At 52.6% G+C, this 49,904-nt stretch carries 46 protein-coding genes, 1 other RNA gene and 1 pseudogene; 38 read left to right on the top strand and 10 right to left on the bottom strand.

Features of this window, described 5'->3' with window-relative positions; translation table 11 throughout:
- Positions 1–19: 19 nt before the first annotated feature.
- Complete coding sequence (locus PY990_RS13385; protein ID WP_275272030.1) at positions 20–1,156, top strand: transglutaminase domain-containing protein; 1,137 nt, start codon at positions 20–22, stop codon at positions 1,154–1,156.
- A gap of 1 nt (position 1,157) precedes the next feature.
- Here PY990_RS13385 and PY990_RS13390 read toward each other — a convergent pair whose 3' ends face one another.
- Entirely contained in the window at positions 1,158–2,339 is a 1,182-nt protein-coding gene (locus tag PY990_RS13390) for a M20 aminoacylase family protein (RefSeq protein WP_275272031.1), read from the bottom strand.
- Between the two features lie 105 nt (positions 2,340–2,444).
- On the opposite strand from PY990_RS13390, the gene PY990_RS13395 reads away from it, so the two are divergent.
- Entirely contained in the window at positions 2,445–3,536 is a 1,092-nt protein-coding gene (locus tag PY990_RS13395; RefSeq protein ID WP_275272032.1) for an aminopeptidase, read from the top strand.
- On the opposite strand, the gene PY990_RS13400 is transcribed toward PY990_RS13395, so the two are convergent.
- Complete coding sequence (locus tag PY990_RS13400; protein WP_275272033.1) at positions 3,531–4,334, bottom strand: class II glutamine amidotransferase; 804 nt, start codon at positions 4,332–4,334, stop codon at positions 3,531–3,533. The genes PY990_RS13395 and PY990_RS13400 overlap by 6 nt on opposite strands.
- A 52-nt stretch (positions 4,335–4,386) precedes the next feature.
- Here PY990_RS13400 and PY990_RS13405 point away from each other — a divergent pair, with 52 nt between their 5' ends.
- The 21 genes and pseudogenes from PY990_RS13405 (at position 4,387) to lpxC (ending at position 27,041) form a co-directional block, all read left to right on the top strand.
- Complete coding sequence (locus PY990_RS13405; RefSeq protein WP_275272034.1) at positions 4,387–5,733, top strand: glycerate kinase type-2 family protein; 1,347 nt, start codon at positions 4,387–4,389, stop codon at positions 5,731–5,733.
- A 61-nt stretch (positions 5,734–5,794) separates the two neighbouring features.
- On the top strand, positions 5,795–6,916 hold the full coding sequence (gene pyrC, locus PY990_RS13410; RefSeq protein WP_275272035.1) for a dihydroorotase: 1,122 nt from the start codon (positions 5,795–5,797) through the stop codon (positions 6,914–6,916).
- Between the two features lie 195 nt (positions 6,917–7,111).
- Positions 7,112–7,615 (top strand): annotated as a pseudogene (locus PY990_RS16365) (DUF3025 domain-containing protein); the annotation flags it as partial.
- A gap of 131 nt (positions 7,616–7,746) precedes the next feature.
- Positions 7,747–8,150: RNase P RNA component class A (gene rnpB, locus PY990_RS13415), an RNA gene on the top strand.
- Positions 8,151–8,379: 229 nt separating this feature from the next.
- Positions 8,380–8,808, top strand: a complete 429-nt coding sequence (gene mraZ, locus PY990_RS13420) for a division/cell wall cluster transcriptional repressor MraZ (protein ID WP_105027288.1) — start codon at positions 8,380–8,382, stop codon at positions 8,806–8,808.
- A gap of 2 nt (positions 8,809–8,810) precedes the next feature.
- Positions 8,811–9,782, top strand: coding sequence for a 16S rRNA (cytosine(1402)-N(4))-methyltransferase RsmH (rsmH, locus tag PY990_RS13425; RefSeq protein ID WP_275272036.1), 972 nt, complete (start codon positions 8,811–8,813; stop codon positions 9,780–9,782).
- Positions 9,770–10,051, top strand: coding sequence for a cell division protein FtsL (gene ftsL / locus PY990_RS13430; RefSeq protein ID WP_105027286.1), 282 nt, complete (start codon positions 9,770–9,772; stop codon positions 10,049–10,051). Before rsmH ends, ftsL begins: the two co-directional genes overlap by 13 nt.
- 34 nt (positions 10,052–10,085) lie before the next feature.
- Positions 10,086–11,804: a peptidoglycan D,D-transpeptidase FtsI family protein gene (locus PY990_RS13435; protein ID WP_275272063.1), complete on the top strand. Its 1,719-nt coding sequence runs from the start codon at positions 10,086–10,088 to the stop codon at positions 11,802–11,804.
- A complete protein-coding gene (locus PY990_RS13440; RefSeq protein WP_275272037.1) occupies positions 11,801–13,297 on the top strand; it encodes a UDP-N-acetylmuramoyl-L-alanyl-D-glutamate--2,6-diaminopimelate ligase in 1,497 nt (498 codons plus the stop codon). Before PY990_RS13435 ends, PY990_RS13440 begins: the two co-directional genes overlap by 4 nt.
- Positions 13,290–14,684 carry a UDP-N-acetylmuramoyl-tripeptide--D-alanyl-D-alanine ligase gene (locus PY990_RS13445; protein WP_275272038.1) on the top strand — a complete coding sequence of 465 codons (1,395 nt, stop codon included), beginning with the start codon at positions 13,290–13,292 and terminating at the stop codon, positions 14,682–14,684. The genes PY990_RS13440 and PY990_RS13445 overlap by 8 nt, the downstream gene beginning before the upstream one ends.
- Complete coding sequence (gene mraY / locus PY990_RS13450) at positions 14,674–15,828, top strand: phospho-N-acetylmuramoyl-pentapeptide-transferase (protein ID WP_275272039.1); 1,155 nt, start codon at positions 14,674–14,676, stop codon at positions 15,826–15,828. The genes PY990_RS13445 and mraY overlap by 11 nt, the downstream gene beginning before the upstream one ends.
- A gap of 27 nt (positions 15,829–15,855) precedes the next feature.
- A complete protein-coding gene (gene murD, locus PY990_RS13455; RefSeq protein ID WP_275272040.1) occupies positions 15,856–17,331 on the top strand; it encodes a UDP-N-acetylmuramoyl-L-alanine--D-glutamate ligase in 1,476 nt (491 codons plus the stop codon).
- 29 nt (positions 17,332–17,360) lie between these two features.
- Positions 17,361–18,581, top strand: a complete 1,221-nt coding sequence (ftsW, locus tag PY990_RS13460; RefSeq protein ID WP_371133807.1) for a putative lipid II flippase FtsW — start codon at positions 17,361–17,363, stop codon at positions 18,579–18,581.
- Complete coding sequence (gene murG, locus PY990_RS13465; RefSeq protein ID WP_275272041.1) at positions 18,578–19,651, top strand: undecaprenyldiphospho-muramoylpentapeptide beta-N-acetylglucosaminyltransferase; 1,074 nt, start codon at positions 18,578–18,580, stop codon at positions 19,649–19,651. Before ftsW ends, murG begins: the two co-directional genes overlap by 4 nt.
- Positions 19,648–21,048: a UDP-N-acetylmuramate--L-alanine ligase gene (murC, locus tag PY990_RS13470; RefSeq protein ID WP_275272042.1), complete on the top strand. Its 1,401-nt coding sequence runs from the start codon at positions 19,648–19,650 to the stop codon at positions 21,046–21,048. The genes murG and murC overlap by 4 nt, the downstream gene beginning before the upstream one ends.
- Positions 21,045–22,016, top strand: a complete 972-nt coding sequence (locus PY990_RS13475) for a D-alanine--D-alanine ligase (RefSeq protein WP_275272043.1) — start codon at positions 21,045–21,047, stop codon at positions 22,014–22,016. The genes murC and PY990_RS13475 overlap by 4 nt, the downstream gene beginning before the upstream one ends.
- A gap of 33 nt (positions 22,017–22,049) precedes the next feature.
- Positions 22,050–22,796 carry a cell division protein FtsQ/DivIB gene (locus tag PY990_RS13480; RefSeq protein ID WP_275272044.1) on the top strand — a complete coding sequence of 249 codons (747 nt, stop codon included), beginning with the start codon at positions 22,050–22,052 and terminating at the stop codon, positions 22,794–22,796.
- Positions 22,797–22,821: 25 nt separating this feature from the next.
- The gene (ftsA, locus tag PY990_RS13485; RefSeq protein ID WP_275272045.1) at positions 22,822–24,054 is read left to right on the top strand and encodes a cell division protein FtsA; all 1,233 of its coding nucleotides are present in this window, start codon (positions 22,822–22,824) and stop codon (positions 24,052–24,054) included.
- 63 nt (positions 24,055–24,117) lie between these two features.
- The gene (ftsZ, locus tag PY990_RS13490; RefSeq protein ID WP_008250414.1) at positions 24,118–25,287 is read left to right on the top strand and encodes a cell division protein FtsZ; all 1,170 of its coding nucleotides are present in this window, start codon (positions 24,118–24,120) and stop codon (positions 25,285–25,287) included.
- A 183-nt stretch (positions 25,288–25,470) separates the two neighbouring features.
- Positions 25,471–25,974, top strand: coding sequence for a peroxiredoxin (locus tag PY990_RS13495; protein WP_275272046.1), 504 nt, complete (start codon positions 25,471–25,473; stop codon positions 25,972–25,974).
- A 146-nt stretch (positions 25,975–26,120) separates the two neighbouring features.
- Positions 26,121–27,041 carry a UDP-3-O-acyl-N-acetylglucosamine deacetylase gene (gene lpxC, locus PY990_RS13500; protein WP_171100592.1) on the top strand — a complete coding sequence of 307 codons (921 nt, stop codon included), beginning with the start codon at positions 26,121–26,123 and terminating at the stop codon, positions 27,039–27,041.
- Between the two features lie 65 nt (positions 27,042–27,106).
- Here the strand turns inward: lpxC and PY990_RS13505 are convergent, their stop codons facing one another.
- On the bottom strand, positions 27,107–27,298 hold the full coding sequence (locus tag PY990_RS13505) for a hypothetical protein (protein ID WP_146106554.1): 192 nt from the start codon (positions 27,296–27,298) through the stop codon (positions 27,107–27,109).
- A gap of 328 nt (positions 27,299–27,626) precedes the next feature.
- Here PY990_RS13505 and PY990_RS13510 point away from each other — a divergent pair, with 328 nt between their 5' ends.
- The 5 genes from PY990_RS13510 (at position 27,627) to PY990_RS13530 (ending at position 34,594) form a co-directional block, all read left to right on the top strand.
- Positions 27,627–28,604, top strand: a complete 978-nt coding sequence (locus PY990_RS13510) for a M23 family metallopeptidase (protein WP_275272047.1) — start codon at positions 27,627–27,629, stop codon at positions 28,602–28,604.
- Positions 28,605–28,704: 100 nt separating this feature from the next.
- Positions 28,705–31,464 carry a preprotein translocase subunit SecA gene (secA, locus tag PY990_RS13515; protein WP_275272048.1) on the top strand — a complete coding sequence of 920 codons (2,760 nt, stop codon included), beginning with the start codon at positions 28,705–28,707 and terminating at the stop codon, positions 31,462–31,464.
- Positions 31,465–31,514: 50 nt separating this feature from the next.
- Entirely contained in the window at positions 31,515–32,744 is a 1,230-nt protein-coding gene (gene argJ, locus PY990_RS13520) for a bifunctional glutamate N-acetyltransferase/amino-acid acetyltransferase ArgJ (RefSeq protein ID WP_275272064.1), read from the top strand.
- 12 nt (positions 32,745–32,756) lie between these two features.
- Positions 32,757–33,623, top strand: a complete 867-nt coding sequence (locus PY990_RS13525) for an ATP-binding protein (protein WP_275272049.1) — start codon at positions 32,757–32,759, stop codon at positions 33,621–33,623.
- Between the two features lie 5 nt (positions 33,624–33,628).
- Positions 33,629–34,594, top strand: coding sequence for a Nudix family hydrolase (locus PY990_RS13530; RefSeq protein WP_275272050.1), 966 nt, complete (start codon positions 33,629–33,631; stop codon positions 34,592–34,594).
- Between the two features lie 20 nt (positions 34,595–34,614).
- On the opposite strand, the gene zapD is transcribed toward PY990_RS13530, so the two are convergent.
- The 6 genes from zapD to PY990_RS13560 form a co-directional block, all read right to left on the bottom strand.
- Complete coding sequence (gene zapD / locus PY990_RS13535) at positions 34,615–35,376, bottom strand: cell division protein ZapD (protein ID WP_413789539.1); 762 nt, start codon at positions 35,374–35,376, stop codon at positions 34,615–34,617.
- 120 nt (positions 35,377–35,496) lie between these two features.
- A complete protein-coding gene (gene coaE / locus PY990_RS13540) occupies positions 35,497–36,123 on the bottom strand; it encodes a dephospho-CoA kinase (RefSeq protein ID WP_275272052.1) in 627 nt (208 codons plus the stop codon).
- Positions 36,124–36,130: 7 nt separating this feature from the next.
- Entirely contained in the window at positions 36,131–36,970 is an 840-nt protein-coding gene (locus PY990_RS13545) for a prepilin peptidase (protein ID WP_206018523.1), read from the bottom strand.
- Complete coding sequence (locus PY990_RS13550) at positions 36,967–38,205, bottom strand: type II secretion system F family protein (protein WP_275272053.1); 1,239 nt, start codon at positions 38,203–38,205, stop codon at positions 36,967–36,969. The genes PY990_RS13545 and PY990_RS13550 overlap by 4 nt, the downstream gene beginning before the upstream one ends.
- A 20-nt stretch (positions 38,206–38,225) precedes the next feature.
- Positions 38,226–39,923, bottom strand: a complete 1,698-nt coding sequence (gene pilB, locus PY990_RS13555; RefSeq protein WP_275272054.1) for a type IV-A pilus assembly ATPase PilB — start codon at positions 39,921–39,923, stop codon at positions 38,226–38,228.
- 108 nt (positions 39,924–40,031) lie between these two features.
- Positions 40,032–41,024 carry a polyprenyl synthetase family protein gene (locus tag PY990_RS13560; RefSeq protein ID WP_275272055.1) on the bottom strand — a complete coding sequence of 331 codons (993 nt, stop codon included), beginning with the start codon at positions 41,022–41,024 and terminating at the stop codon, positions 40,032–40,034.
- Positions 41,025–41,215: 191 nt separating this feature from the next.
- On the opposite strand from PY990_RS13560, the gene rplU reads away from it, so the two are divergent.
- The 7 genes from rplU to PY990_RS13595 all read left to right on the top strand — a co-directional run bounded on the left by rplU (position 41,216) and on the right by PY990_RS13595 (position 46,343).
- The gene (gene rplU, locus PY990_RS13565; protein ID WP_105027264.1) at positions 41,216–41,527 is read left to right on the top strand and encodes a 50S ribosomal protein L21; all 312 of its coding nucleotides are present in this window, start codon (positions 41,216–41,218) and stop codon (positions 41,525–41,527) included.
- Between the two features lie 16 nt (positions 41,528–41,543).
- Positions 41,544–41,804, top strand: a complete 261-nt coding sequence (gene rpmA, locus PY990_RS13570) for a 50S ribosomal protein L27 (RefSeq protein ID WP_105027263.1) — start codon at positions 41,544–41,546, stop codon at positions 41,802–41,804.
- 146 nt (positions 41,805–41,950) lie between these two features.
- Complete coding sequence (gene cgtA, locus PY990_RS13575) at positions 41,951–43,066, top strand: Obg family GTPase CgtA (protein WP_171100569.1); 1,116 nt, start codon at positions 41,951–41,953, stop codon at positions 43,064–43,066.
- A gap of 5 nt (positions 43,067–43,071) precedes the next feature.
- Complete coding sequence (gene proB / locus PY990_RS13580; protein ID WP_275272056.1) at positions 43,072–44,193, top strand: glutamate 5-kinase; 1,122 nt, start codon at positions 43,072–43,074, stop codon at positions 44,191–44,193.
- Positions 44,194–44,212: 19 nt separating this feature from the next.
- Positions 44,213–45,070 carry an alpha/beta fold hydrolase gene (locus tag PY990_RS13585; protein WP_275272057.1) on the top strand — a complete coding sequence of 286 codons (858 nt, stop codon included), beginning with the start codon at positions 44,213–44,215 and terminating at the stop codon, positions 45,068–45,070.
- Positions 45,071–45,153: 83 nt separating this feature from the next.
- Positions 45,154–45,714 carry a pesticin C-terminus-like muramidase gene (locus PY990_RS13590; protein ID WP_275272058.1) on the top strand — a complete coding sequence of 187 codons (561 nt, stop codon included), beginning with the start codon at positions 45,154–45,156 and terminating at the stop codon, positions 45,712–45,714.
- Positions 45,711–46,343, top strand: coding sequence for a hypothetical protein (locus PY990_RS13595; protein WP_146106553.1), 633 nt, complete (start codon positions 45,711–45,713; stop codon positions 46,341–46,343). Before PY990_RS13590 ends, PY990_RS13595 begins: the two co-directional genes overlap by 4 nt.
- Positions 46,344–46,374: 31 nt before the next feature.
- Here PY990_RS13595 and PY990_RS13600 read toward each other — a convergent pair whose 3' ends face one another.
- Entirely contained in the window at positions 46,375–46,935 is a 561-nt protein-coding gene (locus tag PY990_RS13600) for an RNA pyrophosphohydrolase (RefSeq protein WP_275272059.1), read from the bottom strand.
- 140 nt (positions 46,936–47,075) lie between these two features.
- On the opposite strand from PY990_RS13600, the gene PY990_RS13605 reads away from it, so the two are divergent.
- The 3 genes from PY990_RS13605 to PY990_RS13615 form a co-directional block, all read left to right on the top strand.
- A complete protein-coding gene (locus PY990_RS13605; RefSeq protein ID WP_275272060.1) occupies positions 47,076–48,836 on the top strand; it encodes a proline--tRNA ligase in 1,761 nt (586 codons plus the stop codon).
- On the top strand, positions 48,805–49,503 hold the full coding sequence (locus tag PY990_RS13610; RefSeq protein WP_275272061.1) for a transglycosylase SLT domain-containing protein: 699 nt from the start codon (positions 48,805–48,807) through the stop codon (positions 49,501–49,503). Before PY990_RS13605 ends, PY990_RS13610 begins: the two co-directional genes overlap by 32 nt.
- A gap of 104 nt (positions 49,504–49,607) precedes the next feature.
- The coding region (locus tag PY990_RS13615; RefSeq protein WP_275272062.1) for a hypothetical protein at positions 49,608–49,904 on the top strand (297 nt) is incomplete at its 3' end.

Genomic DNA, 49,904 nt, shown 5'->3' on the forward strand with positions numbered 1-49,904 from the left:
ATTACATATAGGTGTTTAGGTGTCTGCACAATTTTCAGAACGAAGCTGTTTGGTCCCAAGTGGTGTTCGTTTCATGCGATTTTGCACTTATTCCTATATCTTCTCTGCTTTCTGTTTGTTTACCTTGGAATTGAAGTTGAAGTATCTTCTTGATCATCGGTCACGGTTTATTTTTGGCCTATTGCTTCTTCTTATCCCGTTTACCGTTTGCGCTGATAAAGACGTTTCTCGATACCAGCAACTAAATACCCACTTTCACCAAACACTGTCTACGCATGAAACACGGCTAGAATCAAAATTTCATTCCGTACTCGCGGTTGCTGAAACGGATGAAGAGAGGGCCTGGCTGGTCTACCGATGGGTTACTTATCATTTCAAGCATGACGCGGGCTTGGCCAGCAGGATTGGAGATCCGTCACAACATTCACTTGAGAAACTTCACAGGCTTGCGGGCGGTAGTTGTGCGGTTTATGCCGATGTGACTCATCGTTTGATGCAAATGGCGGGCCTTGAGGTAAAGACAATTTATGGTTTTGTGAAAGGTGGTCCTGCAACATCGCACCGCAATGGCAAACCTGTCAATCATGTGTGGAATGCAGTCAAAGTCGATGGTGTTTGGAAGGTAGTCGATTCCACTTGGGGGGCTGGTTTTGTGGGTCGACAAGGGTTTCAATCGCTACACAGTGATCTGTTTTTTCTTCTTCCGCCAGAAAAAGCGGTGTTAAGTCATTATGACGGCGCTGATGAATTGGGTTACCAGCGGGCATTTGCCGTTAACCAGTCGTTGTTTGCCAAATTGCCCGACGATGCCTTGTATGCAGCTGCGATGGGGGTGGATCCAAAATTAATAGTCGATGCTGTGCGAAGGGAGCCCCGTTTTAATCTGGTGTCGACCTTTGATTTACCTCCAGATGCTTTGCGAGTGATGTCGGCGCCCGTAAGTGGTGTGCTTGAACGCAGGGAACACCGTTTTGTTCTCGAGTCTGCAGTTTTTGAAGAATTGATGATTGTTCAGGGAAAGTCATGGAGACCACTGAAGAAAAGTGGCAAGGTTCATTCCCTGATTCTTGTTCCGAGTCAGGGAGAGTTGCTGGTCATGGGGCGACGTCCAAAGCAACATGAGTTTGAGGCTTTGTTGGGTTATCGAGTCAAGTGATTCAAGTGCCTTCGAGAAAGGCGTGCGTTATTGCCAGCCATGCTTTAACACCAAGCGGAAGTATTTTGTCATTGAAGTCATAGCTTGGGTTGTGCAGCGTGCAGGGCCCAATGCCATGTCCGTGAGTGCGATGACCTCCATCGCCATTGCCTATCCAAAGATATGCCCCAGGTTTGTGTTGAAGCATGAATGCAAAGTCTTCCGCGCCCATGGTCGGAGGAAGGTTGGCGTGAACTGCAGTTACTTCAGGCACTCGCTTCAAGGCATTCTTTGCCAGTTCGGCCATTTCCGCCGAATTGATGGTGGGCGGGTACTTGCGTTCAAACTCCATTTCAGCAGTTGCACCGAAGGCCGCGCAGAGCTCGGTGCTGAGCTTGCTCATTTGCTGTTCAATCAAATCCAGCGTTTCAATGCTGAAGGTACGAACAGTGCCCTGCAATATCGCATGGTCGGGTATCACATTGATTGCTTCCCCCGCCTGAATCTGGGTGACAGACAATACGGCTGGCTCCACAGGCTTGCAGCTTCTGCTGACAATGGTTTGGAAAGCGAGGATCAGTTGTGCAGCGATAACCACTGGGTCTATACCGAGGTCTGGCATCGCAGCATGCGCGCCTTTGGCCAGAATTTTTACTGAAAATTCATTGCTCGATGCCATGACCGCACCGGTGTGTGCAGCAAACTCGCCCTCTCGCAGACCGGGCCAGTTGTGCATGGCAAACACCGCATCAACTGGGTAGCGCTGAAACAGGCCGTCGTCAATCATGCGTTGGGCACCGGCTCCGCCTTCTTCTGCAGGCTGGAAAATAAGGGCAACACTGCCTTTGAAGTTGGGGTTTTCTGCGATTTCCTGCGCGGCTCCCAGCAGCATGGCCACATGGCCATCGTGACCGCAAGCATGCATTTTCCCGGGATGGCGGGAGGCGTGCGGAAACTGGTTGCGCTCCTGAATGGGTAATGCGTCCATGTCGGCGCGAAGGCCGATCATTTTGCCTGATCCTAGTCTGCCTTGAATAAAGCCCACCACCCCAGTTTGTCCTATGCCGGTTTCCACTGTGTATCCAAGTTCAGCAAGCCGCTTGGCGACGATATCAGCGGTACGGTTTTCTTCGTAACGCAATTCAGGGTGGGCGTGGATGTCTCGACGGGTATTGACCCAGGATTCAATTTTGCTCGGATTCACAACAAACTTCGCTGGTTGGTACAAGCATTAAGAATCGCAGGTTTTGCTCACTGTGGCAATCGCTGTGCTTTACTATGAATATTCTTTATGCAAGGTAGGGCAGGAATGATTCGGCGCAGTATGTTGTCGGGCTTGTGGTTGGTGAGCGCTTTTCTATTGAATGCTTGCAGCACGGGTTCTTATTTTTGGCAGGCCACCACGGGTCACCTGCGTGTTCTTGGGGCTGCAGAGAACATTGATGAAGTGTTGTTGCGTCCCGATCTTTCGGGGAAGTTGCGCACTCAATTGCAATATGTCCAGGAAATACGGGAGTTTTCTGTGGTGCAACTGGGGCTTCCTGACAATCGGAGTTATCGCACTTATGCTGACTTGAATCGCGCCTATGCGGTGTGGAATGTGGTCGCTTCCCAGCCAGACAGTTTGACTTTGGAAACCTGGTGTTTCCCTTTAATCGGTTGTATTTCTTACAAGGGCTTTTATTCGGAGTCTCGCGCAGTGGCCCTGGCGGATGACCTTCGTAAACAGGGCTTGGATGTGGCGGTGCTGGGTGTGCCTGCGTACTCCACCTTGGGTTTTACGCCCGACCCGGTTTTGAATACGTTTGTGAATTATCCGGCAGGTGAATTGGCCAGGCTGGTTTTTCATGAGCTAGCGCACCAGGTGGTTTACATTGCCGACGACACCATGTTCAACGAGAGCTTTGCGACGGCTATTGAGGAATTGGGGGTGATTGCCTGGCTTGCCCAACCTGGGCGGGAGGTGCTGAAGGCGCAGTATGATCTATTCGATTCACGCAGAAATGCCTTCCGGCTTATGTTGGCGCGTGCTCGCGATGATTTGGAACGGATTTATGAGAACAGCAATAGGCTGGACATGCGGCAGGTGTTGAGATTGAAAGAGCAGCGTTTCGAGCAGTTGCTGGTTGACTACGATGCATTAAAGGAGTCTTGGGGCGGATGGACCGGTTATGACCGGTTTATGGCTGAGGATTTGAATAATGCAAAGTTGGGTGTGTCTGGCCTGTACACTCAGTATGTGCCTGCATTCAAGGCTTTGCATAAACTCTGCGGTCAAAGCTTTCAACGTTTTTATGCAGCCACCGAAATGTTGGGTGAATTCTCCCGAGAACAGCGTGAAATACTGCTGGCCGAGTTGCAGCGCGCCGAGCCTTTGTCTTTTGGCTTTAAATGTTTATGAAAGCAGGCAGTGGCCGTTTTTCAACACAGGTCTGCCATCCTCGAACACCAAAAAGGATTGCGGCTCGAAGGGTGTCCATACCTCGTCGTTCGTGAGCGCCGAGGTTGCAATTACCGCAACCCGATCGTTCTGTGTGGTTACGGCACCAAAGTCGACTTGAATGTCGCAATCAACCAAATGCGCGGCTTTGAACGGATGAGCGCGAACGATGTACTCCAGCTTGGTGGAGCAATGCGTGTACATGGCCTGCCCGTTGGAGAGCAGCATGTTGAAGGTGCCGTGTTGAGCGATTTTCGAACACACAGGGCGAAGCACTTCATCGACTTCAGCGACGCTGGGGCGATTGCTTGCAGTACGGTAGCCAAACTCATTTTTCAGGGTTTGTAGCAATAGGCAGAATGCGAGTTCGCTGTCAGTTTCTCCGATGGGTAAAAAGTCGCCTTGAAGGTGTGGATTGAAATCTTTCAGATCGCCGTTGTGAGCAAAAACCCAGGCTTGTCCCCAAAGTTCCCGAATGAATGGATGGCAGTTTTGAAGTTTGACCTGCCCTACTGTGGCTTTGCGGATATGGGATATCACGTTGTAGGAGCGGATGGGGTAGTTCCGGATTAATTCCGCCACTGGAGAATCAGAGGCGGGGCGGTGATCGATGAAACATCTTGCCGCGGAGCCTTCAAAAAATGCGATACCCCAGCCGTCGGCATGTTCATCGGTCAGGCCGCCTCGTTTGGCAAACCCTTCAAATGAAAATTGGATGTCGGTTGGCGTGTTGCAGTTCATGCCGAGCAATTGACACATGGTTTAATTGGTAAATTGTTGATTAATTGATTTTTATTTTAAGAGACTTTTCATGTCTGAGAAGGATGATTTTTACAAAGACCTTTTAACTGAGGTTTTTGACGTGGGTGTTTTGGCTGCCCAGCCCGAGCAAGCATTGAAGGAAGCTTGGCACGAGCAAATCATGCCTTGGTTGAGCCAGTTGGCCCCGGAGCGCGAGCGCGTGTGGGTTTTTGGTGCAGGCAAGGCGGCGGCATCCATGGCCAAAGCCCTGGAGGGTGTAGCTGGATCTTCAGAAAAACTGCAAGGGTTTGTTGTAACCCGGCGCGGACATGAGGTGAAGACTTCAACCATTGAGGTGGTTCAGGCTGCGCACCCAGTGCCGGATGAAGATGGACAGCGTGCTGCGCGCAGACTACACAAGGCCGTTTCGGAAGTGCCTTCCAGTGATGCTGTAATCGCGCTTGTATCGGGCGGCGGTTCAAGTTTGCTCAGCGTGCCTGTGCGCGATATTCCCTTCGTTGATTTGCAGCAGTTGAACCGTGCTTTGTTGACATGTGGTGCACCGATCGACGAGATGAATATTGTACGCAAGCATGTGACGCAAACGTTGGGGGGGCAGTTGGCGCAAGTTTGTCGTGCGCCGGTGTTTCAGTTGTTGATATCGGATGTACCGGGAGATGATCCCTCCTCAATTGCTTCAGGCCCATTTAGTCCGGATGAGAGTACTTTTCACGACGCCATGGAGGTAATCAAGCGTTGGGCGGTGCAAGTGCCACACTCAATTGCCAGGTATCTCGAGAAAGGGATAAAGGGTGCGGTGCCTGATACACCCAAGCGGAGTTCGCTGGTTTTTCGCAAAGTGAAAACCCATTTGCTGGCCAGCAATTTGAAGTCGTTGAATGCTGTAACCCAACACCTTGAGGTCAAGGGATACAAGGTTCTGAACCTTGGTGACACTTTGGAGGGTGAGGCACGAGATGTGGCGCAGGTGCATGCAGCTATTGCCAGACAAGCAGCCATGGGACAAGGGGGCTGGCCTGCTGCTCCGTTGGCGATTATCAGTGGCGGTGAATGTACTGTAACCCTCAATGACACGCAGTTGAGGCAAGCGCGGGGTGGGCGAAATTCCGAATTTTTGTTGGCTTTGGCTTTTTACCTTCGGGATTTGAGCGCACCTGTTGAGGTTGCAGCAATTGCGGCAGACACGGACGGGATTGACGGTATTGGCGGGCATGCCGGCGCTTTGATGTTGCCCGGCGACAGGCAGCGCTGCAAGGTGGCCAAGCTTGCGCCTCAGTTGCACTTGGATCAACACACCAGTTACGACTACTTTAAACGCCTGGATCGATTGTTGATGACGGGGCCCACGATGACCAATGTGAATGACCTGAGGATTATTCTGATCGGCAAGCCCTGAGAAAGTTCGGGCAATCTGCGTGAGGTAAAATACAGGTCGTTCCAAACTTTATCTGGCCCTCATGATTCAGACCATTCAAATTGCTCCGCCCGATGATTGGCATTTGCACCTTCGCGACGGTGAGGCGCTAGAACATGTTATTGCAGCGACGGCATTGAATTTCAGACGTGCGATTGTGATGCCCAATTTGAAGCCGCCTGTGACCACGGTTGATCAAGCCGTGGCTTATCGTCAGCGTATTCTGGATTCCGTAGAGAAAGCTTGTAGCACGGGCGATTATTCCGCGGAGGAACAGGCCGTCATGCGTTTGTTTGAACCCCTGATGGTGCTTTATCTGACCGGTGCGACCAGCCCGCAGGAAATTGAGAAAGCGGCCAACAGTGGTGTAGTGCGAGCAGTGAAGTTGTACCCAGCTGGCGCGACCACAAATTCTGAAGCTGGTGTTTCCGATTTGCTGGGCCAGTGTGGTGCCGTGTTGCAGGCCATGGAGCTTCATGGTTTGCCTTTGCTAGTACATGGTGAAGTGACGGATGCGGATGTGGATGTGTTTGATCGCGAAGCCGCATTTGTAGAAACAGTGATGAAGCCTCTGCGCCGGCAGTTTCCGAATCTGCGTGTGGTGTTTGAGCACATCACCACCGAGCAGGCAGCTAACTTTGTGACAGAAAATTCTGGCCGTGATGCGCAGGGCAGGTTGCTGCTTGCGGCGACCATTACACCTCAGCATTTGCTTTACAACCGCAACGCTTTGTTCAAGGGTGGGTTACAGCCCCATTGGTATTGCCTGCCAGTGTTGAAGCGCGAGGTGCATCGCAAGGCACTGTTGAAAGCGGCAACCAGTGGTTTGCCGCAGTTTTTCCTGGGCACAGACAGTGCTCCGCACGCCAGGCATTTGAAAGAAATGTCATGTGGTTGTGCTGGTTGCTATTCAGCACCCTATGCGATGGCCATGTACGCTGAAGCTTTTGAGCAGATGGGGGCATTGGATAGCGTTGAGCTGTTTGAAAAGTTTTGCAGTTTGAATGGTCCCGCATTTTACGGTTTGCCTGTTAACGAAGGCGTGTTCGAGCTACAGCGCAAATCTTTTGAAGTGCCGCAACGGCTGCCTTTTGTGACCGAAAGTGGGATTGTTCCTTTGAGGGCAGGAGAGGTGCTGGATTGGACTGTTACCCGTCTTCGGTGAGCGGTGGTGGCAGACTCAGCAGGTAGCCCTTGGCTATGGCCCTATGGTGAAAACCGTGCCCGTTTTGATTCTCGACTTGATCATGAGGGCGCTGTTTCCCGTCGTTTGAATGATCTGCGTGGTGAGCTGGTTGGGGCCACCCCCGCTTTTTTGCATTCAACCGAAAATTTGGGGGCGCTCGAATACGAGCGCCTTGTGCAAACTGGCCAGATCCCGACACGAGATATTTCCCACGATTGGTACAACGGCCAAGTTTGGTTGGCCTTTCCCAAAGTGAAGCAACTGATCAATGCGCTTCATGTACAGGACGCCTGTTGCTCTGCGGGCCAAACAGGGGGTTTATCTGGCAACGGTCGAAGTCGATTGCGCGATGCCCTGACTTTGTTTGATGAAAGCGGTGCGCTTTTTTTGACCACGGAGTGGTCGCTATGCACGGCCTTGTTACAGCACGACTGGAAAACCTTGCTGCTTGATCAGCGAGAAAGCTGGAGTACCCGTGCCAGGGTTTTATTGTTGGGGCACGGTTTGCTCGATAGCATGAGCAAAGCTCACAAAGGTTTGTGTGCAAAGGTGGTGCCCGTGCAGGTACCTTCCCTTAACATGGAATTGCCTGAGTTGCAGCGATTGATGTTGTTGGTGGTTGAACAACTTCGCGCCCCCGGTAACTTAAGCCCCCTGCCGGTGATGGGGGTTCCTGGCTGGTTTCGCGATTCTGAGCAACCTGGCTTTTATGAAGACTCTGCTGTTTTTCGCGCGAAGCCAACACGTCGGGTTTCTTCACCCGATGAAAGATTGGCTTTTGTTTGGGATGGGTCTACACTTGCTCTCGGAAAGTGCGTCGGACAATCGCTGCCTGAATTTCAGGGGGAGGAAAGTCCGGACTCCAGTGAGCACGGTGCTGGTTAACCACCAGGCGCTATAAGGTTTTGGCAACAAAACTCAAGGCGACGGAAAGTGCAACAGAAAACACACCGCCGATGGAAAGGCAACTTTCACAGGCAAGGGCGAACCGGAGGTGTAAGAGACCCCCGCAGGCTTGGCAACAAGGCTGGCTAGGTAAACCCCACTTGGAGCAACACCAAATAGGCGCGCAGGCGCTTTAAGCGCCAACGGCGCTCCCCGAGCGCGCGGGTAGGTGGCTTGAGCTGAAGAGTAATTTTCAGCCTAGAGGAATGATTGTCACTTTGGCTGCAAAGCCATTGAACAGAATCCGGCTTACAGGCGCGCTTTCTACTCCCCCTCATCAAGATTTAATCCCACGGCTTTTTCTTAAGACATTACTTTCAGTGTTGTCTTTATGCTCTTATTTTTTCAGTCATTTTTTCTTGATTAAATTCTTCAAAGTACTTCTAAGTCCTTGGTTGTAAAGCGTTTTCTCGAGAGAACTGCTTGACCACCCATTTCATAATGCGTAAAGTGGTGATTCGTGGGGATTTGTGTGACTTTGTGGGAATTTAATTCGCGTGTATCAAGGCAGTTCTTCCTTATCCATGGATGCAAAAGGGCGCATGAATGTGCCACAGAAGCATCGTGATGCGCTGCAAATGCAGTGCGAGGGAGCCTTGACGCTTACAAAACACCCAAACGGTTGTTTGTTGATGTTTCCGCGCCCTGTTTGGGAGCAGCATCGAGAAAAAATTGCCGCTTGGCCCATGTCTGCCCGCCCTTGGCAGCGTATTTTCCTTGGCTTTGCAACAGATGTTGAAATCGATTCTGCTGGTCGAATTCTGGTGTCTCCAGAATTGCGGGAAGCAGCTTCGTTGAGCAAGGAAGTGATGTTGTTGGGCATGGGTAGTCATTTTGAAATCTGGGACTCCACGCTGTTGAAGGTGGAAGAGGAAAAGGCAATTGCTGCGGGCATGCCTGAATCACTGAACGAATTTAGTTTCTGAAAGTGAGTGCCGATGAACACATCCCCGTGCTTCTTCAACCCACGGTTGACGCCCTGTTGCACACGCCCGACGGACTTTATCTGGACTGCACCTTTGGCAGGGGCGGACACAGCCGCGCTTTGCTCGAAAAGCTTTCGGCAAAGGGGCGACTCGTGGCCCTTGATCGCGACCCTCAAGCAGTTCAGGCCATGGGTGAAATCAAAGACTCCCGTTTTCGGGGTGTTCGCAGTGCGTTCGCCGATCTTGAGTCGGCGCTTGATTTGCTGGGTATCGATCAAGTGGATGGCGTGTTGATGGATATCGGCGTCTCTTCACCCCAAATCGATCAGGCTGAGCGGGGATTCAGTTTCCGCCGGGATGGTCCACTGGACATGCGCATGGATCCGCAGGCTGGAGAGTCAGCGGCCGATTTTCTTGCTCGGGCAGAGGCCCGGGAAATCAAAGAGGTGATAAAGAATTATGGGGAAGAACGGTTTGCTGTTCAGATTGCAACAGCGATTGTTGCTCGCCGCGCGGAGCGGCCGATCACTACAACACTCGACCTTGCCCAGATCGTGGCAGGGGCAGTTCGCACGCGGGAGCCGGGCCAGGACCCTGCAACGCGCACCTTTCAGGCTTTACGGATTCACGTCAACCAGGAGCTTGCGCAGCTCGAACAAGGTTTAACTGCGGCCTTCAAAAGATTGAAGGTGGGTGGAAGGCTGGCGGTGATCAGCTTTCATTCACTTGAAGATCGAATTACCAAGCAATTTATTGAGAAGCTGGCGAATCCAAAATCGCAACAGGATGCCCGTTTGCGCAAGCTACCGCTGCCCGAGCCCACGCCGTTGATGAGAAAGCTGGATCGCATCAAGCCGAGCAAAGAAGAGTGTGAGTTGAACCCCCGTTCACGTTCATCCGTGTTGCGCGTGGCTGAGAAGCTGGGCGAGTGGCCGGCTGGTTCTTCGGTAGGGGGGAACGCATGGGGCGCTTGAATATTTTGTTGCTGGCTTTGGTGATTTTTTGCGCCATGTTGGTGGTTGAGCAGCAACACGCTGCGAGAACCTTGTTTGTTGCATTGGGCCAAGAGCAACAGGCTGAGCACCAGATTGAAGTGGCGTTTACCCGTTTGCAATTGCAGCAAGTGGCCTTGGCCAAAGGTGAGCGTGTGGATGAAGTTGCGCGCACCCGACTAGATATGAATCCTCCGGCCCCAGGCTCAGTGGTTTTCATGCAGTTGGAGGGGGGCTTTCAACGTGAGTAAAGCTGTTCGTTTTGGCGGATCAGAATTGTTGGAAATGCGATTGCCAGCCTGGCGATCGCGTTTTGTTTTGGTGTGCATCTTTCTGGCTTTTGGTGGCTTGGTCGCGCGCGCTGCCTACTTACAGGTTATTTCCAATGACTTCTTGCAGGAACAGGGCGCCAAACGCCTGGAGCGTACGCTTCCATTGCAGGCGAGTCGAGGCAGTTTGCTGGATCGCAACATGGTGGTGTTGGCGCAAAGTGTTCAGGCCCAGGCTGTGTGGTATGACGGCCGTCGAATTGTGGATGCCAAAGATGAAGATTTGCGCAAGCTTGCGACCGTGCTTGGTTTAAAGCCCGACCGGATGATTGCCCAGATGCGTAAAGATTCCAAGCGCGCATTTGTTTACCTGGACCGTCAGGTCGATTCCGATGTTGCAGCAAAAGCCAAGGCCTTGAAAATTCCTGGCTTGGGGTTTGTGACCGAGAGCAAGCGCTATTACCCCCAAGGCGAGACCATGGCGCATTTGGTGGGTTTTACCAGCATTGAAGACAAAGGCCAGGAAGGCGTCGAGCTTGCTTTCAATGACCGGCTTACAGGTGAAGACGGCGAACGAAATGTGTTACGCGATCGCCTGGGCAATGTGATTGAAGACATTCGGGAGCTGCGGCCGCCCGTGAATGGACAGGATTTGGTGTTGTCCGTGGATGCAGATGTGCAGTACATCGTGTTGTCGGAGCTGAAGAAAGCGGTTGAGCAGCACAAGGCCAAGGCTGCCGCTGCTGTGGTGCTGGATGCGAAAACGGGTGAATTACTGGCCATGGCCAATATTCCCACCTACGACCCCAATAACAGGGGGCAGTTGCATGGTGAAAAGCTGCGCAACCGAGTGTTCACCGACATGTTCGAGCCTGGTTCAACCTTAAAGCCATTTGGTGTGGCTTTGGCGATGGATCAAGGCAAGGTAAAAGCCAGTACAAAAATTGATACTGGCAACGGGCGTATGTCGATTGGGCCGGCAACCATCAGTGACACAAAGCCGCATGGTGTCATGACTGTTGAGGAAATCATTCAGAAGTCCAGCAACGTGGGGACTTCCAAAATTGTGCTGGAGCTTGAGCGAAAGGATTTGTGGGATTTTTTCAATTTGCTGGGTTTTGGGCAAACTCCCTCGATTGCATTCCCCGGCTCAGTGGCTGGTCGTGTGCGCCCCTGGAATAAATGGCGTCCTATTGAGCAAGCGACCATGTCGTATGGGCATGGTATTTCTGTGTCCCTGATTCAGTTGGCGCAGTCGTACACCATCTTTGCAAACAAAGGTCATTTCGTTCCGGCTTCGTTGATTAAACGGGGGCCGCAGGACCCTGTGGTGTCTCATCGAGTCATTAGTGAGAAGGTCGCCGACAGCATGTTGCATATGCTTGAGTTGGCTTCGGGGCCGGAAGGAACTGCGATCAAGGCACAGGTGCAGGGCTACCGGGTTGCCGGTAAAACCGGCACAGCCCACAAGCAGGAAGGTGGACGTTACGTGAACAAGTACGTTTCTTCTTATGTTGGCCTGGCACCCGTCTCTGATCCACGTGTCATCGTCGCCATTATGGTGGACGAGCCCAAAGGGGGTGTGTACTACGGTGGTTTGGTTGCTGCGCCAGTGTTCTCGACCATTACCAAAAGCGTGTTGACTCGCCTGAATGTTCAGCCCGATGCGATTGAATCGACTGAACAGTTACGCAAGTTTGTTGCTGCACCGAGTGCAGTGGGGAGTCGCTTATGATCAGCGCTTACCTTCATTCGGTGTCAGAGGTGTTGGCAGAACTTCATGAGCGCGGGTTCTACGCCGATTGTTCGGGCTTGGTGACAGATCACCGTCGCTTGACAGGTCCTCGGGATGTGTTTCTTGCCGTGCCTGGTGAAAAGTTTGATCCGCGAAATTTGGCCGATGATTTGTTGATCGAGCAGCGGTGTGGTCTTGTACTGGTCGATTACGACGACCAGCGCGCCTACCAAAGCGCCAGTGTATTGCCCGTACTGCATTTGAAAACCATGTTAGCCGACTTGGCTTTTGGTTATTACGAAACCCCCAGCGATGCGATGACCATTATTGCGGTGACGGGCACCAATGGGAAAACCACTGTAACCCGCTGGTTGGCGCAGGCACTCAATTATCTTGGCAAGAAAGCCGCTGTGATCGGCACTTTGGGTTACGGCAAGCCGGACGAATTGAAGGCACATACCGGTTTAACCACTCCGGATGTGGTCGGTGTTCATCATCTGTTGCATGAATTGCGGCAGGACGGTTTTGAAACAGTGTGTATTGAAGCCTCGTCAATTGGACTTGAGCAACGTCGACTGGCCTGTGTCAGCATCGATGTTGCCCTCTTTACCAATTTGTCTCAGGATCACCTGGACTATCACGGGGACATGGCAGCATATGGCCGTTCCAAAATGATTCTGGCCAGTTGGCCGACTTTGCGGTTGGCGGTGGTCAATGCGGATGATTCTTTCGGCATGGAGTTTTTGGCCAATGTGCAGCGCAGAAATATTGATTGCTCCGCTGTAGGACGCGCTGACAGTGCTGAGTGCCAAATTCTGAGTGTTGTCCATCAAGAAAACGGCCAACGCATTGAATTGAAAATCAACGGTGCCAGCACCCAGATCGACACGCCCATGATTGGCGAATTCAATGCTGACAATATGGCATTGGTGTTTGCGACTTTGATAAGACTTGGGTACGAAGTAAGCGAGGTGAAGAGCGCTTTGGCAGGGGTTACTCCAGCACCTGGACGCATGCAGCTCATTGAAGGCGAACCGGCGGTGGTTGTTGATTACGCGCACACTCCCGATGCCTTGGAAAAGACACTGTTGGCGCTTCGGCCATTTGCCAACAAACGCCAAGGCAAGCTGTGGGTGGTGTTTGGTTGTGGCGGCGATCGGGATCGCAGCAAACGCCCTTTGATGGGAGCTGCCGCAGCAGACAAAGCCGACTTCGTGGTGGTTACCTCAGACAACCCACGCAGTGAAAAACCAGAAAACATTCTGCAAGAGATAGTGGACGGAATCGACAAGGCCCGGCAGGACAAACTTCATGTCGAGGTTGATCGCGTGCGGGCCATTGAATTTGCTGTTGCCAAAGCGAGCGCCAAAGATGTCGTGTTACTGGCTGGCAAGGGGCATGAAAGTACACAGACGATTGGTACACAAGTGATTGCACATTCTGATGCGCAGTGCGCGATGACCGCGCTGGCCAAGAGAGGTGCGCATGCTTGAGTTGAACTGGGCCTTTGAACACGTTGCGACTGCTTTGAGTAAGCAGCTGAAAAAGAGTGCGCCAGAGGTGTCAGGTGCTGTGCGCCTGATTCAAACAGACAGTCGTTTGGTTGAAAAGGGCGATCTGTTCGTATGCCTGATTGGTGAGCGATTTGATGCTCATGATTTTGCAGAGCAGGTGATGCAGTCGGGTGCTGCTGCTTTGGTGACTGACCGCGAACTCGATTTGCCGATTGCCCAGTTTGTGGTGAATGACACTCGTCTTGCCCTGGGGGCCTTGGCCAGTGCATGGCGGCAACAGTTCGATTTGAAGGTGTTAGCCGTAGTGGGCAGCAATGGCAAAACAACCAGCAAGGAAATGTTGGGTAGCATCTGCAAGGCGCAGTGTGGCAACGACCAAGTTCTGGTGACCGCGGGTAACTTGAACAACGACATTGGCGTGCCACAAACATTGTTGAAACTGCGAACTCAGCACCAGATGGCCGTGATTGAGATGGGTATGAATCACCCCGGGGAGATTGATTACCTCGCCGGGTTGGTAAAACCCGATGTGGTGCTGTTAACGAATGCGCAGCGAGAGCACCAAGAGTTCATGAAAACCGTGTTAGCTGTCGCCAAAGAAAACGGCAGTGCATTCGCTCATTTGCCGCCCGATGGTTGTGCGGTATTTCCGGTGAGTGAAGAGTTCGATGATTGTTGGCAAGCGATGTCAACCGGCAAAACCACCTTGCGTTTTGGTTGCGGTGCGGATTTCGATATTTTGCCGGCACGGGGTGATTCCGAACAATCCACTGTGATGCTCAGCGCTTTGGGCAAGCACATTGAATTGCACCCGAATTTTATCGGTGAGCACAACTATGCAAACGCTGCTGGCGCAGCGGCCGCAGCGCACGCGGCAGGCTGCACCCATGAAGCAATTCAAAAGGGTTTGAATGCATTTCAACCGGTGAATGGGCGTTTGCAAGTTACCTTGAATACACCATCAATTTTGTTGATCAATGACAGCTACAACGCAAATCCTGACTCTGTGAATGCTGCAAGCAAAGTGCTCGCTCAGCAGGCCGGCAACACTCTGTTGGTGCTGGGTGATATGGGTGAGGTGGGCAATCAGTCAGATGAATACCATGCGGAGGTCGGTGGGTATGCAAAACAGGTCGGCGTCAAACACCTGTACGCCCTTGGCGACGCAACCAGGCACACCGTATTGGCCTTCGGCGAGGGTGCAATACATTTCAAGAACATCGAAACCTTAATAGAAAACACCATGAATACAACGAAGCAAGGCCGGTGGTCTGTGCTGGTCAAGGGCTCCCGTTTCATGAAAATGGAGCGAGTTGTGCAAGCGCTGGTTCAACATCATTCAGGGGAGGCTAACCATGCTTCTTGAGCTTAGCCAATGGCTTGCGCAAGACATTCGCGCTTTTGGTGTTTTCAATTATTTGACTTTGCGTGCCGTGTTGGCGTGTGCAACTGCGCTGCTGGTCGGGCTGGTGGCGGGGCCGATGGTCATTCGCAAATTGACCCAATATAAAATTGGTCAGTCTGTACGTGATGATGGTCCCCAAACTCACCTGGCCAAAGCCGGTACACCCACCATGGGTGGTGCGTTGGTCTTGATCGGTATTGGCATTTCCACTTTGTTGTGGGCCGATCTCTCTAATCGTTTCGTTTGGGTGGTGATGCTCGTCACCTTCGGTTTCGGCTGGATCGGCTGGGTCGATGATTATCGCAAAGTGGTGTACCGCAACCCCAAAGGCTTACCGGCGAAATGGAAGTATTTTTGGCAAAGCGTGGTGGGTTTGATCTGCGCGTTCTATCTGGCTTTTGCCGTTTCTGCACAAAGTGGTCAGCAGGTGCTGGATATTTTTGTGGCCTGGGTTGAAAGTGGTTTTTCAATGCACCTTCCCAACAATGCAGACCTGATCGTGCCCTTTTTCAAGTCGATCAGCTACCCCTTGGGGGTTTGGGGTTTTATCGCTCTGACTTACTTTGTGATCGTGGGTACCAGTAACGCGGTGAACTTGACCGATGGCCTGGATGGCTTGGCGATTATGCCCACAGTGATGGTGGCATCCGCCCTGGCGATTTTTGCCTACGTGGCCGGCAATGCGGTGTACTCCAAATATTTGTTGCTGCCATATATTCCGGGCGCGGGTGAGTTGGCTGTTTTCCTCGCAGCCATCGCTGGTGCTGGTTTGGCTTTCCTCTGGTTCAACGCTTACCCGGCACAGGTGTTCATGGGTGATGTAGGGGCGCTTGCTTTGGGGGGTGCGCTGGGTACGGTTGCTGTGATTGTTCGCCAAGAAGTGGTGTTGTTCATCATGGGTGGCGTGTTTGTGGCGGAGACCCTCTCGGTCATGATTCAAGTGCTCTATTTCAAGTACAGCGGTGGGAAACGGGTTTTCCGAATGGCGCCGCTACACCATCACTATGAGTTAAGTGGCTGGAAGGAAACCCAGGTAGTGGTTCGGTTCTGGATCATCACCATGATTCTGGTGTTGATTGGTTTGTCTACGCTGAAGTTGCGTTGAAATGACTTTCAAATTGAGTTGAAACGAATGAATTTGCTTCTTAATCAATCGGTTTTGCAAGTCGGACTCGGTGAGTCTGGCTTGGCTTGCGCGCGCTGGGCGCTTGCGCAAGGCGCCCGGTTGACTGTGATTGACACGCGCGAAACGCCACCAGGATTGCAAGAGTTGCAATCCATTCAACCCGATGTGCGCGTGTTCAATTCGGTAGGCGATTTGAATTGGGACTTCAACCGTGTGGTGGTATCACCCGGGTTGCCGCCCTCTCATCCTCTGATGGTCGCGGTGCTTGCACACGCTGCGGAACATTCCACCTCCGTTGATTCTGAACTTGACCTGTTTGCCGATGCACTCCAGGCCTTGCAGCAAAGTAGAAACTACAAACCGCAAGTGGTAGGTATTACCGGAACCAACGGGAAAACCACCACAACTCGAATGGTGGAATGCCTCGCGCAGTTCGCCGGGAAAAAGGCTGTTGCAGCAGGCAACATCAGCCCGGCTGCTCTGGATGCTTTGCGTGAGCAATTGGAAGTGGATGATTTACCCGATGTTTGGGTGCTTGAGTTGTCGAGTTTCCAGTTGCACTGGACCAAGCGCTTGAAGTTTGATGCATCGACCGTGCTCAACATCACGCAAGATCATCTGGATTGGCACCCGGACATGCGGGAGTACGCCGAAGACAAGTTCCGAATCTTTTCGGAGAATGGCGTGTGTGTGCTGAACCGGGATGATGAACTCGTGGCCAAGGTCAATTTGCCTGCTGGAGCCGAGGTGATCACCTTTGGCACAAGTGCACCTGTTCATGCCAATGACTTTGGCTTGATTCGGGAAGGCGGTATGTTGTGGTTGGCTCAATTGGTTGGAGACCAGGAGGTGCTGACATCCACTCGCCGCAAAAAGCTGGAGGAATCAGAACCCAGCCAAAAGTTGTTGATGCCGACCGAGGCTTTGCAAGTAGTGGGCTTGCACAATGCGAGCAATGCGTTGGCTGCTTTGGCCTTGTGCCAAGGCCTGGGTATGCCAATGGCCAAGTTGTTGCATGGGTTGCGCAGCTACCAAGGCGAGCCTCACCGGGTACAGCACGTTGTACAAATTGATGGTGTCGATTATTTCGATGACAGCAAGGGCACCAATGTCGGAGCCACCGTAGCGGCATTGAACGGTTTGGCCAAGCCCACCGTGTTGATCGCAGGCGGAGACGGAAAGGGGCAGGACTTCTCGCCCTTGATTCAGCCTGTATCGAATTACTGCAAGCATGTGGTGTTGATTGGGAAAGACGCTGACAACATCATGAGCGCTCTCGCAAGCGTGCAGGTTCCTTGTGAAAAAGCCGCTTCCTTGGAACTGGCTGTCCAGATGGCTGCGAGCAAAGCCCGAGAGGGTGACTGTGTGTTGCTGAGCCCTGCATGCGCAAGCCTAGACATGTTCAGGAATTATGTGCATCGAGCTGAGGTATTTGTGGATGCCGTTCGAGCCATTGCGGCCGACAGGGGGCAACCATGCTAGGTAATTGGGGCAAGAAAGATCAGAGCAGCATGCAGTTCAAGAGCCTTATCCCCGCCACTGCAGCGGGTGGTGGTTTGTCATCCTCCATGTACAAAGTCAACCGTGGACCTGCGGTGTCTCAGGCCATTGACCAAGGCCTGATTTGGGCTGTGTTGGCGCTGCTGTTCCTTGGGCTTGTGATGGTGTATTCCGCCACTGTGGCTTTGCCTGATTCCAACAAGTATGCCAACTATCAAACCACGCACTTTTTGGTTCGGCACGCGGTATCCATTGCAGTGGCATTTGTGGCGGCTTTCTGTGTTTTCCAGATTCCAATGAAAACCTGGCAAGAGTTGGCGCCATTGGTATTTTTGTGTTGCATCGCTTTGCTGGTCTTGGTGCTGATTCCTGGAATTGGCAAAGAGGTAAATGGTGCTCGCCGATGGCTCTCGCTGTATGTACTGAATATTCAGCCATCTGAATTGATGAAGGTCTGCGCGATCATTTACGCAGCCGATTACACCGTGCGCAAGCAAGCCTATATGCAGCGTTTTGGGAAGGTGTTGTTTCCCATGTTCATGGCCATGTTCCTGGTGGGCATGCTGCTTTTGCTGGAGCCTGACATGGGGGCATTCATCGTGATTGTCACGGTGGTGTTCGGAATCCTGTTTTTGGGTGGCATCAATGCCCGGGTGTTTTTTGGTGTGTTGTTCGCGCTGAGCGCGGCATTCGCCCTGTTAATCGCCTTCAGTGATTACCGCCGGGCCCGTTTGTTGGCGTATCTCGATCCGTGGGAAGGCGACAACGCTTTGAACAAAGCCTATCAGTTGTCACATTCCTTGATCGCATTTGGTCGAGGTGAAGTACTGGGCGTAGGTTTGGGTGGCAGTGTTGAAAAATTGCATTACCTGCCCGAGGCCCACACTGACTTTCTACTTGCGGTCATTGGAGAAGAGCTTGGCTTTGTGGGTGTGACGGTTGTCATTTTGCTGTTCCTCTACATCGTCAAACGATGCTTTGCAGTAGGTGCCCAAGCCATCGCGCTGGAGCGAACATTCTCCGGTTTGGTGGCCAAGGGGGTGGGTATCTGGATCGCAGTTCAATGCTTCATCAACATGGGCGTGAATTTGGGTGTTCTGCCTACCAAGGGTTTGACTCTGCCTTTGATGAGTTACGGCGGCTCCGCAATCCTCGTGACCTGTGCGGCTTTGGCACTGGTGCTTCGCATTGACCATGAGAACCGAACCATGATGCGGGGAGGTGCTGCATGAGCAAAGCACAGCGATTGGCATTGATTGTTGCTGGTGGTACTGGTGGTCATATTTTCCCGGGATTGAGTGTTGCGTCTGAATTGAAGGCCCGCGGTTGGCAGGTTCAATGGGCGGGTAACCCACAGGCCATGGAAGGCCGATTGGTGCCGGCACATGGCGTTGAAATGAATACCTTGGTGTTCTCAGGCTTTCGCGGCAAGGGCATTGTGCAGCAGGTCTTCATGCCCTTGAAATTGTTGCGTGCATTTTGGACTTCAGTTCAAATTCTTCGCCGCACCAAGCCAGCGGTAGTGTTGGGCATGGGCGGGTATGTGGCATTCCCGTTGGGCATGATGGCTAGCTTGTTGAATATTCCTTTGGTGGTACATGAGCAAAACTCGGTTGCTGGATTGACCAACAAGGTGTTGGCTAAATTGGCAGATCGCAACCTGGTTGCTTTTCCGTATGCTCTGCCCAATTCAAACTGGGTGGGCAACCCCGTGCGTGAAATGATTTACAGCCAGCCAGAGCCCCGCGCACGTTTTCAAGGCCGAAGTGGTCCCTTGAAATTACTGGTACTGGGTGGAAGTTTGGGTGCACAAGCATTGAATGACGTGGTACCCAAAGCCTTGGCAATATTGCCCGCAAATTGCAGGCCTGAGGTGGTGCACCAAGCTGGAGAGAAAAACTTGCCCGCCTTGCGCGACAACTATGAGAAGGCTGGCGCAAGCGCCCAGCAGTTGGCATTTATTGATGATGTTGCAGGTGCCATGGCTGCGGCTGATTTGGTGATTTGCAGGGCCGGGGCAATGACAGTTGCGGAAGTAGCCGCCATTGGTGTTGCAGCGTTGTTTGTTCCTTTCCCACATGCTGTTGACGACCATCAAACCCACAACGCAGGTTTTCTCGTGAAAGAGAATGCGGCCTGGCTGCGTCAGCAACACGAATTGGACGCCACATGGCTGGCCAACTGGTTACAACAAATCAGCCGGGAAACATGCCTCGAACAAGCAGAGCGGGCGAGGGCCTTGGCCAAACCACAAGCCACGCAGGAAGTGGCGAATTACATTGAACAGGTTGCGAAGGTATGAAACACAAAGTCAAACATGTGCACTTTGTAGGGATTGGCGGTTCTGGCATGAGCGGAATCGCCGAAGTATTGATCAACCTTGGTTACAAGGTGAGTGGTTCCGACTTGTCTGATTCCGCCGTGACTCAGCGACTGGCCAAATTGGGTGCCTCCGTGTTTACAGGTCACGAACGGTCAAACATTGCGGGTGCAGATGCAGTGGTCACATCCACAGCAGTGGGCGGCAGCAACCCCGAGGTGTTGGCAGCGCGCGCAGCACGGGTGCCTGTGGTGCCACGCGCTGTCATGCTGGCCGAATTGATGCGTTTGAAGCAGGGCATTGCTGTGGCTGGCACGCACGGCAAAACCACGACTACCAGTTTGGTGGCCAGCATTCTGGCTGAAGGCAAACTCGACCCCACTTTCGTAATTGGCGGGCGTTTGAATTCGGCGGGTGCAAACGCCAAGCTGGGCACTGGCGAATTTATGGTGGTTGAGGCGGATGAATCGGATGCATCGTTTTTGAACCTGATGCCGGTCATTGCAGTGATCACCAATATTGACGCCGACCACATGGAAACCTACGGGCATGACTTTGCACGTTTGAAGCAAGCCTTTGTGGAGTTCACACAGCGCCTGCCTTTCTATGGAGTGGCTGCGGTGTGCGTCGATGATCCCTGTGTGCGCGAGATCATGCCGTTTGTGTCCAAGACGATCGTGACTTACGGTTTGTCGGAACAGGCACAAATTCGCGCGGTGAATGTGCAGGCTTGCCAGGGGCAAATGAAGTTCACGGTGTTGCGTGAAGACGAGGCACCACTGGACATTACCTTGAATTTACCTGGCGACCACAACGTGCGCAATTCACTGGCCGCGATTGCGGTGGCCACGGAAATCGGTGTGTCTGATGAAGCAATTGTTGCCGCCCTTGAAAAATTCAATGGTGTTGGTCGTCGCTTCCAGCATTACGGCGAAGTGGCCGCCAAAGAGGGGGGGCACTTTCTTGTGGTCGATGATTATGGACATCACCCTGTTGAAATGGCTGCTACACTCGCGGCCGCGCGGGGTGCCTACCCGGACAAGCGCTTGGTACTTGCCTTTCAGCCCCACCGTTACACGCGCACTCGCGACTGTTTTGAAGACTTCGTCAAGGTTTTGGGCACACCAGACCTGGTGATTTTGTCAGAAGTATATTCCGCTGGTGAAGCACCGATTGTTGCTGCCGATGGACGCTCGCTAGCCCGCGCTGTGCGTGTAGCCGGGCGCACAGAACCTGTATTTGTAGAAGACATGAATGAGATGGAAAGTACGATTTTGAATATCGCTCGTGACGGCGATTTGGTTATCACCATGGGTGCAGGTTCAATTGGTGCCTTGCCAGGCCGCCTGGTCGCCAGTGCCATGGGAGGTAAGCCATGAGCACACGGATTGACGCAAAAGGCCTGGGCAAAGTGGTGGTGCTGTTCGGCGGTCGTTCTGCTGAACGGGAAGTATCGTTGAAATCAGGCAGCATGGTGCTGGCCGCGTTGCAGCGCAACGGCGTGGATGCGCATGGATTTGATCCCGCCGAACGCAACATGGTTGAGCTGGCCCAAGGCGGTTTCGACCGCGCAGTTATTTCTCTGCATGGCCGCTTCGGCGAAGACGGCACGATTCAAGGTGTGTTGGAGTGGCTTAACATTCCTTACACCGGTAGCGGTGTGACTGCCTCGGCCCTTGCCATGGACAAAATTCTGACCAAAGCGGCGTGGATCAGCCAAGGCCTGGCTACGCCCGATTATGTTCGTCTTGAGCCTGGTTTCAATGTGAATAAAGTGGTGCAACGCTTGGGCCTGCCCCTGATCGTAAAACCCGCCCAGGAAGGTTCAACGCTCGGCTTAACCAAAGTAAAAACAGCAGATCAACTGCAAGCCGCTTTTGAGCTTGCATACAAATACGACCCAAATGTACTGGCAGAAAAGTTTGTCAGCGGGCAAGAGTTGACTGTGCCCGTGATGGGCGAAGGCGCAGGTGCGCATGCGTTGCCGGTGATTCGCATTCAGGCCCCGGATGGCAACTATGACTACCACAACAAATACATCGGCAATGAAACCAAGTACTTCTGCCCGAGCGGTCTGAGCGCCGATTTTGAAGCGGAAGTGCAGGCGCTTTGCGTGAAGGCTTACCAGGTGTTGGGTTGTGCGGGCTGGGGGCGTGCCGATGTGTTGGTGGATGAAAGTGGCAAACCCTGGTTGCTGGAAATGAATACCTCGCCAGGCATGACCGACCATTCGCTGGTGCCCATGAGCGCACGAGCCAGTGGCGTGGAGTACGACGAGTTGGTAATGCAGATTGCCGCCAGTGCGCGGCTGAAAGCATCTGGTTTGAACGTGGGGGGCGCGCGCTAAATGTTGGGAGCCATCTGGAACGACGACAAACTCATGAGCATTATAGCCGGGCTGTTTACAGCGCTGGCTATGGTGCTGCTGGGCTATGCGTGTATTCAGTGGTTGATTCAGCGCCCGGTGTTTGAGCTGAAGCGCGTGGAATTAGTGGGCGATGTAGAGCGTGTGAATTTGATTGGTTTCAAAGCCAATGTGTTGCCAAAAATTGAGGGTACTTTTTTCTCGGCCAATTTGCAGAAAGTACGGGAGCAGGTGGAAGCCCAACCCTGGGTGCGCAAGGCTGTTGTGCAGCGAACCTGGCCCAGTGGCTTGCGCATCCAGATTCAGGGGCACACACCTTTGGCGCTGTGGGGGGAAACACGATTAGTGAACACGTATGGCGAAGTGTTCTCTGCCAACCTGGCTGAGGTGGCAGAAGACCAGCAGTTGGCCGTGTTGAATGGGCCAGCAGGCAGCGAACTGCTTGTTTCCAAAATGTATGTGTCGAGTATTGAAAAACTGAAAACGCTGGGCATGTGGCCCTCGCGCGTGGAGTTGTCAGATCGGTATGCCTGGTCGATTGAAACAGACACTGGCATCACGATTGAACTGGGACGCACACAAGAGAATTTCAGCATTGAACAGAAAATGGATCGACTGCTGGCGGTTTATCCAAAAATTACAAGCCAGGTGATGGCAGCAGTAGAAAGAATAGACTTGCGCTATCCACGGGGTGTTGCAGTAAAGGGCGAGCGTTTGGCGGCGTCAAAGCCTGCCGGGGCTTCAAGCGTGAAATTGAACTGAATATGAAAAATTGAAACTGGGCACCATGAACAAAGAGCCGAAAGATTTGATAGTTGGGCTGGACATTGGCACTGCGAAAGTTGTGGCCATGGTTGCGGAGCTGCTGCCTGACGGCCGCTTCGAAGTCATAGGCGTGGCGCAACACGAATCGCGGGGGTTGAAAAAAGGTGTGGTGGTCAATATTGAAGCCACAGTGCATTCCATTCAGCAGGCCTTGGAAGAGGCGGAGTTGATGGCTGACTGCAAAATTAAAACTGTACTCACAGGCATTGCCGGCAGTCACATTCGCAGCTTCAACTCCTCGGGTATGGTCGCCATTAAAGAGCGTGAAGTGACACAGGCCGATGTGGCCCGTGTGATTGAAACCGCCAAGGCCGTGAACATTCCAACCGACCAGCAAATTCTGCATGTGTTGCCGCAAGAATTTATTGTGGATGGTCAGGAAGATGTGCGTGAACCATTGGGCATGAGCGGTGTGCGTTTGGAAACACGCGTGCACATCGTGACCGGGGCTGTTTCTGCTGCACAGAACATCGTGAAGTGTGTACGCCGGTGTGGTCTTGAAGTGCAGGACCTGATGCTGCAACCACTGGCTTCCAGCATGGCTGTATTGACTGACGATGAAAAAGAATTGGGTGTGGTGCTGATCGACATTGGTGGCGGTACCACTGATATTGCCGTGTTCACTGGCGGCGCAATTCGCCACACTGCGGTCATTCCAATTGCGGGCGATCAAATCACCAACGACATTGCGATGGCTTTGCGCACACCAACGCCCGATGCAGAAGAAATCAAGATTCGCCACGGCGTGGCCAAACAAGTACTGGCCGATCCACACGCAAAAATCGATGTGCCTGGCATTGGTGAGCGCGACCCTAGAACTTTGTCCAAACAAGCCTTGGCCGCTGTCATCGAACCGCGTCTTGAAGAGTTGTTTTTGATGGTGCAGCAAGTATTGCGTGAATCAGGCTACGAAGAGTTGTTGTCCTCAGGTGTTGTGCTGACCGGTGGTACCAGCTTGATGCCTGGTATTGCAGAACTCGGAGAAGACATTTTCATGAAACCTGTGCGTATCGGTGTGCCCGATTACGCGGGTGGTTTGGCTGATATGGTTCGCACGCCGCGTTTTGCAACAGCCATGGGTTTGCTGCACGAAGCACGCGCCCAACATTTGCGTGGCCGCCGCGTGGCCTCACAAGGTGGCGGCTTGAAGCAAACCGTACAGAAAATGAAAGAGTGGTTTTTGGGTAATTTTTAATTGTGGTTTTTTTAATTAGTTTTTTCGGCGATGTTAATTTTTGCTAGATAGGAGGCAAACACCATGTCATTTGAAATTCTCGAGACAGAAACCCAAGGGACTGTCATTAAAGTTGTAGGTGTGGGCGGAGCAGGCGGTAACGCGGTGGCCCACATGATTGCGCAAGGCGTTCAAAACGTCGAATTCATTTGCGCCAACACTGACGCGCAAGCTTTGGCAAAAACCAAAGCCAATGTGCTCATCCAGTTGGGTAAAACTGGTTTGGGTGCAGGCGCAAAACCCGAGGCCGGTCGCCAGGCTGCAGAAGAAGACCGTGACCGCATTCGCGATGCCTTGCGTGGTGCGCACATGGTATTCATTACCGCAGGTATGGGCGGTGGTACAGGTACAGGCGCTGCGCCAGTGGTGGCTGAAGTTGCCCAAGAACTGGGAATTTTGACCGTGGCGGTGGTAACCAAGCCTTTTGAATTTGAAGGCACCAAGCGCTGCAAAGCTGCAGAAGAAGGTCTTGAGAAACTCTCCAGTAAGGTCAACTCACTGATCATCGTGTTGAACGAAAAGCTGCTGGAAGTTGTGGGTGACGATGCAACCCAGGAAGACTGCTTCATTGCAGCGGACGACGTGTTGCATAACGCATGTGCAGGCATTGCAGAAATCATCAATGTAGAAGGCAACGTGAACGTCGACTTCGAAGACGTGAAAACAATCATGTCTGAAGTCGGTAAAGCCATGATGGGTACTGCAACTGCCAATGGTCCTGACCGTGCCCGCGAAGCAGCAGAGCAAGCCATCGCCTCTCCATTGCTGGAAGGTGTGGATTTGTCAGGTGCCCGTGGCGTGCTGGTGAACATCACTTCAAGCAAGAGTCTGAAGTTGAAAGAAACCAAGGAAGTGATGAATATCATCCGCGCTTATGCGGCTGAAGATGCCACCGTAATTTTTGGTACCGCTTACGATGAAACCATGGGTGACGACTTGCGCGTGACTGTGGTTGCGACTGGTTTAGGCCGCAAAGCCGCCAAGCCCACTTTGGTTCAGGCTGAACAGTACCAGCCCATGGCTCGCACCGGTACATTCGATGCAGTAAGTGGTCAGCAAGGTGAAACGGATTATGCCATTCCGGCCGTGTTCCGCAACCCACGCGACAACGCTGCTTCACGGGTACAGGCCTTGCAGGACAGTGGTATGGACCGGTTTGACATCCCCGCATTTTTGCGTCGTCAGGCAGACTGAAGGTAGTGAGTTAGTCAACACAAGCGATCTGCTTTTCGAGAACATTTTCGAAAAGTGAGTGTCCTATCATCACCCTTGGTAGTTCGCGGGTGAAGTTTGCAGTTTTGCCGAAGACTGCAAATCCGCGATCTACCCAGGGTCGCTTGTGTGGTGTATTTTTGAGGTTTTAGGAGAAGTATAAAAATGACAATCAAGATCGGTGACAAGTTGCCAAACGCGACTGTGTTTGAGTTTTTTCATGAAGAAACTGAGGGATGCTCCCTAGGCCCCAACAAATTTGAAGTGGAAAAAGAGCTGGCCGGTAAAACGGTTGCCATCCTGGCTTTGCCAGGGGCTTACACACCAACCTGCTCCGCAAAACACGTTCCAGGATTCATTGCACACTTCGATGCGTTTAAGGCCAAGGGTGTCGATGAAATTTGGTGTATTTCCGTGAATGATGCATTCGTGATGGGCATGTGGGGCAAGTCCTTGGGCGCAGAGGGCAAGGTGCGTATGCTGGCGGACGGTTCTGCCGAGTTCACCAAGAAAATTGGTATGGAACTGGACTTGACCGCGCGTGGCATGGGTGTGCGTTCTAATCGCTATTCGATGCTGGTCAAAGACGGTGTGGTAACTCAGTTCAATGTGGAAGCACCCGGTGTTTTCGAGAACAGCACCGCCGAAAAGCTGTTGTCCCAAATTTAAGAAATAACCGAGAAAACAGGGTAATTCGTGCAATTTTGCGACACTTTTACCCTGTTTTAACCCTAATTGGAGTTTGACCTCCATAAAAAATCTTGGGTTGAACTGACCGGATGGTTACACTTCGGTGACAATTCAAGGAAAGTTGTGTGAAACAAAGAACCTTAAAACAAGTGTTGAGTGCCACGGGCATCGGCTTGCATTCCGGCAAGCGGGTGACTATGACGCTGCGACCTGCACCACCTGACACGGGCATTGTGTTCAGGCGCGTTGACCTGCCAGAGCCGGTCGATTTTCCCGTGAATGCTCTGGCCATTGGCGACACGCGCATGGCGTCCACGCTCGAGAAAGATGGTGCGAAGGTTTCCACGATCGAACACCTGATGTCTGCATTGTGCGGGTTGGGCGTCGATAACGCTTACATTGATTTGACCGCAGTAGAAGTTCCCATCATGGATGGAAGCGCCATCTCATTCGTGTTTCTCATTCAGCAGGCGGGCTTGGTTGAACAATCTGCTTTGAAGAAATTCATTCGGGTCAAAAAGCCGATTGAGGTTCGGGAAGGTGAGGGCGCCAGCCTGAAATACGCCAGTTTGAAGCCATACGATGGCTTTCGCTTGAAGTTTGAGATTGATTTCGGTCACCCGGCGATTGACAAGACCGGGCAAATGGTCGAGATCGACTTCTCCAGCACATCATTTACCCGAGACATCGCCCGTGCGCGCACCTTTGGTTTCACTCAAGACGTAGAAACCTTGCGCAATTTAGGCTTGGCGCTGGGTGGCAATCTCGACAACGCGATTGTGATGGATGAGTATCGAATTCTGAACTCAGACGGATTGCGCTACGATGACGAGTTTGTGAAACACAAGGTATTGGACGCGATTGGCGATTTGTACGTCATTGGCCACCCGATTATTGGTGAATACCAAGCCTATCGTTCCGGTCACGGTTTGAACAATCAGCTGATTCGGGCCTTGATTCAAGATGCTTCAGCTTTCGAGGTGGTGACTTTCGAAAGTGTCAGGGAAACACCTACTGTATTTAGAGCAGATTGGGCAGTTGCCTAAGGGGACAATTGTAAAATAATATTAAACACAACAAAATCCTGTGGTTTTCGGATACATTCTAGAAACTACTTGAATTTGTGGTGTTTGTTCAGGGCTTGGGTAGCCTCCTTCAATGGTGAATCCCCTAGCCGGTTTTCAAGGTCTAGCCACGCTTTTCGGGCGGCATCCGAGAAAACAGCCCTTTTTGGGCGACGCTCCAACTGTTTGGATGTTAACGGGTTGGTTTGTATTTGTAGCTGAATTTCGTTTATATTCATGCCCGAACCCTGCAGATGTTGAATCAGGCTGGGTAAAGATTGCCTCAGGCGCGTCAGCGCCGCCGGGGTCGACACGAAAATTTTTAGTTTGTCTTTTTTGATTGGTCCAACACTAAAGGTCACGCCTCGAAGCGATGGCCAAGTGTGAATAATCTTCTCAAGCCGACGTGATTGCGCCGCTTGAGTGATTAATGAGCTGGTTTGTGGTTCCTGCATCAGGCTTGCCAAGGGAGATAATGCGGAATGCTTTGGTTTCACCGGGTGTTCTCACTAAAACCCGTTAAAAACGGGTGAATTCGGTTCGCTACGCGGATTGAGGAGGTTATACATGCAGTTAATTCTTATGCGGGGTCCTTTTTCTCGCACCAGTGTACTCAGTATAAAGACCAGCCACGTTGCTTTGTTGCTTGTTTTGCTGGTTATGTTGGCGGGGTCTTTCATGGCAGCCGGCCTCTACTTGGCTGCGCGTTATGGTGAGAAGATTCCAGTCGTTCAAGATATTGTTTATTCACAACAGTTGGCCAAGCACCACGATGTGGCTGAAACCGGAAGCCCCTTGGACGCCATGGCCATTCGGCTAGCCGAGATGCGTGCGCAGCTGGCCCGTCTGGATGCGGTGAGTGTGCGTTTGTTGAAATCCAATGGGCTTGACACCAAAGTCACCCTGACAGAGCAACTGGGCCAAGGTGGTTTACAACAAAAAGACGAAAAATCGCTGAATTACAGGGAAGTCAAAACGGCCATTTCCGAGGTGGCCAGTCAAATCGAACGACAGGCTGATGTATTCAGCATCATCGACACCGACCTGCAAAGCGCCCGAGTCAAATTTCTCAGTGTTCCCAACGAATCCCCCCTCTCAGACACTATCGCAGTCAGCAATTTCGGTAACCGAATTGATCCATTTACCGGCCGTCGTTCTGTTCATGAGGGCATTGACTTCATTGCCCCCACAGGCACGCCCATTTTGGCGGCTGCGGCGGGCGTAGTGGTGGAGGCCAAGTGGCATCCAGGCTACGGCAACATGGTCGAAATTGAGCACAACAACAAAACCACCACGCGTTATGCTCATGCATCCAAGCTGCTGGTTAAACCTGGCGACATAGTGCGGCTTGGTCAAAAAATTGCCCTGGTGGGCAGCACCGGCCGCTCGACGGGCCCGCACCTGCACTTTGAAGTGCGCGTAGACGGTGTGCCACAAAACCCCAGCAAGTTTCTTGAAAAGAACGGTCTTCCGCGTCCTGGCCCTTCAACTGTGGCCGCCTTGAACGGCTTATTCTCGGAAAGCGCTACTGTCCCGCTGGACTAGACTTCGCGTGCTAAACTTCTAGGCTGTTTTTGGAATCGACCGGACCCAAAACCCGGTCGATTGACTTTCAGGCCCCTCAAGGGTCGAACCAGCCGACATTATGATCACAGACACTCTGAAAAAGCTTTTTGGTAGCCGCAATGAACGGTTGCTAAAGACCTACCGTAAAACCGTCAATCAAATCAACGCTCTCGAGCCGACCGTTCAGGCTTTGAGCGACGACGCTTTGCGTGCGAAAACTGCCGAATTCAAAGAGCGCCTGGCCAAAGGTGACTCGTTGGACAGCTTGCTGCCCGAGGCCTTTGCCGTGGTTCGCGAGGCCAGCGTGCGGGTGTTTGGCATGCGGCACTTTGATGTGCAGCTGATCGGCGGCATGGCCCTGCATCAGGGCAAAATTTCAGAAATGCGCACCGGTGAAGGTAAAACACTCGTGGCCACCTTGCCCGCCTACCTGAATGCCCTGGAAGGAAAAGGCGTTCATGTGATTACCGTGAACGACTACCTGGCTTCTCGCGATGCTGCCTGGATGGGCAAGCTCTACAGCTTTCTGGGCCTGACTGTGGGTTGTAACCTGTCCCGCATGCCACACGACCAGAAGCAGACTGCCTATGCGTCTGATATCACCTACGGCACCAACAATGAATTCGGTTTTGACTACCTGCGCGACAACATGGTCTACAGCGTGGGCGAGCGTGTTCAGCGTGGTCTGAATTATGCGATTGTCGACGAGGTGGATTCGATTTTGATCGACGAGGCGCGCACGCCCTTGATCATCTCCGGTCAGGCTGACGATCACACTGAGATGTATCGCAAACTGGACAGCTTGCCCAAGCAACTGGTGCGCATGCAAACCGAGCAAAAGCCCGGCGAGGAAGAGGTGCCAGGCGACTTTTATGTGGACGAGAAAGGCCACCAGATCCAGATTAGTGAAGCTGGCCATGAAAAGGCCGAGCAAATTTTGAGTCAAATGGGTTTGCTGCCAGAAGGCGCGAGCCTGTACGACGCAGCCAATATTTCCCTGATGCACCACGTGATGGCTGCCTTGCGTGCGCACAACCTGTTTCATAAAGACCAGCACTACGTGGTTCAAAACGGTGAAGTGATTATCGTGGATGAATTCACGGGCCGCTTGATGCCGGGTCGCCGCTGGTCGGATGGTTTGCACCAGGCCGTGGAAGCCAAGGAAGGTGTTCGTATTCAGGCCGAAAACCAGACGCTGGCCTCCATCACATTCCAGAATTATTTCAGGATGTACAAAAAGTTGTCGGGCATGACAGGTACAGCCGACACGGAAGCGTTTGAATTCCAGTCCATTTATGGTCTGGAGACCGTCATTATCCCAACGCATCGACCCATTCAGCGTAAAGATGCACAGGACAAAATTTACAAAAGTGCGCGTGAGAAATACAACGCCATTCTTGAAGACATCAAGGACTGTTACGAGCGCGGTCAGCCCGTGCTGGTGGGTACGACTTCGATTGAGAATTCGGAGTTGATTGCCAGTTTCCTTGAAAAAGAAAAGCTGCCGCACAACGTGCTCAACGCCAAGCAGCACGAACGTGAAGCCGAGATTGTGGCCCAGGCGGGTCGCCCCAAGGCCATTACCATTGCCACCAACATGGCTGGTCGTGGTACCGACATTGTTCTGGGTGGCAACCTGGAGCGCGAGCTGGCAGGCATTGAAAACAATGCTGAAATTGATGAAGCGGCCAAGCCTGCCCTGATCGAGAAAGCACGTGCGGAATGGAAGTTGCGCAATGAAGCGGTGCTGAATTCTGGCGGTTTGCACATCATTGGTTGCGAGCGCCATGAAAGCCGGCGTATCGACAACCAGCTACGTGGCCGCGCCGGTCGTCAGGGTGATGCAGGTTCCTCGCGTTTTTACCTGTCGATGGAAGACCAGTTGCTGCGCATTTTTGCAGGCGACCGCGTGCGCGCAATCATGGAGCGCTTGAAATTGCCTGAAGGCGAGGCCATTGAGGCAGGTATTGTGTCCCGCTCAATTGAGTCTGCCCAGCGCAAAGTGGAAGGTCGCAACTTCGACATTCGCAAGCAATTGCTGGAATACGATGATGTGTCCAACGAGCAGCGAAAAATTATTTACGCGCAGCGCAATGAAATTCTGGAATCTGCCGAAATTCGCGAAACCATTGGCAACTTGCGGCATGGCGCCTTGGAGGCGGTGTTCCGTGAGTACATTCCTGAGGAATCCGTTGAAGAGCAATGGGATCTGGAAGGTTTGGAAACCGTATTGCGCAATGAGTACCAGCTTGAGGCCACTTTGCGCCAATGGCTGGAAGAGGATGCCAAAAGCTCGGACGAAGATTTCCTGAAGCGCATTCTTCAAATGGCCGACGAAATTTACGAAGCCAAGGTTCAATTGGTTGGTGTAGATTCTTTCGCAAAGTTTGAAAAAACATTGCTTTTGCAAAGCATTGACACGCACTGGCGTGAACACCTGGCTGCACTGGATTACCTGCGCCAAGGCATTCACTTGCGCGGTTATGCCCAGAAAAACCCCAAGCAGGAATACAAGCGCGAAGCCTTCGAGTTGTTTGGTGCCCTGCTGAACCGAGTGCGCGACGAGGTGGCCAAAGTCTTGTTGACGGTGCGGGTTCAATCTGCGGAGCAAGTGCAGCAGGCGGAGCAACAGCTGGAGCAAGAAGCTGCCGCGCATTTGGACAATATGCAGTACCAGCACCCGGATGCCGGTGGTGACGAGGACCAGTCTGCAGAAGCAGAGCTTTCCGCCGCGCCAGCCAACGTTCCTCGCCGCGTAAGTGAGAAGGTGGGTCGTAACGACCCTTGCCCCTGTGGCTCCGGCAAGAAGTACAAGCAGTGCCACGGAAAAATTTCCTGAAAAATATTGAAATAGTCGCGCGAAACGCGCAAGCCGAGGAGTTGATTGTCATGCCTGTGAATTTGAATGTACCTGCTGCTGATGCCTTGTTTCCAGTCGCCGGTTTGGACATGGGTTATGCCATGGCCCAAATTCGCAAACCCAACCGAAAAGATGTCTTGGTGGTGCGTGTGGCAGAGGGCAGCAGTGTGGCGGGTGTGTTTACGAAAAACCGCTTTTGTGCCGCACCGGTTCAGGTTTGTCAGGCTCATTTGAAGGCTGGAAAGGGAATTCGTGCTTTGGTGGTCAACACCGGTTGTGCCAACGCCGGTACTGGCGAGCGCGGCTTGGCCGATGCGCGGGCGACCACCGCCAAGGTGGCCGAGTTGCTGGGTGTTCAGCCTGAGCAAGTGTTGGTGTTTTCAACCGGCGTCATTCTTGAGAACCTGCCCATGGATCGTTTGTTGTTGGGCATTGATCAGGCGGTTGCAGGTTTGGGCAAGGCCGATTGGCTGGATGCCGCAACCGCAATCATGACCACCGACACCTTGCCCAAAGCCAGCAGCCGCAAGCTGAAAGTGGGTGCAGGTGAAATTGCAATCACAGGGGTTTCAAAGGGTGCAGGCATGATTCGCCCCAATATGGCCACCATGCTGGGCTACCTGGCCACCGATGCAGCCATTGCACAGCCTGTGCTGGAAAAGTGGACTACAGCCATGGCGGATGCCTCATTCAATCGAATCACCATTGATGGCGATACATCGACGAATGACAGTTTTGTGGTGATCGCCACAGGCAAAAGCAAGGCCGTGAATATTCAAACCGGTAATGAGCCAGAAGCTGCAGCCGTATTCGAGGCACTGAAGGCCGAGTCGATCAAGCTGGCCCAAGCAATTGTTCGTGATGGCGAGGGCGCCACCAAATTCATCACGGTGAAAGTTGAGCAGGCCAGCAGTGAAGAAGAGGCGCTGAAAGTGGCCTACGCCATCGGCCATTCTCCATTGGTGAAAACTGCGTTTTTTGCATCAGACCCCAACCTGGGCCGTATTTTGGCGGCTGTTGGTTATGCCGGCATTGATGACCTCGACCAAACCAAAATTCAACTGTATCTGGGCGATGTCTATGTGGCCCAAAACGGTGGCCGCCACCCCGATTATCGGGAAGAACAAGGTCAGGCGGTGATGAACGATGCAGAAATTACCGTGCGCGTTCAATTGGGGCGTGGCAACGCCAGCACCACCGTGTGGACCACAGACTTTTCGCATGAGTATGTCACCATCAATGCGGACTACCGCAGTTAACACGGCTGCGCGATGAGCACCCAACACAACGACACCAAAGCGATTCTCGAGCAGCTTGGCCGTATCGCTCAAGCCTTGGAGCAGGGGGTGATGAAAGCCCCCACGAACTGGAATGCCTCCACTGCGTTTCGCCTGCATCACAGGGCGGGCCAATTACGCCTTGAACCAGTAAAAACAGTCGAGTCACTGGATGCGGCTGTGCTGAAAAACATTGGCCCCCAACTTGAGAAGGTGGACCAGAACACCCACCAATTCGTGAAAGGTTTGCCCGCCAACAATGTGTTGCTCACCGGTGCTCGCGGCACCGGCAAGTCAAGCTTGGTGCGCGCCATGTTGAGCCGCTATTCGCCTCAGGGTCTGCGTTTGATCGAGGTCGACAAAACAGACCTGCTGTTTTTGCAAGACGTCGTTGACCTGGTCAATGGCAGGCCCGAACGTTTCATTGTGTTTTGTGACGATCTGTCTTTTGAGGAAGGCGAGGCTGGCTACAAGGCATTGAAAAGTGTATTGGATGGCTCAATTGCGGGCACATCGGACAACGTGTTGATTTACGCCACATCAAACCGCCGCCATTTGCTGCCGCAAATGATGAAAGACAACCTGCAAACCCAGCACATGGACAATGGCGAAATTCGTCCTGCTGAAGGCATTGAAGAAAAGGTGTCGCTGTCAGACCGATTCGGTGTGTGGGTATCTTTCCATGCGTTCAATCAGGATGAGTACCTGGCCGCCGTGCAAGTTTGGCTCGAGCATTTCAACATGCCTTATACCGATGAGGCTCGTCACATCGCACTTCGATGGACTATTGAGCGCGGTAGCCGTAGTGGTCGCCTGGCCTATCAGTTTGCCAAGCATTGGGCTGGCTCAAAAGGTTTGTAAGTCGAGTGACAACTTTTTTGGTTAAACCCCGAATTGATGTGGCAGTGGCTGTGGTGTTCAATGCCGACGGCCAGGTGCTGTGGGGTTGCAGACCGGAGGGCAAACCTTACGCTGGTTATTGGGAGTTTCCCGGTGGCAAGGTGGAGCCAGATGAAACGGTTTGGCAAGCCTTGGTACGTGAATTGAAAGAAGAACTCGACATCACTGCCCTTGAAGGTGGGCCCTGGTTTCGCATTGAACACGACTACGAGCATGCCAACGTGCGTTTGCATTTGTACCGTGTGTGGCGTTTTGATGGCAGCCCCAAGTCGCTAGAGAACCAGCGTTTCACTTGGGCCAGCCTTGACAGCTCAGACTTGTCTCCGATTCTGCCAGCTACTGAACCCTTACTGCCCAAATTGGCGCAGCCCACTGTGATGGCGCTAAGTAATTACGAGGCCGGGTTTGAGGCTTGTGCCAAGCGATTGGAACAGGGATTGAACAAAGCCACGACGCCGATTTATCTTCAGTTTCGTGAAAAGACCCTAAATGGCGATGCCCTGATTCAAGCCTTTGAGCACTGTTATGGTTTGTGCCAGAAAACCGGGCAGGCCATGTTATTGAATTCGGACACCTGGCTAAACCTGCGTGAGCATTTAGACGCTTTGCCATGTCCGCTGCATTTGACGCAAGCGCATTTGTTGTCGGGTCAGTTTCAGGATTTGCAGTGTGCCGGTGCTTCTGTGCATGATACTGACGGCTTGAGAATTGCTTTTGATCGCGGCTTGACTTATGCCGTGCTGGGCGCTGTGAAAGCAACTCCCTCACATCCTGAGCAACCAGGTTTGGGTTGGGAGAAGTTTCTTGAATCAGCGCAGACCGCGCGTTTGCCAGTGTTCGCGATCGGAGGCTTGGCTGCCGAGGATATTCGGGACGCTCATTTGCATGGTGCCCATGGAATTGCCATGCTTAGCCAGTTCGGGCTTGGCTGAGCAAAATTGCAAATGGCAAGTTACAGGTTACACAGCCTGATCTTGAACTCAATGGGTTCCAGATAGGGGTTGTTTTTACTCACACCGTTGGCATTTGGAATGTTGAATCGAATCCACAACATGTACTTGTTGGCGCTGAATTCAGGCACTACTTCCAGATCGCTTGGCAAATCAACCCGCAACAACTGAAATGTTTTGCCGCTCATTTGCTGGGTGTAGTTGCCTTGCTCGGCAGTCACGATGCTCATTTCGCCACTGTGACGCAAAATTTTCAGTACCAATTCAATGGCTTTGGCCAAGGGCCGCATGGGTTCAAACCAGGCCTCAATGTCGACACGACGTGCCTGGGCTGAACGGGATTGCCAGCGGTGGTAGCCGGGCAAATCAAATTCACAAACGCCGCCTGGAATGGTGCAGCGGCTGCGAATAATCATCAGGAATTCATTGTCGCGCAGATGGTAGCCCAATCGACCGTTGCATTGATTCAGTTGCGTGGCGGTGGAATCAATGCTGGCCAGCGTTTCTTCGAGCATGTGGCGATCGACGCCCGGGTGACCGCGAAATTGAACCAGCGATGCGCGCTGCCGGTCGAGTTCCTGGAGCAGATCACTTTTAAGATCAGCTCTTGAGCCGACTTCGATGATTTCAAACAGGGTAAGCAGGGCGGTGTGATGGTCCAGTCGATGGTCTTGCGACATGAAGAAGCCGAATTTGGCGAATAAATCTTCAAGGCGCAACAGGGTACGAATTCTCTCGTTGAGTGGAAACTCGTATGTGGTGATTTGAGTGACCGGATTGGTGGTCTGTTGTTCGTCTGTAACTTGAGTCACCGAGCCATCGCAATTAAAAGGAACATCAGGTGTGATTGTGGCGCACCTGTGGTTTTCATGCAAATAGCAAGGTCATTTTTGCGCTTTTTTTATTAATTTTTGGTGCATAAAGTCGATTTTTTCAATCAGTTCAGCTAGATCGCCATTGTTTTGGATCAGCTGCGTTGCACCTTCCAATCGCGTCTCTCGCGTGGCCTGGTTCTGTATCACAGCGCGTACTTGCGTTTCCGGCCAGCCATTGCGTTCAATCACCCTTTGAACCTGCTGTTCTACCGGGCAATCGACCACAATAATTTCATCCATCAGTTCACCCCAGCCGCCCTTTTCAAACAACAAAGGCACTACCAGCAGAAAGTAAAGCGGGGCTCCGGCGTCCAGTTGCTGCTGAACAAGCTGACGAATTTTTGGATGAAGGATTTTTTCCAGTGCAATTCTTTGTTCAGGTTCTTTGAACACCAAAGCCCGTATGTAGTCGCGGTTCATACTGCCGTCAGGAAGCAAGGCGTCACGGCCAAATGTTTGTTGTATGTCGGGAATGGCCAGACCCCCTGCCTTTGTCAGGCTGTGGGCAATTTCGTCGGTGTCAATGACGGTGGCACCCAAGGTTTGAAGCCGGTTTGAAACCGCGGTTTTCCCCGATCCAATTCCACCGGTTAGGCCCACCACCAGTTGCTTGGGTTTGTTTAAGGCAATGTGCATCGCTTGTTTAAATCCATTTGGTCAGGTCAAAGCCCGCCATCCAGGCCAGTGCGCCCATGACCAGGCACGGGCCAAAGGGAAAGGCATCGGTTTTTTTCTTTCCGCGAATGGTTTGAATGATCAGGCCGAACACAATACCCGACACGGAGGCAAACAACACCACGCTAAACAGAGAGGTGATACCCATCCAGGCACCAATTGCAGCCAGCAGCTTGAAATCGCCGTACCCCATGCCTTCCTTGCCGGTAGCCAGTTTGAAAAGTTGGTAAATCAGCCACAGCACCAGGTAACCCATGGCCGCACCGGAGACAGCACTGGCCAGCGGCACAAATTCTGCAAATAGATTAAACAGCAAACCAGCCCACAACAGGGGAAGGGTAATGCTGTCGGGCAACAGGTAAGTGTCAAGGTCAATGAGCGCCAGCACCAACAAGCTGGCTGCAAACGCCATCAGGGCCAGAGCCACAACACCGGGCGGGTTAAGCAAGGCAATGGCCAGAAAAAGACCCCCGCACAGCAGCTCAACCAGCGGGTAGCGCATGGAGATACGGCTTGAACAATGCGCACATTTGCCACGCAAGAGCAGGTAGGAGATCACAGGAATGTTGTGCCAGGCTTTCAAAGGCGTTTTACAGGCCGGGCAATGGGAGGCCGGCAGAAACAGGTTAAAGCGCGGAAATTCCTCGGGTTCGCGGCCTTGGGCTTCGGCCAGGTCGGCATCCCACGCGCGTTGCATCATGATAGGCAAGCGATGGGCCACCACATTCAGCAAAGACCCAATGCACAGCCCCAGCAGCGCGCTCAGCACAAGCCATTGGGCGGGATCCATACTATTCAGTGCGGTCAAACAATATCTCCCATATTGAAGATCGGCATGTACATGCCCACGATCAGTACGCCCACCAGTATGCCAATAACGCACATGATCATGGGCTCCATGACGGTGGACAGTGTATCCACTTTGTCATCCAGATTGGTTTCATATTGGTTGGCCAGTCGTTCAAGCATCGAGTCCATCCTGCCCGACTCCTCTCCAATGCGGATCATCTGGATGGATTCTGGTGGGAATAGCCGACTGTTTTCCATGCTATCGGAAACCCGTCCGCCTGAGGCAACGGCTTGCCGTATTTCAAGCGTGGCGTCCTGAAAGCTTCGAATTTGGGACACACTGGCCACAGATTCCAGTGCAGAGGTGATGGGTACGCCCGATGCACTCAACGTTGCGAAAGTACGTGTCCAACGGGCATGAACAGCTGTTTTCATCAGGTCGCCAATCAAAGGTACGCGTAACAGCAGTATGTCCATTGAGTTTTTGAATTTTTGATTTCGACGGTACATCTGAAACAGGCTGTAAACCCCCAAGCCCAATGCAGCAAGCAGAATCAATCCATACTCTTGAAGAAAATCGGAGGCTTTCAGCAAAAGGGTGGTGAGCAAAGGCAGTTCGGCTTTGAACTGCGAATAAATAGCCTTGAACGAGGGCAATACAAACAGCAACATGCCCACGGTAACGCCAACGGCCACGAGCACCACAATGCTTGGGTAAATCATGGCCTTGCGCACTTTTTGTCGAATTCGCAACGTTTTTTCAATGTGGGTGGCCAGTCGCCCCAGTGCGGCGTCCAGTTCGCCCGCATTTTCGCCGGCAGCCAGGGTGTTACAAAACAGGTTGTCGAAACAGCGGGGGTGTTTGCGCATGGCATCGCTGAGTTTCAAACCACTTTCCACATCAGCACGAATGGCCCTCACCACGGTTTGAATTGTCCGTTTGGATTTGCTGGTCATGCCGCCTGCAATCAAACCGAGGCTTTGTCCCAGCGGGACACCTGACTGGATCATGACCGCAAGTTGTCTGACAAAAGAGGCCACCAAGACCAATGGAATTTTGCTGCCGCTGTAAGGTTTTGCTTTTCGAAGCGAGCTGGCTTTAACACCTTGTCGGCTGAGCTGGTAACGGGCATGGTCGATTGACCTGGCCCGGATTTCGCCGGACCGTGCCTTTTGTGCCTTGCCTTTGGGTTTCTCCGTCCACAAAAACAGCAGTTCCCCTGAAGGGGGTTTCTCTCTCAGGTTTGCATTCATTGCGCGCGCTCGCAGGCAGATTAATCGGCTTTTGTCGCGCTCAGAATTTCTTCAATGCTGGTGATGCCCAAGCGAACTTTGGCAACGCCCGATTCGCTCATGCTGGCAATGCCCTCTTGGCGGGCAAGGCGCTCCAAGTCGAGCGCGGATGCACCCGAAATGATCAGTTCCTGCATGGCCTCGGATACGGGTAACACTTCATAAATCCCGGTGCGACCTGAGTATCCTGTGCCATTGCAGGCCTCACAGCCCACCGCGCAGAAGGGTGTCCAATCCTCTTGGGGGACCTCTTTCAACAGACCTGAAGTGGTTAATGCCTGTAGCCCTAGCGGGTGCGGTGACTTGCAATTGCACAGTTTTCGCACCAGCCGTTGCGCAATAATCAGGCTGACAGAGGAGGCGATGTTGAAGGTTTCAACGCCCATGTTTTTTAAGCGAATGATGGACGACACGGCATCGTTGGTGTGCAAGGTGGACAGTACCTTGTGACCCGTTTGTGACGCCTTGATTGAAATATCGGCTGTTTCAAGGTCGCGGATTTCACCGACCATAATGACGTCGGGATCCTGGCGCAGCAGGGCTCGCAGGGCTTTGGCAAAGGTCAAGCCGATCCGCTCGTTGATGTTGACCTGGTTGATTCCCGGCAGGTTGATTTCCGCAGGGTCTTCGACAGTGCTGATGTTGATGGAATCGTTGTTCAGCATTTGCAGAAAGGTGTACAGCGACACCGTTTTGCCGCTACCCGTGGGGCCAGTGACCAGAATCATGCCGTGTGGTTTCGCCAAGGCTTTTTCAACTGCCGCGCGCTGGGTGTTGTCAAAACCGAGTTGCTCAAGCTTCAGCAGTGATTTGCTGGAGTCGAGCAAACGCATCACGATTTTCTCACCAAACAGGGTAGGCAGCGTACTGACCCGGAAGTCGATTTTGCGTTCATCGGCCCCCAGGGTCAGTCGAATGCGGCCGTCTTGGGGTACCCGGGTTTCGGTGGTGTTCAAGCGGCTCATGATCTTGATTCGCGCCGCGATTTTTGATTTTGCGGCGAGCGGCGGCTGCGAGGTTTCCTGAAGCACGCCGTCAATTCGGAATCGAACCCGGTAACTTTTCTCATAGGGTTCAAAGTGAATGTCGGAGGCACCTTTTTTCAGGGCATCACTGAGCACTCTCTGAACGAATCGCACAATGGGCGCATCGTCGACATCTGGCGAAGCTTCCTCGTTGTTCGAATTACCTGCATCTGATTCAACCTCGGTCAGCAGGCTTTCATCCATGCCCTGAGAGGGGTCGTTTTTTTCAATCCGGTTGAGCAACTTGTCATATTCAACTACCACAGGCTCTACTTGCAGTTGAGTACGAAATTTCAGTTGCTGAATGGTACTCAGGTCGGTGGGGTCGGCCATGGCTACGCTGAGCGAGCCGTGGCGGCGATTCAATACAAAAGCCTCCAGCCCCCTCTCAGCTTGAATCAAATCTGACTCAAGGCCTTCGCGGGTATCGTCAAACTGGCTGAGGTCGAGCAAAGGGTAGCCAAAATGCTGCGAAACGGTGCTGGCCAAAAGCTCGGCACTCACCAATCCGTTGTTCACAATCCACTCGGCCACTGAACGGCCTTGGGCTTCCTCGGCGGTCAATTGCTCCAGCTGGGCATTGTCCAGAATTCCTTTGGCGGTCAGTGCCCGCACAAGCCCCGAGCTTTTGACAATTGCACTACTGATGCTCATAGATCAAGGTCCTTGAAAGTGAACGGTTTGGATCAACAGCTGTATTGCCCAACTATGCGTATTCAGTATGTACTTATCAATCACCTAGGCGGATGTTTTTCATGCAGATCAACTGTTGCGATTCACCGCAACATCGCACAACATGGCCAGTGCTTCGGTGTAAGGATTGCCGGTCAGCGTCCCTAGGCGGGTTTTGGCCGATTCGGAAAGTGCCTGTGCCTTGTCTCGGGTGTAGGCCAGCGAGCCGGTCTGCTCAATGCTTGCCATGATGGCGTTGACATCCTGAGTGCCACCGTTGGCAATTGCGTCCCGAATTTGGGTTTGTACTTGCGGTGCAGCATGTTGCATCGCATGAATCAGGGGCAGGGTGGGTTTGCCTTCACGAAGGTCGTCGCCCACGTTTTTGCCCAAAGCAGCACTTTCTCCTGCGTAGTCGAGCACGTCGTCGATCAGCTGAAAAGCGCTGCCTACTTCTGCGCCAAATCGACCCAGGTTGGCGACCGCCTCCTTGCTTTGACCGGTCACAATGCCCGCCAGGCGGCACGATGCCTCAAATAGCTTCGCGGTTTTGAAGTCGATGACTTGCATGTATCGAGCTTCAGTGACATCGGGGTCTTTGCAGTTCAACAACTGCAATACTTCGCCTTCAGCGATGGTGTTGGTGGCTTCCGACAGCACGTCCATGACGTCCATCAAGCCAATTTTTACCATCATCTGAAACGAGCGGGAGTACAGGAAGTCGCCCACCAGCACCGCAGCAGAATTTCCGTACTCGGCATTGGCAGTCAGGCGCCCTCGGCGCATGTCTGATTCATCGACCACATCGTCGTGCAGCAGTGTGGCCGTGTGAATGAATTCAACAATTGCTGCCAATTCAATGGCTTGCTGCATTTGTTGCGGGTTGGCGCCCAGTGCCCGGGCTGTCAAAATGACCAATGCGGGGCGCAGGCGTTTTCCACCTGCGTTGATGATGTAATCGCTGATCTGGTTGATCAGGCTGACCTCGGAGTGCAGACTTGTTCGAATAACCTTATCAAGTTGCTGCATGTCGGCCGCGATGGGGGACAACACACTTTTCACACTGGGCGCTGGGCTGGGCATGGGTTCACTGCATGTCTGGATGATTTATGTTGCGCATATTGTACTTGAGGGTGTTTGCCAAAAGCCGCGTTTCGTGAGCAGAATGAACGATGAATGATCACAAGGCTTTGACAACATTGCACTTTCCAAGCATAATTGCGGGCTATCCGAATTTTTTCGGGTTTATATCATTGAAAGTTTAGAGGTCAACTATGTACGCGGTCATAAAAACCGGTGGTAAACAATACAAGGTTATCGCTGGTGAAAAACTTAAAGTAGAACAGATACCTGCTGACATTGGCCAAGAAATCTCTCTGGACGAAGTGCTTGCCGTTGGTAGCGGTGACACCGTAAAAGTGGGTACTCCACTGGTTCAAGGGGCTTCGGTCAAGGCAGTTGTTTTGGCACACGGTCGTCACGACAAAGTGAAGATCTTCAAGATGCGTCGTCGCAAGCACTATCAAAAGCGTCAAGGCCATCGCCAGAACTTCACTCAAATCCAGATCCAAGCCATCAACGCTTGATAGAGGAGAATGACTCATGGCAAGTAAGAAAGGCGGCGGCTCTACGCGCAACGGACGTGACTCAGAAGCCAAGCGACTGGGTGTGAAGGTGTTTGGCGGTCAGGCGATCAACGCCGGCGGCATTATCATTCGCCAACGCGGCACACGTTTTCATGCTGGCGACAACGTCGGCATGGGCAAAGATCACACATTGTTTGCACTGACAGACGGTCAGGTGCAGTTCTCAGTGAAAGGCGCTTTGCGTCGCAAAACTGTGAGCGTGGTCAGCGAAGGCTAATCCCTTCGTTTGCACCGCACACCGTGCTTGGTCCAATAGCCCTGCATTGCAGGGCTATTTTCGTTTTGGGCCAGGTGCATTCGTTTTTAAAGTAAATCGGCACAGCTGTCGGGCGCGGTCGTTAGGCGCAGTTATCGGGAAGAAAAATGAAATTCATCGACGAAGCAACAATCGAAGTATTTGCAGGCAAGGGCGGCAATGGCTCGGGCAGCTTCCGTCGTGAAAAATTCATTCCGAAAGGTGGGCCAGATGGCGGCGATGGCGGCAAGGGTGGCAGCGTGTTTGCCGAAGCCGACCGCAACCTGAATACCTTGATTGACTATCGGTTTTCAAAACAACACCGGGCCAAAGGCGGTGAAAATGGCCGTGGCTCCGATTGTTATGGCGCAGCCGGTCCCGATATCGTTTTGAAAATGCCGGTTGGCACCACCATTGTGAATGCTGAAACCGGCTTGGTAGTAGCTGACCTTACTGAGCATGGTCAGCAAGTGTTGATTGCCAAGGGCGGCGATGGCGGCTTGGGCAACATTCACTTCAAAAGCAGTGTGAACCGGGCGCCACGGCAATTCACCAAAGGCAAAGACGGTGAATCTGCCCGTTACAAGCTGGAATTGAAGGTTCTGGCCGATGTGGGTTTGCTGGGCATGCCCAACGCTGGCAAGTCCACCCTGATTGCTGCGGTGTCCAATGCCCGCCCAAAAATTGCAGACTACCCATTTACCACCCTGCATCCCAATCTGGGTGTGGTGCGAATTGGGCATGCCCAAAGCTTCGTGATCGCCGATGTGCCCGGTTTGATCGAAGGGGCCGCCGAGGGCGCAGGTTTGGGCCACCAGTTTTTGAAACACCTCAGCCGCACCCGCGTGCTGTTGCACCTTGTCGACCTTGCCCCTTTCGATGAAAACGTAGACCCAGTGTACGAGGCTGCCGCGATTGTGGAGGAACTGCGTAAATACGATGAAGACCTGTGGGCCAAGCCCCGCTGGTTGGTGTTGAATAAAATCGACATGATTGCGGAAGAGGACCGGAAAGCGAAAATCGACGATTTTGTGACCCGCTACCGCGAGAAAACGGGTTGGCAGGGCCAGGTTCACCCCATTTCGAGTTTGACTGGCGAAAACACCGCGAACTTGATGCGTTCGGTGTACGAAAACCTCGTGCAGCAAATGCAGGTTGAGTTTCCGCCCGAGCCCGATGCGCGATTCCGCGAAAGCACAGGTACACTCATCAATCCTCAAGAAACTGGCGACGATCAGGAGTAATTTCCGTGGCAGAGAAATCTCTGGCAAATCAACGTGTGGTGGTCAAAGTAGGCAGCTCCCTTGTTACCAAAGGTGGCAAGGGTGTGGACATGGAGTCCATTCGTGCCTGGGCAGCGCAAATTGCCGAATTGACCAACCAAGGCTGCGAGGTGGTGCTGGTGTCCTCGGGCGCGATTGCCGAGGGCATGAAGCGCTTGAAATGGGCCAAGCGCCCGCGCGAAATTCATGAGCTACAAGCCGCTGCTGCGGTGGGGCAGATGGGTTTGGTTCACGCCTATGAAATCGGCTTTGCTGAACATGGCTTGGTGTGCGCGCAGGTGCTGCTAACCCATGCCGACCTGGCGGATCGCGAACGTTACCTGAATGCACGTTCCACCCTGTATTCCTTGTTGGGCCACAAAGTGGTGCCCATCATCAATGAAAACGACACCGTGGTCACTGACGAAATTCGCTTTGGTGACAACGACACCTTGGGTGCCTTGGTCACTAACTTGGTGGAAGCGGACACCTTGGTTATTTTGACCGATCAAGTGGGGCTTTACAGCGCTGACCCACGCAAGAACCCAGACGCCAAATTCATTCACCAGGAAACCGCGGGCAACCCAGAGCTTGAAAAAATGGCAGGCGGTGCTGGCAGCAGTGTAGGCACTGGCGGCATGATCACGAAAATTCTGGCGGCAAAGCGCGCCGCGCGCAGTGGTGCTGCAACAGTCATTGCCAGTGGGCACGAGCCCAATGTGCTCGTTCGTCTGATGAAGGGCGAATCTGTGGGTACCTACCTGAAAGCACCACTGGGTCGCCTGGCTGCGCGAAAGCAATGGATGGCTGACCATTTGAAATTGAAAGGCTCACTCTTGCTGGATGCGGGTGCCGCAGAGGCTTTGCGCAAGAAAAAGGGCAGCCTTCTGCCGATTGGTGTTACCGGTTGTCAGGGTAATTTCCAGCGTGGTGACGTGGTCGCCTGCCTAAGCCCCGAAGGCGAGGAAGTCGCGCGTGGCCTGGTGAACTATGCGGCTGCTGAGGTCAAAAAAATTGCCAAGCAGCCTACCAGCGCGATAGAGTCCATCCTTGGTTATCTGGATGAACCTGAGCTGATTCACCGCGACAACATGGTGGTATTGGCCTAACACGAATTGGAGTGCGCCTATGGAACTGTCGATGTGGAAAAACAGCGGGCAGTTATTTGAATGGAAAGGCCACTCCATATTTGTGCAAGACACAGCCGCCGCCAACAAACCCGTTCTGCTGCTCATTCATGGTTTTCCCACCGCCAGTTACGATTTTCACTTGATGTGGCCTGAACTGGCCGAAACTCATCGCCTGATTGCATTTGACATGCTGGGGTATGGCTATTCCGACAAGCCGCGCACCTGGCAGCATTCCATTTTTAATCAGGCCGACATTGCAGAAGCCTTGCTGAAAAGCAAAGGCATTGATGCATGCACCATGATCACTCACGATGTGGGAGACACCGTGGGGCAAGAATTGCTTGCGCGCCACGCTGAAGGAAAACTGGGTTTCCGATTGAATCGCGTCGTGATGTTCAATGGTGGTCTGTTTCCTGAAACACACCGCGCCATTCTGGTCCAAAAACTGCTGCTCAGCCCGCTGGGCTTTGTATTCACACGCTTGATGAAAAAGGAAAAGTTGGCGGCCAGCCTTCGCAGCGTGTGCTCGGAAGGGCTGAGCGATGCCGACATTGATGCGGCGTGGACGTTGATGGCCCACAAAAAAGGAAACTTGTGCATGCACCTGCTGATTCAGTACATGCGTGAGAGGCGAGAAAACCGCGACCGTTGGGTGCATGCCTTGCAGAGGGCCGACATGCCCTTTGCGCTAATCGACGGTGTTGAAGATCCCATTTCCGGCGAACACATGGTGCAGCGCTTTGAGGAACTGGTGCCTGGCAAACAAACCATTCGACTGGCTGGTTTGGGGCACTATCCGCATTTAGAAGACGCGGCGAAAGTGTTGGCTGTTTTAAAGCCATTGCTTGCGCACTAGCCCGATTTTGATTAACCCAAAATAGTGGTTTTTGCTCTGCATTATCTCTGTTGATACGCTTCGCCTTTTCTTAAAGGGTAGCCATGTCATACGAGGTGGATTACGAATTTCTTTCCAAATTAGAGGGCGGGTGCAGAACCGGCGGCTACATACCTGATTTGGAAAAAAGTAAAAGCGGCGTAACAATTGCAACGGGCTTTGATTTGGGAGCCCGTAACGAGGATGATCTACGTCGACTTGGCATTCAGGGTTCTCTACTTAAAAAGTTGGCACCTTATCTTGGACTGAAAAAGCATGACGCTGCCAGGAAACTCGAGAAAAGCCCGCTAAGCATTTCTACGACCGAATGTCTACAAATTGATCAAGTGGTTAAAACCCATTATTTAACGCAACTGGCCAAACGTTATAACAACGCAATTTCAAGCAGTGCCACGAAATTCGAAGATCTAAAGCCTGAGTTTCAAACTGTAATTACCTCGGTATCTTTTCAACATGGGCTGGAATTGGCCCGATCCGCACCCAAGTTTTGGGCTTCGGTCGTCGCTCAGGATTGGAAGCTGGCGGTCAAAATACTTCGCAATTTCGAGGATCAATACCCCACAAGAAGAAATAAAGAAGCGGACTTAATGGAGAAGGCACTTTGAGAAACTACCTGCTATCTTTCGTTGCTGCGCTTATTGGTTGTTCAAGTGCCGAATCCCCGCAAAACGATTATTTCTGGCTTGATCCAAATGTGCAGGAGAAAGTACAAAACTCATCCGAGGAGCTATTAATTTCTAGACCTTTGCTTGAATTGACCAATGGCAGTACCGTAAGCAACTGTGAACAATATTTCCGACATGAAGGTGGTGTTGCCGAGTCGGCAGCGAACTACGCTGCACGCTCGCATTATTTGATCTGCGATGCATTGAAGCTGGCTGAAACATGGCCGCCAAAGCCCGACGGCAAGCCGCTTGATGAAGACCTGTCCTTGTGTTCAAGCTTAAATTTGACCAGTTTCAGGCATTCTCTTCGACCACGTATTGAAGCGGATGGCGCCACGCTGACCCAATTGTTTGGCGAGGAAGCGATACAGGGATTGAATACCTGTAGTTTCCAAGGAGAGGGTCGAAATTTTGTCCTGAATGCGGTTTTGCTTGTTCAGGAAAAGGAAAGGCCAAAAAGGATGTGGGTGTGGGTGATCGATGAAATATTGGACGCGAGTTATCGCTCTTATGTTCCGGTGTGGTTTGTTTTCGACGAGTCCAAAAGCATGTGGATTGCTACCCAATAAAAAAAACGCGAACCATTTGGTTCGCGTTTTTTTATGTCGACTCAGGTTTTGCTTGGGTTTCCTCGGTTTTCACGGCTGGTTCCCAGTGATCCCCCCTAGGCAGTCGCCTTGGGTCATTTCTGGAAAACAGCAGTTTGGCCAACTCTCCCAATGCTTGTTTGTACACTTCCCGTTTGAAATCAATTACGTTTTCAAGTGGAACCCAATACTCGTTCCAACGCCAGGCATCAAATTCGGGGTGTTCAGTGGCCCGCAGGCTGACATCACAATCCCTTCCAACCAATTTCAGCAAAAACCAGATTTGTTTCTGGCCTTTGTAGCTTCCCCGCCATTCCCGTCGAATCCAGTGATCGGGCACGGTGTACCGCAACCAATTCCTGGTTCTTCCTATAATTTCAACATGTTCTGGCAACAAGCCAACTTCTTCGTGGAGTTCCCGGTACATGGCTTGTTCAGGCGATTCACCATGTTTAATTCCGCCCTGCGGAAATTGCCAGGAATGTTCACGAATTCGCTTACCCCAAAAGACCTGCTTTCGGGAATTGGTCAAAATAATGCCGACGTTGGGACGGTAGCCTTCTTTATCAAGCATACGCGCCCCGCAGATTTCTTTACAATTCACAGTCATTATAAGCACCAGCCTGCGTTTGTACACCTAGGGTATCCGCGCTGCGGGCGGATAAAAGTACAATCGCAGTTCTAACCAATTCATTACTCACGAGTTTTTTGCAAATGCGCGCCACCCAGTTTTTTTTGAATACCCTGAAAGAAGCCCCTGCTGACGCTGAAGTGATCAGCCATCAACTGATGATGCGGGCTGGCATGATCAAGCGCCTGGCCGGTGGCATTTACACCTACATGCCCGTGGGGCTGCGCTCCATTCGCAAGGTGGAAAATATTGTTCGCGAAGAGATGAACCGCGCGGGTGCCCTTGAGCTTCTCATGCCTGCGGTACAGCCCGCTGAGCTTTGGCAAGAAAGTGGCCGTTGGGAAAAATATGGACCCGAGCTGCTGCGTTTGAAAGACCGTCATGACCGTGATTTCGTGATTGGCCCTACACACGAAGAAGTGATTACCGATGTGGTACGCAAGGAAGTGAAAAGCTACCGCCAGTTGCCCTTGAACCTGTATCAGATTCAAACCAAGTTTCGCGATGAAATCCGCCCACGTTTTGGCGTGATGCGTGGCCGCGAATTTGTGATGAAAGACGCGTATTCATTTGACCGTACTCAAGAAGCTGCCTTGAAAACCTACGATGTCATGTACGACGCGTACCGTCGCATTTTTACCCGCTTGGGTTTGAATTTCCGCGCAGTGAATGCAGACACCGGTTCAATCGGCGGCAACCGCAGCCATGAGTTTCATGTGATAGCCGACACAGGTGAAGATGCAATTGCGTATTGCCCAAGTTCAGACTACGCCGCCAATGTGGAGCTGGCCGAAGCGGTTTGCACCGCGCAGCGCCCAGCCGCCAGCAAGGCCATGGACAAGGTGCACACTCCCGGTAATTCAACCTGTGAAGCCGTTGCAGCGCAGTTGGGTTTGCCTTTGACCGCAACGGTGAAAAGTGTGGTGTTTGCCAACGAGTGGCTGGATAAAAATGAAACCAAGCCTGCCAAGAAGGTACAAATTGTATTGGCACTGGTGCGCGGCGACCATGAAGTGAATGACATCAAGCTTGGCAAACTGACCGGTGTACAAGAACTGCGCTTGGCCACAGAAGCTGAAATTGTGGCTGCGTTTGGCACCCAGCCCGGTTATTTGGGCCCTGTTGGCTTGAAAGGCGAGGTGCGGGTTGTGGCTGATCGCAGTGTCGCCGCCATGGGTGATTTTGTGTGCGGTGCCAACACCGCAGACTATCACTACGCTGGCGTGAATTGGGGCCGTGATTTGCCTGAGCCCGAGGTGGCTGATATTCGAAATGTGGTTGAGGGCGATCCCTCGCCTGATGGCAAAGGTGCACTAGCCATGTGCCGTGGCATTGAAGTGGGTCACGTGTTCTATTTGGGCACCAAGTACTCGGAAGCGCTGCAAGCCAAGTTTCTGGAAGAAAACGGCAAGCCAGCGGTGATTGAAATGGGTTGTTATGGCATTGGTGTTACCCGTATTTTGGGTGCAGCCATTGAGCAAAACTTTGACGACCGCGGCATTATTTGGCCATTGAGCATCGCGCCTTTCGAGGTGGTGTTGTGCCCAATTGGCTACAAGAAAAGCGAAGAAGTGAAGGCTCAGGCCGACAAGCTATATCAACAGCTGAAAGACGCTGGCGTGGATGTGATGCTGGACGACCGCGATGAGCGGCCAGGTGTGATGTTCGCTGATTGGGAGTTGATCGGCGTGCCGCTGCGGGTTACCTTGGGTGACCGTGGCCTGAAAGAAGGCAAAGTGGAGTTTCAATCTCGCGATGGCAAGGTTGAAAAACGCGATGTTGAAGTTGGGGAAATTTTTGAGCAGTTGCGTGTTGAACTTGCCAACAGGCAAGTCAGTTTGTAATCCGTTTGCCCGGTTGGCGCACAGTGCCCGCCGGGCGCTTGCGCTGGCCATGGCTGTATTGGCTGTCGCTGGTGTTGGTTCGCCAGTTTTTGCCAATCAGCAGTATGAACCCATGGCAGACCATGTTCGCCTGGCGCTTCGCACCGCTTTGAGTGCCCCAGCGGCACCACGTCCAATTTTTGATTCTGTTGGTCATCGAATTGACTGGATGGCCGAGATGTCGCGCCGTTTGGCCCGCCGTGTTCCCGATTTCACCGAGCGAACAGAACTCATCAAGATTATTCGCTATGAGGCGCAGCGAGTTGGCATTGACCCTCAAATTATTTTTGCCCTGATTGAAGTGGAGAGTAACTTTCGTGCCGATGCGGTTAGCCATGCCGGGGCCATTGGCTTGATGCAGGTGATGCCGTTTTGGACCGATGTGTTATCGAGGGGAAGTTCTCGGGAGTTGTTTGAGCCGCGCGTAAACATTCGTTATGGATGCCTTATTTTGCGGCACTACCTCGACATTGAAAAAGGCAATCTGGACCGGGCTCTGGGGCGTTACAACGGCAGCCTTGGAAAAATGACCTATCCCAACCTGGTGTATGACCGTTTGGATCGGAATTGGGGCTACAGCTATGTTGAACCTCCGAAGCCTGCGCCTCGAATTGCGGGTGATTTTTGATCTGAAATTGAAGGGTTGTCGTTGCGGTTTCCTGCGGGTTTCTTGCCAACTCGGCATGGGTTGCTTGTGTTGCACGGGACTGGTTTATTGGAAGCTGAACTTGAATGGTCACCGCTGCCCGAAAACTTGGCATTTCGGCTTGTCAGCTTGAGTCTGCACTAAGCCAAGCCCTCCAAAAGTCACGGTCGGGTCTTGGCTTTCGCGCTGGGGCGCGATCGTTTGCCTCGGCGCGCCAAACCGGCAAGTTTTCTGATTGGTCATCGTGCGACCCATTACAAGTTCAGCTCCCAATCGGCGGCGGTGTTTCGATCTGGCAGTTAACCGGCAGGCGAGACATTGCAACCCAAGCCGATTACATGCCTGGAAACCCACCACCCGGCGGCATGCCGCCACCCGGAAAG

It is taken from the genome of Limnobacter olei, from assembly GCF_029087225.1.
Taxonomy (GTDB): domain Bacteria; phylum Pseudomonadota; class Gammaproteobacteria; order Burkholderiales; family Burkholderiaceae_B; genus Limnobacter; species Limnobacter olei.

Coding starts and splice junctions, on each gene's coding strand:
- PY990_RS13395 (WP_275272032.1), top strand. CDS start 2,445: ATGATTCGGCGCAGTATGTTGTCGGGCTTGTGGTTGGTGAGCGCTTTT.
- PY990_RS13400 (WP_275272033.1), bottom strand. CDS start 4,334: ATGTGTCAATTGCTCGGCATGAACTGCAACACGCCAACCGACATCCAA.
- PY990_RS13405 (WP_275272034.1), top strand. CDS start 4,387: ATGTCTGAGAAGGATGATTTTTACAAAGACCTTTTAACTGAGGTTTTT.
- pyrC (WP_275272035.1), top strand. CDS start 5,795: ATGATTCAGACCATTCAAATTGCTCCGCCCGATGATTGGCATTTGCAC.
- ftsL (WP_105027286.1), top strand. CDS start 9,770: ATGGGGCGCTTGAATATTTTGTTGCTGGCTTTGGTGATTTTTTGCGCC.
- PY990_RS13435 (WP_275272063.1), top strand. CDS start 10,086: ATGCGATTGCCAGCCTGGCGATCGCGTTTTGTTTTGGTGTGCATCTTT.
- PY990_RS13440 (WP_275272037.1), top strand. CDS start 11,801: ATGATCAGCGCTTACCTTCATTCGGTGTCAGAGGTGTTGGCAGAACTT.
- PY990_RS13445 (WP_275272038.1), top strand. CDS start 13,290: ATGCTTGAGTTGAACTGGGCCTTTGAACACGTTGCGACTGCTTTGAGT.
- mraY (WP_275272039.1), top strand. CDS start 14,674: ATGCTTCTTGAGCTTAGCCAATGGCTTGCGCAAGACATTCGCGCTTTT.
- murD (WP_275272040.1), top strand. CDS start 15,856: ATGAATTTGCTTCTTAATCAATCGGTTTTGCAAGTCGGACTCGGTGAG.
- ftsW (WP_371133807.1), top strand. CDS start 17,361: ATGCAGTTCAAGAGCCTTATCCCCGCCACTGCAGCGGGTGGTGGTTTG.
- murG (WP_275272041.1), top strand. CDS start 18,578: ATGAGCAAAGCACAGCGATTGGCATTGATTGTTGCTGGTGGTACTGGT.
- murC (WP_275272042.1), top strand. CDS start 19,648: ATGAAACACAAAGTCAAACATGTGCACTTTGTAGGGATTGGCGGTTCT.
- PY990_RS13475 (WP_275272043.1), top strand. CDS start 21,045: ATGAGCACACGGATTGACGCAAAAGGCCTGGGCAAAGTGGTGGTGCTG.
- PY990_RS13480 (WP_275272044.1), top strand. CDS start 22,050: ATGAGCATTATAGCCGGGCTGTTTACAGCGCTGGCTATGGTGCTGCTG.
- ftsA (WP_275272045.1), top strand. CDS start 22,822: ATGAACAAAGAGCCGAAAGATTTGATAGTTGGGCTGGACATTGGCACT.
- ftsZ (WP_008250414.1), top strand. CDS start 24,118: ATGTCATTTGAAATTCTCGAGACAGAAACCCAAGGGACTGTCATTAAA.
- PY990_RS13495 (WP_275272046.1), top strand. CDS start 25,471: ATGACAATCAAGATCGGTGACAAGTTGCCAAACGCGACTGTGTTTGAG.
- PY990_RS13505 (WP_146106554.1), bottom strand. CDS start 27,298: ATGAATATAAACGAAATTCAGCTACAAATACAAACCAACCCGTTAACA.
- PY990_RS13510 (WP_275272047.1), top strand. CDS start 27,627: ATGCAGTTAATTCTTATGCGGGGTCCTTTTTCTCGCACCAGTGTACTC.
- secA (WP_275272048.1), top strand. CDS start 28,705: ATGATCACAGACACTCTGAAAAAGCTTTTTGGTAGCCGCAATGAACGG.
- argJ (WP_275272064.1), top strand. CDS start 31,515: ATGCCTGTGAATTTGAATGTACCTGCTGCTGATGCCTTGTTTCCAGTC.
- PY990_RS13525 (WP_275272049.1), top strand. CDS start 32,757: ATGAGCACCCAACACAACGACACCAAAGCGATTCTCGAGCAGCTTGGC.
- coaE (WP_275272052.1), bottom strand. CDS start 36,123: ATGCACATTGCCTTAAACAAACCCAAGCAACTGGTGGTGGGCCTAACC.
- PY990_RS13550 (WP_275272053.1), bottom strand. CDS start 38,205: ATGAATGCAAACCTGAGAGAGAAACCCCCTTCAGGGGAACTGCTGTTT.
- pilB (WP_275272054.1), bottom strand. CDS start 39,923: ATGAGCATCAGTAGTGCAATTGTCAAAAGCTCGGGGCTTGTGCGGGCA.
- PY990_RS13560 (WP_275272055.1), bottom strand. CDS start 41,024: ATGCCCAGCCCAGCGCCCAGTGTGAAAAGTGTGTTGTCCCCCATCGCG.
- rplU (WP_105027264.1), top strand. CDS start 41,216: ATGTACGCGGTCATAAAAACCGGTGGTAAACAATACAAGGTTATCGCT.
- rpmA (WP_105027263.1), top strand. CDS start 41,544: ATGGCAAGTAAGAAAGGCGGCGGCTCTACGCGCAACGGACGTGACTCA.
- cgtA (WP_171100569.1), top strand. CDS start 41,951: ATGAAATTCATCGACGAAGCAACAATCGAAGTATTTGCAGGCAAGGGC.
- PY990_RS13585 (WP_275272057.1), top strand. CDS start 44,213: ATGGAACTGTCGATGTGGAAAAACAGCGGGCAGTTATTTGAATGGAAA.
- PY990_RS13590 (WP_275272058.1), top strand. CDS start 45,154: ATGTCATACGAGGTGGATTACGAATTTCTTTCCAAATTAGAGGGCGGG.
- PY990_RS13600 (WP_275272059.1), bottom strand. CDS start 46,935: ATGCTTGATAAAGAAGGCTACCGTCCCAACGTCGGCATTATTTTGACC.
- PY990_RS13605 (WP_275272060.1), top strand. CDS start 47,076: ATGCGCGCCACCCAGTTTTTTTTGAATACCCTGAAAGAAGCCCCTGCT.